This window comes from Actinomadura vinacea (assembly GCF_039532545.1).
In the GTDB taxonomy this organism is placed as follows: domain Bacteria; phylum Actinomycetota; class Actinomycetes; order Streptosporangiales; family Streptosporangiaceae; genus Spirillospora; species Spirillospora vinacea.
The window spans coordinates 112,910-168,922 of record NZ_BAAARW010000020.1 but is presented as its reverse complement, the minus strand read 5'-3'; the positions used below and the strand labels follow the sequence as shown (position 1 = coordinate 168,922).

55 protein-coding genes (2 of these 55 only partly in view) are annotated in these 56,013 nt (G+C 70.3%); 28 read left to right on the top strand and 27 right to left on the bottom strand.

What is annotated here, in order from left to right; translation table 11 throughout:
• Together cysN and ABD340_RS25215 are read left to right on the top strand one after the other, a co-directional pair.
• A protein-coding gene (cysN, locus tag ABD340_RS25220; protein WP_344592130.1) for a sulfate adenylyltransferase subunit CysN crosses the window boundary here: on the top strand, positions 1-684 show its 3' portion. Its footprint begins 687 nt before the window's first position; only the last 684 of its 1,371 coding nucleotides appear in the window; the start codon falls outside the window, past its left edge; it ends in the stop codon at positions 682-684.
• The gene (locus ABD340_RS25215; protein ID WP_344592129.1) at positions 648-1,007 is read left to right on the top strand and encodes an adenylyl-sulfate kinase; all 360 of its coding nucleotides are present in this window, start codon (positions 648-650) and stop codon (positions 1,005-1,007) included. The genes cysN and ABD340_RS25215 overlap by 37 nt, the downstream gene beginning before the upstream one ends.
• Positions 1,008-1,036: 29 nt before the next feature.
• On the opposite strand, the gene ABD340_RS25210 is transcribed toward ABD340_RS25215, so the two are convergent.
• The gene (locus ABD340_RS25210) at positions 1,037-1,813 is read right to left on the bottom strand and encodes an aldo/keto reductase (protein WP_344592128.1); all 777 of its coding nucleotides are present in this window, start codon (positions 1,811-1,813) and stop codon (positions 1,037-1,039) included.
• Between the two features lie 67 nt (positions 1,814-1,880).
• Between ABD340_RS25210 and ABD340_RS25205 the strand changes: the two genes are divergently transcribed.
• Positions 1,881-2,459: a S1 RNA-binding domain-containing protein gene (locus ABD340_RS25205; RefSeq protein WP_344592126.1), complete on the top strand. Its 579-nt coding sequence runs from the start codon at positions 1,881-1,883 to the stop codon at positions 2,457-2,459.
• Positions 2,460-2,474: 15 nt separating this feature from the next.
• Here ABD340_RS25205 and ABD340_RS25200 read toward each other — a convergent pair whose 3' ends face one another.
• Together ABD340_RS25200 and ABD340_RS25195 are read right to left on the bottom strand one after the other, a co-directional pair.
• Complete coding sequence (locus tag ABD340_RS25200) at positions 2,475-4,343, bottom strand: helix-turn-helix domain-containing protein (RefSeq protein ID WP_344592125.1); 1,869 nt, start codon at positions 4,341-4,343, stop codon at positions 2,475-2,477.
• 118 nt (positions 4,344-4,461) lie between these two features.
• Entirely contained in the window at positions 4,462-5,469 is a 1,008-nt protein-coding gene (locus ABD340_RS25195) for a DUF4331 family protein (protein WP_344592123.1), read from the bottom strand.
• Between the two features lie 254 nt (positions 5,470-5,723).
• On the opposite strand from ABD340_RS25195, the gene ABD340_RS25190 reads away from it, so the two are divergent.
• From ABD340_RS25190 to ABD340_RS25170, 5 genes are all read left to right on the top strand, one after another.
• Entirely contained in the window at positions 5,724-6,302 is a 579-nt protein-coding gene (locus tag ABD340_RS25190; RefSeq protein WP_344592121.1) for a GAF domain-containing protein, read from the top strand.
• Positions 6,303-6,484: 182 nt separating this feature from the next.
• Positions 6,485-8,050 carry a sensor histidine kinase gene (locus ABD340_RS25185; RefSeq protein ID WP_344592119.1) on the top strand — a complete coding sequence of 522 codons (1,566 nt, stop codon included), beginning with the start codon at positions 6,485-6,487 and terminating at the stop codon, positions 8,048-8,050.
• 26 nt (positions 8,051-8,076) lie between these two features.
• Positions 8,077-8,490 (top strand): roadblock/LC7 domain-containing protein, encoded by a 414-nt coding sequence (locus tag ABD340_RS25180; RefSeq protein ID WP_344592117.1) that lies wholly within the window; start codon positions 8,077-8,079, stop codon positions 8,488-8,490.
• A complete protein-coding gene (locus ABD340_RS25175) occupies positions 8,490-8,855 on the top strand; it encodes a DUF742 domain-containing protein (RefSeq protein ID WP_344592115.1) in 366 nt (121 codons plus the stop codon). Before ABD340_RS25180 ends, ABD340_RS25175 begins: the two co-directional genes overlap by 1 nt.
• The gene (locus ABD340_RS25170; protein ID WP_344592113.1) at positions 8,836-9,417 is read left to right on the top strand and encodes a GTP-binding protein; all 582 of its coding nucleotides are present in this window, start codon (positions 8,836-8,838) and stop codon (positions 9,415-9,417) included. The genes ABD340_RS25175 and ABD340_RS25170 overlap by 20 nt, the downstream gene beginning before the upstream one ends.
• Before the next feature lie 115 nt (positions 9,418-9,532).
• On the opposite strand, the gene ABD340_RS25165 is transcribed toward ABD340_RS25170, so the two are convergent.
• From ABD340_RS25165 to ABD340_RS25145, 5 genes are all read right to left on the bottom strand, one after another.
• Positions 9,533-10,156, bottom strand: coding sequence for an HAAS signaling domain-containing protein (locus tag ABD340_RS25165; RefSeq protein ID WP_344592111.1), 624 nt, complete (start codon positions 10,154-10,156; stop codon positions 9,533-9,535).
• Complete coding sequence (locus ABD340_RS25160) at positions 10,156-10,506, bottom strand: PadR family transcriptional regulator (protein ID WP_344592110.1); 351 nt, start codon at positions 10,504-10,506, stop codon at positions 10,156-10,158. The genes ABD340_RS25165 and ABD340_RS25160 overlap by 1 nt, the downstream gene beginning before the upstream one ends.
• Before the next feature lie 359 nt (positions 10,507-10,865).
• On the bottom strand, positions 10,866-12,047 hold the full coding sequence (locus ABD340_RS25155; RefSeq protein WP_344592109.1) for a PucR family transcriptional regulator: 1,182 nt from the start codon (positions 12,045-12,047) through the stop codon (positions 10,866-10,868).
• 289 nt (positions 12,048-12,336) lie between these two features.
• Entirely contained in the window at positions 12,337-12,909 is a 573-nt protein-coding gene (locus ABD340_RS25150) for a TetR/AcrR family transcriptional regulator (protein WP_344592107.1), read from the bottom strand.
• A 49-nt stretch (positions 12,910-12,958) separates the two neighbouring features.
• Positions 12,959-13,519, bottom strand: coding sequence for a sulfotransferase family protein (locus ABD340_RS25145; protein WP_344592105.1), 561 nt, complete (start codon positions 13,517-13,519; stop codon positions 12,959-12,961).
• 61 nt (positions 13,520-13,580) lie between these two features.
• Here ABD340_RS25145 and ABD340_RS25140 point away from each other — a divergent pair, with 61 nt between their 5' ends.
• The 3 genes from ABD340_RS25140 to ABD340_RS25130 all read left to right on the top strand — a co-directional run bounded on the left by ABD340_RS25140 (position 13,581) and on the right by ABD340_RS25130 (position 18,201).
• Positions 13,581-14,624, top strand: a complete 1,044-nt coding sequence (locus ABD340_RS25140; protein ID WP_344592104.1) for a DUF6461 domain-containing protein — start codon at positions 13,581-13,583, stop codon at positions 14,622-14,624.
• A gap of 281 nt (positions 14,625-14,905) precedes the next feature.
• On the top strand, positions 14,906-16,321 hold the full coding sequence (locus ABD340_RS25135) for a tetratricopeptide repeat protein (RefSeq protein ID WP_344592103.1): 1,416 nt from the start codon (positions 14,906-14,908) through the stop codon (positions 16,319-16,321).
• Between the two features lie 350 nt (positions 16,322-16,671).
• Positions 16,672-18,201, top strand: a complete 1,530-nt coding sequence (locus ABD340_RS25130; RefSeq protein WP_344592102.1) for a carboxylesterase/lipase family protein — start codon at positions 16,672-16,674, stop codon at positions 18,199-18,201.
• A 190-nt stretch (positions 18,202-18,391) separates the two neighbouring features.
• On the opposite strand, the gene ABD340_RS25125 is transcribed toward ABD340_RS25130, so the two are convergent.
• The 5 genes from ABD340_RS25125 to ABD340_RS25105 form a co-directional block, all read right to left on the bottom strand.
• Positions 18,392-19,927, bottom strand: coding sequence for an alpha/beta hydrolase (locus ABD340_RS25125; protein ID WP_344592099.1), 1,536 nt, complete (start codon positions 19,925-19,927; stop codon positions 18,392-18,394).
• Positions 19,928-20,926: 999 nt separating this feature from the next.
• Entirely contained in the window at positions 20,927-22,255 is a 1,329-nt protein-coding gene (locus tag ABD340_RS25120; protein WP_344592098.1) for a MerR family transcriptional regulator, read from the bottom strand.
• Positions 22,249-22,461 carry a hypothetical protein gene (locus tag ABD340_RS25115; protein ID WP_344592097.1) on the bottom strand — a complete coding sequence of 71 codons (213 nt, stop codon included), beginning with the start codon at positions 22,459-22,461 and terminating at the stop codon, positions 22,249-22,251. Before ABD340_RS25115 ends, ABD340_RS25120 begins: the two co-directional genes overlap by 7 nt.
• Before the next feature lie 40 nt (positions 22,462-22,501).
• Positions 22,502-22,654, bottom strand: a complete 153-nt coding sequence (locus ABD340_RS25110) for a hypothetical protein (RefSeq protein ID WP_344592096.1) — start codon at positions 22,652-22,654, stop codon at positions 22,502-22,504.
• Between the two features lie 83 nt (positions 22,655-22,737).
• Complete coding sequence (locus tag ABD340_RS25105) at positions 22,738-23,628, bottom strand: LysR family transcriptional regulator (protein WP_344592094.1); 891 nt, start codon at positions 23,626-23,628, stop codon at positions 22,738-22,740.
• Between the two features lie 134 nt (positions 23,629-23,762).
• Between ABD340_RS25105 and ABD340_RS25100 the strand changes: the two genes are divergently transcribed.
• The 3 genes from ABD340_RS25100 to ABD340_RS25090 all read left to right on the top strand — a co-directional run bounded on the left by ABD340_RS25100 (position 23,763) and on the right by ABD340_RS25090 (position 25,342).
• Positions 23,763-24,227, top strand: coding sequence for a nuclear transport factor 2 family protein (locus tag ABD340_RS25100; RefSeq protein WP_344592092.1), 465 nt, complete (start codon positions 23,763-23,765; stop codon positions 24,225-24,227).
• 56 nt (positions 24,228-24,283) lie between these two features.
• Positions 24,284-24,652: a DoxX family protein gene (locus ABD340_RS25095; protein WP_344592090.1), complete on the top strand. Its 369-nt coding sequence runs from the start codon at positions 24,284-24,286 to the stop codon at positions 24,650-24,652.
• A gap of 234 nt (positions 24,653-24,886) precedes the next feature.
• Positions 24,887-25,342: an SDR family oxidoreductase gene (locus ABD340_RS25090; RefSeq protein ID WP_344592089.1), complete on the top strand. Its 456-nt coding sequence runs from the start codon at positions 24,887-24,889 to the stop codon at positions 25,340-25,342.
• A 16-nt stretch (positions 25,343-25,358) separates the two neighbouring features.
• Here the strand turns inward: ABD340_RS25090 and ABD340_RS25085 are convergent, their stop codons facing one another.
• From ABD340_RS25085 to ABD340_RS25075, 3 genes are all read right to left on the bottom strand, one after another.
• Positions 25,359-26,540, bottom strand: a complete 1,182-nt coding sequence (locus ABD340_RS25085; protein ID WP_344592087.1) for a PucR family transcriptional regulator — start codon at positions 26,538-26,540, stop codon at positions 25,359-25,361.
• A 703-nt stretch (positions 26,541-27,243) separates the two neighbouring features.
• A complete protein-coding gene (locus tag ABD340_RS25080; RefSeq protein ID WP_344592086.1) occupies positions 27,244-27,366 on the bottom strand; it encodes a hypothetical protein in 123 nt (40 codons plus the stop codon).
• A 903-nt stretch (positions 27,367-28,269) separates the two neighbouring features.
• Positions 28,270-29,199 (bottom strand): DUF4394 domain-containing protein, encoded by a 930-nt coding sequence (locus ABD340_RS25075; protein ID WP_344592084.1) that lies wholly within the window; start codon positions 29,197-29,199, stop codon positions 28,270-28,272.
• A gap of 188 nt (positions 29,200-29,387) precedes the next feature.
• Here ABD340_RS25075 and ABD340_RS25070 point away from each other — a divergent pair, with 188 nt between their 5' ends.
• Positions 29,388-29,765 carry a nuclear transport factor 2 family protein gene (locus ABD340_RS25070; RefSeq protein ID WP_344592083.1) on the top strand — a complete coding sequence of 126 codons (378 nt, stop codon included), beginning with the start codon at positions 29,388-29,390 and terminating at the stop codon, positions 29,763-29,765.
• A gap of 164 nt (positions 29,766-29,929) precedes the next feature.
• On the opposite strand, the gene ABD340_RS25065 is transcribed toward ABD340_RS25070, so the two are convergent.
• Positions 29,930-30,649 carry an alpha/beta hydrolase gene (locus ABD340_RS25065; RefSeq protein WP_344592082.1) on the bottom strand — a complete coding sequence of 240 codons (720 nt, stop codon included), beginning with the start codon at positions 30,647-30,649 and terminating at the stop codon, positions 29,930-29,932.
• Between the two features lie 134 nt (positions 30,650-30,783).
• On the opposite strand from ABD340_RS25065, the gene ABD340_RS25060 reads away from it, so the two are divergent.
• The 3 genes from ABD340_RS25060 (at position 30,784) to ABD340_RS25050 (ending at position 34,728) form a co-directional block, all read left to right on the top strand.
• Positions 30,784-31,422, top strand: coding sequence for a TetR/AcrR family transcriptional regulator (locus tag ABD340_RS25060; RefSeq protein ID WP_344592080.1), 639 nt, complete (start codon positions 30,784-30,786; stop codon positions 31,420-31,422).
• Between the two features lie 280 nt (positions 31,423-31,702).
• Positions 31,703-32,119: a hypothetical protein gene (locus ABD340_RS25055; RefSeq protein WP_344592078.1), complete on the top strand. Its 417-nt coding sequence runs from the start codon at positions 31,703-31,705 to the stop codon at positions 32,117-32,119.
• Positions 32,116-34,728: an ATP-binding protein gene (locus ABD340_RS25050; RefSeq protein WP_344592076.1), complete on the top strand. Its 2,613-nt coding sequence runs from the start codon at positions 32,116-32,118 to the stop codon at positions 34,726-34,728. Before ABD340_RS25055 ends, ABD340_RS25050 begins: the two co-directional genes overlap by 4 nt.
• A 436-nt stretch (positions 34,729-35,164) precedes the next feature.
• On the opposite strand, the gene ABD340_RS25045 is transcribed toward ABD340_RS25050, so the two are convergent.
• Both ABD340_RS25045 and ABD340_RS25040 read right to left on the bottom strand, forming a co-directional pair.
• A complete protein-coding gene (locus ABD340_RS25045) occupies positions 35,165-36,229 on the bottom strand; it encodes a S1 family peptidase (RefSeq protein WP_344592074.1) in 1,065 nt (354 codons plus the stop codon).
• A 432-nt stretch (positions 36,230-36,661) separates the two neighbouring features.
• Positions 36,662-37,702 (bottom strand): LLM class F420-dependent oxidoreductase, encoded by a 1,041-nt coding sequence (locus ABD340_RS25040; protein WP_344592072.1) that lies wholly within the window; start codon positions 37,700-37,702, stop codon positions 36,662-36,664.
• A gap of 172 nt (positions 37,703-37,874) precedes the next feature.
• On the opposite strand from ABD340_RS25040, the gene ABD340_RS25035 reads away from it, so the two are divergent.
• From ABD340_RS25035 to ABD340_RS25000, 8 genes are all read left to right on the top strand, one after another.
• Positions 37,875-38,669, top strand: coding sequence for an ABC transporter ATP-binding protein (locus ABD340_RS25035; RefSeq protein ID WP_344592070.1), 795 nt, complete (start codon positions 37,875-37,877; stop codon positions 38,667-38,669).
• The gene (locus ABD340_RS25030) at positions 38,666-39,463 is read left to right on the top strand and encodes an ABC transporter ATP-binding protein (RefSeq protein ID WP_344592069.1); all 798 of its coding nucleotides are present in this window, start codon (positions 38,666-38,668) and stop codon (positions 39,461-39,463) included. The genes ABD340_RS25035 and ABD340_RS25030 overlap by 4 nt, the downstream gene beginning before the upstream one ends.
• The gene (locus ABD340_RS25025; RefSeq protein ID WP_344592067.1) at positions 39,460-40,350 is read left to right on the top strand and encodes a branched-chain amino acid ABC transporter permease; all 891 of its coding nucleotides are present in this window, start codon (positions 39,460-39,462) and stop codon (positions 40,348-40,350) included. Before ABD340_RS25030 ends, ABD340_RS25025 begins: the two co-directional genes overlap by 4 nt.
• Complete coding sequence (locus tag ABD340_RS25020; protein ID WP_344592066.1) at positions 40,343-41,518, top strand: branched-chain amino acid ABC transporter permease; 1,176 nt, start codon at positions 40,343-40,345, stop codon at positions 41,516-41,518. Before ABD340_RS25025 ends, ABD340_RS25020 begins: the two co-directional genes overlap by 8 nt.
• Entirely contained in the window at positions 41,515-42,753 is a 1,239-nt protein-coding gene (locus tag ABD340_RS25015; RefSeq protein WP_344592064.1) for an ABC transporter substrate-binding protein, read from the top strand. Before ABD340_RS25020 ends, ABD340_RS25015 begins: the two co-directional genes overlap by 4 nt.
• Before the next feature lie 120 nt (positions 42,754-42,873).
• Positions 42,874-43,467, top strand: coding sequence for a TetR/AcrR family transcriptional regulator (locus tag ABD340_RS25010; RefSeq protein ID WP_344592062.1), 594 nt, complete (start codon positions 42,874-42,876; stop codon positions 43,465-43,467).
• Positions 43,468-43,571: 104 nt separating this feature from the next.
• Entirely contained in the window at positions 43,572-44,723 is a 1,152-nt protein-coding gene (locus ABD340_RS25005; RefSeq protein WP_344592061.1) for an acyl-CoA dehydrogenase family protein, read from the top strand.
• 41 nt (positions 44,724-44,764) lie between these two features.
• Positions 44,765-45,526 (top strand): crotonase/enoyl-CoA hydratase family protein, encoded by a 762-nt coding sequence (locus ABD340_RS25000; RefSeq protein WP_344592059.1) that lies wholly within the window; start codon positions 44,765-44,767, stop codon positions 45,524-45,526.
• A gap of 42 nt (positions 45,527-45,568) precedes the next feature.
• Here the strand turns inward: ABD340_RS25000 and ABD340_RS24995 are convergent, their stop codons facing one another.
• From ABD340_RS24995 to ABD340_RS24965, 7 genes are all read right to left on the bottom strand, one after another.
• Positions 45,569-46,027, bottom strand: a complete 459-nt coding sequence (locus ABD340_RS24995) for a MaoC family dehydratase (protein WP_344592058.1) — start codon at positions 46,025-46,027, stop codon at positions 45,569-45,571.
• Positions 46,024-47,235: an acetyl-CoA C-acetyltransferase gene (locus ABD340_RS24990; RefSeq protein WP_344592057.1), complete on the bottom strand. Its 1,212-nt coding sequence runs from the start codon at positions 47,233-47,235 to the stop codon at positions 46,024-46,026. Before ABD340_RS24990 ends, ABD340_RS24995 begins: the two co-directional genes overlap by 4 nt.
• Positions 47,236-47,313: 78 nt before the next feature.
• Positions 47,314-48,057, bottom strand: coding sequence for a 3-oxoacyl-ACP reductase FabG (fabG, locus tag ABD340_RS24985; protein WP_344592055.1), 744 nt, complete (start codon positions 48,055-48,057; stop codon positions 47,314-47,316).
• Complete coding sequence (locus ABD340_RS24980; RefSeq protein WP_344592053.1) at positions 48,054-49,202, bottom strand: acyl-CoA dehydrogenase family protein; 1,149 nt, start codon at positions 49,200-49,202, stop codon at positions 48,054-48,056. Before ABD340_RS24980 ends, fabG begins: the two co-directional genes overlap by 4 nt.
• A gap of 29 nt (positions 49,203-49,231) precedes the next feature.
• The gene (locus ABD340_RS24975) at positions 49,232-50,959 is read right to left on the bottom strand and encodes a class I adenylate-forming enzyme family protein (RefSeq protein WP_344592051.1); all 1,728 of its coding nucleotides are present in this window, start codon (positions 50,957-50,959) and stop codon (positions 49,232-49,234) included.
• Positions 50,956-52,110, bottom strand: coding sequence for a CaiB/BaiF CoA transferase family protein (locus ABD340_RS24970; RefSeq protein ID WP_344592050.1), 1,155 nt, complete (start codon positions 52,108-52,110; stop codon positions 50,956-50,958). The genes ABD340_RS24975 and ABD340_RS24970 overlap by 4 nt, the downstream gene beginning before the upstream one ends.
• Entirely contained in the window at positions 52,107-52,898 is a 792-nt protein-coding gene (locus tag ABD340_RS24965) for a crotonase/enoyl-CoA hydratase family protein (protein WP_344592049.1), read from the bottom strand. Before ABD340_RS24965 ends, ABD340_RS24970 begins: the two co-directional genes overlap by 4 nt.
• Positions 52,899-53,114: 216 nt before the next feature.
• On the opposite strand from ABD340_RS24965, the gene ABD340_RS24960 reads away from it, so the two are divergent.
• Positions 53,115-54,020 carry a LysR family transcriptional regulator gene (locus tag ABD340_RS24960; RefSeq protein ID WP_344592048.1) on the top strand — a complete coding sequence of 302 codons (906 nt, stop codon included), beginning with the start codon at positions 53,115-53,117 and terminating at the stop codon, positions 54,018-54,020.
• 135 nt (positions 54,021-54,155) lie between these two features.
• On the opposite strand, the gene ABD340_RS24955 is transcribed toward ABD340_RS24960, so the two are convergent.
• Positions 54,156-55,364: an RNA-guided endonuclease InsQ/TnpB family protein gene (locus ABD340_RS24955; RefSeq protein ID WP_344592046.1), complete on the bottom strand. Its 1,209-nt coding sequence runs from the start codon at positions 55,362-55,364 to the stop codon at positions 54,156-54,158.
• A gap of 242 nt (positions 55,365-55,606) precedes the next feature.
• Between ABD340_RS24955 and ABD340_RS24950 the strand changes: the two genes are divergently transcribed.
• Positions 55,607-56,013: the 5' end (the start) of a long-chain-fatty-acid--CoA ligase gene (locus tag ABD340_RS24950; RefSeq protein ID WP_344592045.1), read on the top strand. The gene runs 1,180 nt beyond the window's last position; only the first 407 of its 1,587 coding nucleotides appear in the window; it begins with the start codon at positions 55,607-55,609; the stop codon falls past the right edge of the window.

Here is a 56,013-nt window from a genome sequence, read left to right as displayed (position 1 = left end):
GAAACGGTCCAGGTCGCCGATGACCGGAACACCCGCCCGTTCCGGCTGCCGGTGCAGTGGGTCAATCGGCCGAACCTCGATTTCCGCGGCTTCGCCGGCCAGATCGTCAGCGGAACGGTGCGTCCCGGTGACCGGGTGCGGGTCCTGCCGTCGGGCCGCGAGAGCACCGTCGCCCGGATCGTCACCGCCGACGGGGATCTGGACGCGGCGGTCGCCGACCAGTCGGTCACCGTCGTGCTCGCCGACGAGATCGACGTCAGCCGGGGCGATGCCATCGCCGCCGCCGATGACGCTCCCGGCCTGGCCGACCAGTTCGAATGCCGGCTGGTGTGGATGGCCGAGGAGCCGATGCTGCCCGGGCGCACCTACCTGCTGAAGCTGGCCGCCACCACCGCGGTGGCCCAGGTGTCACGGCCGAAGTACTCCATCAACGTCAACACTCTGGAACACGTCGCCGCACGCACGCTCGGGCTGAACGAGATCGGCGTGGCCAACCTGCATCTGGACCGGCAGATCCCGTTCGACCCCTACACCGACAACCGTGACATGGGCGGGTTCGTTCTCATCGACCGCTTCACCCAGGACACCGTGGCGGCCGGCATGCTGCGGTTCCCGACGCCGACCGGGTGGAGAACATCCGCCGCGTCGTGGAGGTCGCGCGTCTGCTCGCCGATGCCGGGCTGATCGTGCTGGCGTCGTTCATCGCCCCGTTCCGCGCCGAACGCGAACGCGCCCGCGAACGCATCGGCGCAGGGGAGTTCGTCGAGGTCCATGTCGACGCCCCGCTGGAGGTGGCCGAGGCACGCGACCGCAAGGGTCTGTACGCCAAGGCGCGCCGCGGTGAACTGGTGAACTTCACGGGGATCGACTCACCGTACGAGCCCCCGCCGTCACCGGAACTTCGCCTGGACTCCAGAGGCGCGCACACTCCCGAAGCGCTCGCCGACCAGGTGATCGACCATCTGCGCCAGGCAGGCAAACTCCACCCCGCCGAGCAGCAGGACTGAAGACGTCGCCGCGGTGGCCGGTTCTTCGATCAGCCGGCTCGGCTGAGTGCGTCGATCGCGGTGATGTCGTCCTTTGTGAGATCGAAGCGTTCGAGGTCGAAATTGGCGGCGATGCGTTCCGGGCGCGAGGACCGGGGGAGGATCACGATGTCGTGCTCCAGATGCCAGCGGAGGACGACCTGGGCTGGAGTGGCATCGTGCCGCTGGGCGATCTCGGTGAGCACGGGGTCGCGCAGGTCGGTGTTCTTGAGGCCGCTGTAGCCCTCGACGACCACCCCCCGGCGGCGGTGCTCCTCCAGCAGGCCCGGGTCGTGCTGCGCCGGGCTCCACGGAATCTGGTTGACCGCCGGCCGCTGCCCGGTGGCCTCGGTCAGCGTGTCGAGCAGCGCCGGGCTGTAGTTGCTCACCCCGACGTTGCGGACGAGCCCGTCGCTCTTGGCGGCCAGGAGTTCCTGCCACGTCGAGACGAGTTCGTCCCGGCCGGTCGGCCAGTGGATCAGCCAGAGGTCCACGTAGCCGCTGTCGAGCAGCCGGAGACTCGACTCCAGGGTGCGACGGGCATGCCGCGCGTCCTGCGGGCGGAGCTTGGTGGTGATGAAGACCTGCTCCCGCTCCAGGCCGCTGTCCTTCACGGCTCTGCCGACGTCCGCCTCGTTCCCGTACAACGTCGCGGTGTCGATATGCCGATAACCGATCTCAAGCGCCGAACGCACCGACTCGTACGCCGCCTTCGACCGTAGTTGCCAGGTTCCAAAACCGATCAACGGCAGCGCGGTGCCGCCGGGCAAGTTCACCGTCTTGGTCATGCTCAGCATTCTGCCTCGCGGACGGTGACCGCGACGGCTGCGGCGCGTGTGTGGGACGCTGAGCGGCGTGGCGGAAGCGGACGACGAAAGGGGCGCCGTCGGGAGCCCCGAGCTCTGGGAGTTCCTCGAGTCCGTCCACCCTGGCGAGATGCGTTCCGGCCTGGTGGCGGCCATCGAGCGGTTCGGGGTGTTCGTCGCTTTGGACGATGGCCCTGACCACCCGATCTTTCCTGGCGCGGGGTTCATCACGATCCCCGAACTGTCCTGGCGGCGCTTCGATTCGGCGTCCGAGATCGTGGAGGTCGGCCAGCGCGTCACCTGCGAAGTGCTCCAGATCGACACCTACCACGGTGAGGTGAGACTGTCCCTCCGGGCGACCCAGCCCGATCCCTTCCAGGAGTTCGCCCGCAACCACGAGACCGGGCAGGTGCTGCAGGGGGCCGTCACCAAACTGGTCCCGTTCGGTGCCTTCGTGCGCGTCCGGGACGGCATCGAGGGGCTGGTCCATCTCAGCGAGCTCTCCTGGACGGACATCGAAGCCCCCGAACAGGCCGTCCGACCCGGCGAGCAGGTCACCGTGGTCGTCACGGAGATCGACCTGGACCGGCGTCGGCTCGCACTCTCGCGCAAGCGAGCACCCGGCTGAGACAGCGGCGTCGCGTCACCCGCCGGTCGCGTACTCGGGGCGCGCACCATGGACCCGCAGGGCGAACCACAGGTCGTAGCGCGCGGACGGGCCGCTGAGAAGCGAGCGTCCGAGCGTCTCCTCGACACGGGTCAGCCGCTTTCGTGTGCCAGGCACCGAGATGCCGAGCGCCGCCGCGGTCGCCTCGATGCGAGCGTCATTGGCCAGCCACACCCGCAGAGTCTTCACGTACAGCTCCGGATCCTGTTGCAGCAGGGGGGACACCTGCGTGTCGGCCCATCGGCGGACCTCGGGATCGTCGAGCAGCACGTCCAGGGCCACCGGGTCGCCCCCGCCGTCCGGGCCGTCCAGGACGCGCAGCGCCAGATGCAGCCTCGACTGCGTCTCCAGGTCCTGCAGCGGCCGGCCGAAGAGCCGCTCGATGTGCCGCAGCCGTGCGGCCAGGGTGTTGCGGTGGATCTTCAATTGCCGTGCCGCACCACCGAAGAAGTCCAGCCACGACTGGAGGGTGACCGTCAACTCGGCCGCGTCGGGATCCTGGGCACGTTTGGGCCGGTAGCCGGAAAGCGGCTCGAGCGTCGCCCGCGCCCACGCGTAACCCCGGGGACGCACCAGCGCCGCGAGATCACCGCGAGGGCTGAAACGGGCGTAGCCTTCGGCGCTGCCGCGTGCCACCGCCAGCGCGTGGAACGCCTGCCCGTACGCCGACGCCACTTCGCGCAGCGCCACGACGTCGCTGACGCCGACATTGACGCCGCCGCGCCGCCCGGCGTGGGCCCGCAGCGACTCTCCCAGCCCGGCCGTGTCCGAGGCCGGTGCGAGCACGATGATGTGACGCGTGTAGACGGGACACCGGACGATCCACGCCCGCCATCCCGATGCCCGCTCGCAGTGCGAGACCGCCTCGTCCCGTGCCTCCGTCGGACACTCCACGATGTAGACGCGGACCTCCTCGGCGAGGCTCGGTCCGAGTACCACGGCGACGCGACGGGCGGCGTCCAGATGTCCGGTCATGAGCAGATGGAGCACGGCCTCCCTGGTCTGTGCCTCCGCGAGCTCGGCCCGCCGGCCGCGGGCGCCGCCCTCCGCGATCCAGTGCAACCCCAGCAGGCGGGACGCGTCCCCGATCAGGGACCGCGTGTCCGGGGAGAACCGCTTGTGCCGCGTGACCACCAGTACGCCCGCGCTCCCGACCGTGCCGATCGGCTCGACGTGGACGACGCCCGAGGCCAGGTCGGCTGCGGCGGACCCGGCCCGGCCGGTCAGCACCCGGTCGACCTCCCCCGCCGCCTGTTCCAGGACGTCGCCCGGGAGTCCGGGAAAGGCGTGCAGCACCGCGCCGGCACCGTCGAGCAGCACGACGCTCCCGGCCACGCGCCGGGCCAGCCACCGCAGGAGGCGCGGCAGGCCGTCCGGCCGTGCGGCCTCCCGGTGCATCTCCCGGTAGTCGTCGACGGCGCGGGCCGCGGCGCGCGCCCGCTCGTCCCGCACGACCTTCATGATCCGTGCCCCCACCCGGGAGGGTTCGTCCCGCGCGAGCAGGAGCGGGAGTTGCTCGCGGCAGGCCGACGCGGTCAGCGCCTGGAGAGTGGATTCGCGCTCCTCGGGGAGCCCGCAGGCGACGACCGCGCCCGTGACGCCCTCGCCGCCGAGCCGTCCGAGCCGTCGCACGGCGGCGAGGATCGGGCCGGGCGGCGTCCGGGGGGACAGCGGCAGGATCACCAGAACCCGCTGGAGGGCGTCGAGGTCGGAGGCGGGCCATCCGGCCAGGTCGGCGGCGCCGATGACGAGCGCGGACTCCACCCCCGCCGGATGGGCGGCCTCCGGTGTGAGGAGGCGCAACCCGAGCTCAGGGCGTTTCAGCAGCGCATCGAGTGTGGACAAGCGACCTCTTCTGCCCCGTTCGCGGATTTCGGTGATGGCCGAAATGCCCCCAAAGGTGCCGCTCACGCTAGTGCGGACGGCGGCGGACGGACAAGATCTTCCGGTCCGCGCGGCCGCGTTACACCGGCGGAGCGAGATAGGGGAATCGCGGCCCGGGAACGCCCGCGGCAGAGCGGGCGTCGAGGCCGAGCGGCACCGCCTTGTTGAGCACCAGCGCGAACATCACCTCCGGCGTGCTCTCGGTGAGCCCGCGCCCGTTGCGGACGACGAATCCGAAGCTCGCCGACGTTCCGATCCGGTACCGGAGGACGTCCGGGAAGATCGCTTCGACCACCCGCCGCGCGTGCGCCGCGGGATCGTCGCCCGTTCCCGCCGCTGCGACGGCCTTGGCGACCAGATCGCCCACGAGCGGACCGTACACCGTCCGATCCGTGCTCGGGTGGGTCGTGTTGTAGTCGCTGGCGAGCTGCGAATCGTCCGGATGGAAGATGGTGTTCACCAGCGGCTGCGCGCAGCGGTTGATCTGGCGCCAGCCGCCGGAGTCGGTCGCCAGGGCCGTCGTCCCCCAGAAACCGATCTCGGTGACGTCGAAGGCGTCATCGGGGATCTCCAGCACCATGGCGGCGACGTTCGTCCCGGCGAACAGGTTCTCCGCCCGTCCGTGGTCGACGTCGGACATGTCGACGGGGGTGCCGTTCGCGACCGCCTCCTTGACCGCTGCGACGACGGGCCCGTTGATATAGAACGGGTCGGCGGCCGGCCCTGCCCAGAAGCGCGCACCACCCGCGCCGACCAGCTCCTGCCGGGTCCGGCCCCGGGCCACGACCGTTCCCGCGACGTCCCGCGAGCGCGCGGCGGCGCCCTCCATCCGGCGGACCTCGACGGCCTGGTCGCCGTCGGCGTCGGGATCGCCGAAGGTGACGACGTAGGCGCGGTCCTCGACCGCGTCGCCGTCGGTGTCGATCCTGAACTCGTACCGCGCCTCCGGATGGAACCCGCCGGGACCGGAAAGCGGGTTCACGTTCATGACGAACGCGGTGCCCGTACCACCGCGGAAGACGTACACGTCACTGATGTCGAGACGCGGATCCTGCCGTGCGAGTGGCGAATCGAGATGGTGGGACACTCAGGCTCCATCGCGGGGAAGTGGGGAATATACGTACCGGCGAACAATGCGATCACGCTAAAGGAGGCCGCGGAGGCGAGCCAGAAACAGCTTGCACAGTGAGACGTGCATGCGGTTTCAAAATGCTGAGTCGCCCCGCTTTCCGGCGAAAACGTACGTCCGGGCACCCAGAACGGGCAGCGCGATATGGCTATTCTCCAAGCGCATGGTGCCGCCATGACCGGGCGGCCGCATGTAACCGGACAGGAGTCTGAATGAGCATTCCCCTCGCCTTCCGGCTGGTCACGCCCATCGATCAGGAGGCACCCCGCCGTGCCGCCCGGCTACGGGAACTCGGCATCAGGGAGGAACCCGACCCCGAGTTCGACGAGTTCGCCCGCGACCTGGCCCATTCGCTGGACGCCCCGTTCGCCATGGTCAACCTCATCGGCCCGGAACGGCAGTACTTCGCGGGCCTCTACCCCTCATCCCGCGACCGTGACCTCGACCCGTCGGCGGACCCGCTCCGGACCATGGCCTGCGACCACGGCTACTGCATGTACGTGGTGACCCGGGGGCACGCGATGGCGCTGGACGAGGTGAAGGACTACCACCTCTTCGCCGGCAATCCGGTCGTTGACGAACTGGGGATCCGCGCCTACCTGGGCGCCCCGCTGATCGACGGGGCGGAAACCCTGGGCACCATCTGCGTCGTGGACACCGAGCCGCACGACTGGGGCGCGCATGGAGTCGCCTTCATCAAGACACGGGCCGCCGAACTGGTGGAGACAATCCGGCGGCGGGCCGGTCTGAGAAACGGGCCCGCGTCCGATGTCCCTTACAAGGGAATGTAGGCCGCCACCACACAGCAAGCTTCATCCCCGTAATCGCACCGGCGTCGTTTCCGCGACGCCGGAACAAGCGATCCGGCCACAGGCCGAATCCGCGCCCACGCGACCGGCGGGAACGTCGCCATCGGTGCCAGGCCGACCGTGCCGGCCGCCCGCAACCGTCCATCCGTGTACCAAGGACATCAATGCCCGAGCCTTTCCCGCTCCCCGCCGCCTCCCAACGACAGGGCGGGCCACGCGCCCGCGGCAGGCGCCGCCGGGCCGGCGTCGGTCTCCATCTGGGCCTTGCCCTCGTTCCCGCGGCGCTCGTCGCGTGCCTGGGACTGACCGCGGTGACGGTACTGATCGTCGCCGGGCCCTCGTCACCGGAGGCCCGGCTGACGCTGGTCATCACCGCCGCGGGCGCGATGGTCGTCCTGTGCGCGGCGGCCGCGGCGGCGCAGACGGCGTCCCGCCAGGAGCACCGGACGCCCGGTCAGCCGGCCTCGGGCCTGGCCGATGAGTGGCGGCGGCTCGGCGACCTGGTGCTTCTGGCCTCCCACGGCCGGGCGGAAATGCGCGGCCTGACCGAGCGGATCAAGGCAGGCGAGACTCCGCCGGAGCGCCGCGCGGACCCCCCGCCGGTCGCGAGCGGCGACCCGCTCGTGCGTCTCGCACAGGAGATCCACAACGCCCGGACCGAGGCATGGAACGCCGTTCTCGACGCGGCGAGCGCGAACCCCGGCGGCGGCGCGCGGCGGCTCGAGGTCTTCCTCAACCTCGCCCGGCGGATGCAGACGCTGTCCCATCGCGCGATCCGGGGACTCGACGAGCTGGAGAACCAGGTCGAGGACCCGGACCTGCTCAAGGGCCTGTTCCGGGTCGACCACCTCAGTACCCGCCTGCGTCGCCAGGCCGAGAGCCTGGCCGTGATCGGCGGGGGCGCCTCACGCCGCCGGTGGAGCAGGCCGGTGCCCGTCTACGAGGTGCTGCGCTCGGCGGTCGCCGAGGTCGAGGACTACAACCGGGTCAAGGTCGTGCCGCCGGTCGAGGGAGAGCTCCTCGGCAGCGCGGTCGCCGACCTCATCCATCTGCTCGCCGAGCTCGTCGAGAACGCCACCAGGTTCTCACCGCCGCACACCCAGGTGCTCCTGCGCGCGGAGACCGTGACCGCCGGACTCGCGATCGAGATCGAGGACCGCGGCCTCGGCATACCGCGGGAGACCCAGCGCCGGCTGAACGACCTGCTCGCCGACCCCGGCCGGGTCGACGGCGACGAACTGGTGCGGGACGGCCGGATCGGGCTGCTCGTGGTCGCCGCGCTCGCGCAGCGGCACAAGGTCGCGCTCAGGCTGCAGACCAACATGTTCGGCGGCACCCAGGCCGTCCTCGTGATCCCGAACGACCTGATCGGTCCGGCGCGAGAGGAGACCGGCGAACGGGCGGTGCCCCTGCCCGCCGAACCGCCGGCCGGGACGTCCTCGTCGACCCCCTTTCCCGGTCCCGGACAGGACCCCACGCACGGCGACCACCATCCCGCCGCGTCCGCCCGGCGGACGGAGGAGCCGGTCGACAACGGTGACCGGCGCCCGGAACTGCCGAGACGCCGCCCGCAGGCGAACATGGCGCCCGAACTCGTCAGCGCTCCCGCGCCACGGGACGACGATGCCGCCATCGGCCACGACCACGGGCTGATGGCGGCATTCAAGAAAGGGATGCGCGGCGGTCAGGAAACCGGGCAGGCGGACGGGCCATCGACACCGAACCCCTAGCCCTCGACGACCAGAAGGAGCGTCCAATGAGCGCCGTCTCTCCGAACCAGGCCGCGGATTTCGCGTGGTTGCTGAAGGGCCTGAACCAGGAGGTCCCTTCCATCCGCGGCAGCGTGCTCCTGTCCTCTGACGGAATGATGAAGGCCGCCTACGGCCTTGATCGCGCCAACTCGGAATATCTGGCGGCACTCGCCTCCGGACTGTTCTCCATGGCCCGCAGCGCCGGTACCCGGTTCGATGACGCGGGCGAAGCCCGCCAGGTCGTGGTCGAACTGCGGTCCAGCCAGCTGTACATCTCCTGGGCCGGCTTCAACTCGGTTCTCGCCGTGCTGGCGCGGGCGGATGCCGACCCGGGCGTCGTCGGGTTCGAGATGGCCCGGCTGATCAAGGCCGTCCAGCCGTTCCTGGGCACGGCGGCGCGCCCGCGCGCCGAGGGCTGATGACCATGTCAGCCGACGACGAGGTATGGCTTGACGAGGAGGCCGGCCCGCTCATACGTCCGTACACGGTGAACGAGGGCCGGACCCGCCCCAGCGTGCACCTCGACCTGCTCTCCCTGGTGATCGCCATAGGCCGGCCCGCCCCGGACATGGAGCCCGAACACCTGAAGGTGCTCGACCTGTGCCGCACGCCGATCTCGGTCGCCGAAGTCGCGGCGCACATCCGCCTTCCCGTCGCCGTCACGAAGGTGCTCCTGGCCGATCTCGTGGACCGCGGAGCGATCGCCACCCGCGTCCCGGACCCGCGGCCCGCCGCCGACCACCACCTGCTGGAGAAGTTGCTCGATGGCCTCCAACGGATCTGAGCCGTTCCCCACCCAGGTCAAGATCCTGATCTCGGGCGGCTTCGGTGTGGGCAAGACGACCTTCGTCGGCGCGGCGAGCGAGATCGAACCGCTGGACACGGAAGAACTCGTCACCACCGCCAGCGCGGGCATCGACGATCTCAGCGGCGCGGAGGGCAAGTCGACGACGACGGTGGCCTTCGACTTCGGCCGCATCACCATCCCGCGGCACGACATCGTGCTGTACCTGTTCGGGACGCCAGGTCAGGAACGCTTCTGGTTCTTCTGGGACGAGTTGTGCGCGGGAGCACTGGGGGCGGTCGTGCTGGCCGACACGCGTCGCCTGGCCGACTGCTTCGCCGCCGTCGACTTCTTCGAGAATCGGGACATCCCTTTCCTCATCGCGGTGAACGAGTTCGACGGCGCCTACCGGCACCGGCCCGAAGAGGTGCGCGCCGCGCTCGAACTGAACCCGCACGTGCCGGTCGTATCCTGCGACGCCCGGGACACCCGGTCCGCGACATCGGTACTCCGATCCCTGATCCAGTACCTTCTCGTCGCCGCGCCCTCCCCTTCCGCCTGACCCATCCGGCGCCGGGAAGCTATGTCACCGGCTCTGACCTGCGGCCGAACAGCTGCCAGGCAAGATGGCGCGATGGGTGCGGTCCCGGACACGTCCTCATCCGACGCCGGCCCCGTCAACCTGCGCCGGTGTCGGCCTTGCGGCGGTCATGGCGTATCACGAGCGCGGTCGCGAGCACCGCGCCGATCATCATGGCGAGCCCGAGCCCCATCTGCGCCTCGATGGGCAGACCGTCCGTGGTGCAGGCGCCGTCCGGCGTGCATGTTGCGGACTCCGACGCGCCCGGCCCGGCGAACCAGCCGCCCATGCCAAGGCCGACCGGCCAGGCCACGGCCACGAGCAGTTTGTGGCGGGCGGGCCAGGGGGCCAGCAACCAGACCAGCGCGGCACCGACGATCGTGCCGATGACGGGCACGAAAACGCCTGCGACCACCAGTAGCAGCGCCGTGACGACACCCGCGACACCAAACGCCCCGAGGATTCCGCGGCGGTGCGTGCGGACCGGGGCGACCGCCCCGGCATCGCCCGCCGCTTCCCGGACGATCTCCACCGGATCACCGAGCCGGTCGAGGACGTTGGGCACGCCGACCTCTGTCCGGTCGGCGCTCTCGGCGAGCGCGACGGTGATGTGCTCTCTGATCTCGGCGAGCAGATCGGCCCGCCGAGCCTCGGGCAGGTCGCGCGCCGCCGCGTCGAGCCGGTCGAGGTAATCGGCGATCAGTTGGTCAGTGGTGGTCATCAGTTTTCTGTTTCCTTTCCGACGAAGCGCCCAACCGCATCACGAAACCGCGCCCATTCGACCGCGAAGACGTCGAGGGCCTGCCGGCCATCGGCGGTCAGCCGGTAATAGCGCCGCGGCGGGCCGGACGCCGACTCCCGCCAGGTCGTCTCCACCAACCCCTGCCGACGCAGCCGCGACAGCAGCGGGTAGATGGTGCCCTCGCTGGTGACCAGGCCGTCTACCTCGGCCAGCAACCGGACGATCTCCACGCCGTACCGTTCCCGGTCGCGCAGCAGCGCGAGCACGCAGTACGGCAGCGCGCCCCGGCGCATCTGAGTCACCAGGTTAGATGCTTCACCCAGTACCATGCAACACAAGGTACCTGCCTTGGACTGCTACGTCCAGAGACCAATGCAGTCCGTGCCCTTCAGGGATCGACGATGCTCGATTTGAGCGTCGGCAGGTCGCTCGGCGTAGCGGAGTCCGCACGGCCCTCATGAGAAGGACGAGCGGGCGCGGGCCGCGCGCTCCGTCCGGTGGCCAGAGAACGCCAGGCGGAAATGGCGTTCGGCAACGCCACCGGCGGCCGAAATGCCTGAATGTGCTGCCTGCCGGGGATGGGCTGCGGGCACTCCCCGGCCACCTATGTCAGCCGTGCCGCCCGGTCGCGGCGAAGGAGAGCACCCAGCCTGATCTCGCGGAAACGGGTTTTACCCCCTCAGGTCGGTCACGTGTCGGACAGGACGCGGGCGACGGCGGCGGTCAGCGTGCGCACGCCCCGGGTGGTCGTGGGATCGAGGCCGGTCAGCTCGCGGGCACGGCGCAGGCGGTAGTCGAGCGTGCGAGGGTGGATGTACATGTGTGCCGCGGTGAGCCGGCGATTCATGTCATGACGGTAGTAGGCGTCCAGGGTGGCCACCAGGTCCGGGCCTTGGGAGAGCTCGTTGGCTATCCGCCGAAGCCAGCGGTCGATCTCGGGTAACCGAGCGGTGCCGAGTTCGACGAAGACGTCCGGGACGCTGCTGACCTGGCGTGGAGCTGACTCGACCGGGGCGGCCCGGCTGATCTGCCGAGCCAGGGGCAGGGCGTCGGCGAGAGCGCACGCGCTCGCTGTGGTGGCACCGACGGCACAGGGCCGTCCCACGATCTCGGCGAAGGCGGCGGCCAAGGCCAGGGCGCGTTGCCGAACGTGCGTGGGAACGTCGTCCGGGTCGTCGCGATGGGTGGGCAGCAGCGCCACGAACTCCAGCGGATCGTGCCAGCTCATGGGCACCTGATCCTTGTCGAACAGGAGCCCGAGGATCTCGGTCCGGGTGCTCGCCGCCGGGGTGAAGTCCTGGTCGGCGATCCGGACGACGGTCACCAAGTAGTGGGCGGCGACGGTCATACCGAGCCGGCACGCCAGCTCAGGGCCGGCGGCGTCCCCGGAGAGCAGTATCGCGGTGAGCTGCTGGACGCGTTCGGCGACGGGCAGAGCATGCCGCTGCCCCTCCAGGAACCCACGGGTGTAGGCGTCCCGGGCCGCGGCGCCCTGCGGGCCGAGCCAGCTGAGCATCCGCATGAGAGCGTCCAGCTCCGAGGGGCTGGCCGCCTCGTGTATCTCCTGCACCGTGAGGGTGCAGTGCAGTCCGAGCACGGACCTGTGGGAGTTCAGCGACACTCCCGCCCGCCCGCGTTCGTGCCCGACCGAGGTGACGACCGCCAGGTCGGCGTCGGTGAACGGCTGTCCGTGCGCGGCGAGTTCAAGGGTGCGGCGCCGTAGCAGCACCGCGAAATCGAGCAGGTCCGCGTACCCGCGGTCGCCGCTGGCCATCGTCCGGTATTCGGGCAGCTCGCGCGCGTAGACGTCGACCGCCCTGCGCGCGTTGGCCTCCACCCGTTTCGCCAGCACGCCGAAGAGATCTCCCACGAAACCCCGCCCGCCTTCAGCCGGAGACCCCGGCCGAAGCCGTGGGGCCGATCAACACTGACCGTTTCACGCAAGTCACGTAAACCTCCTGTCAGACGGATACCGACCGTCATTCGCGTGACAGGGAGTCTTGGATCACCTGGACGGCCGGTTGCGGCCACCCGGTCGCCGGACGAGCCGGACGCCACGCGGCATCACAGCCCGAGGTCGACGGATTGACGGTGTTTTGAAGCGTTGCAAGGCGGCACGCCGAGATGCTGAGCTGTCGAGGACACCCGCGAGCGGGTCGTCAGTGTTCTTGCGCGGTGGCCGCGGGTGGCGGCGGCGCGAGCAGCTCGCGGACGAGCGGGACGGCCAGGCGCATGACGTCGTCCAGCGGGGCGCCGGCCAGATCCGGGGTGCGCAGCAGGTGGCGGTGGAAGGTGATGCCGAACATGACTGCCCCGGCCAGCGCTGCCCGCAGCCGCGGATCCGGCCCCTCCAGGCGGAAGGCGACGCGGTCGATGGCCTCGGTGGTCATGTGCGTGCGCAGGAGCACGGCCATGGGGCTGTCGGGGGCGGGGGCCCAGCGTTCGAGCATGGCGCGCAGGTAGCTTTCCGCCGAGGCCGCCGGGTCGCCGTCCACGGTGAGCGCGTCAACGTCGATGCGGAAGTCGAGGGCCTCGCGGAAGAGCCGCTCTTTGGTGCCGAAATACTGGATCACCGAGGACTTGTCCACCTGTGCCTCGGCGGCGATGGCCCGGATGGTGGCGCGGTCGTAGCCCACCTTGCCGAACACCCGCCGCCCCGCCTCCAGGATGCGGCGGCGGGTGCGCTCGCCCTTGCGCTCCCCACTGTCGGCCTGATCGATGACATCGGTCACTCCCGGTCACCTCTTCCCGCGCAAATCGACGCTATCGACCACCGGCCGATCAGCTGCCGGGCCGGTCGAAAGGGAAGGTCGACATGTCGCCTGTCCTCATCCGCTCGAATGCCTGCCGCATCGACTCGGCGTCGTTCAGATGCGGGAACGGCTCGCCGGCCGGGACGTCCACGCCGAGGAAGGCGCACAGCGGCTTCCACCCCTCTCGTACGTCGAACACCAGCAGCCGCTCCGCGGGAATGCTCTGCTTCACCGTCTCCACGTGCCGGTTGAAGGCCGCCACGACCAGCTCCTCGTCTGCCAGGTCGTCCCCGAAGGCCCAGTCGGGGCCGAAATGGGCGCGCCCCATCTGGCTCAACAGCGGCAGCACTCGCTCCATGGTCGCGAAGAGGTGGCGGGCCTGTTCGGGCATCTCGTCCGAGGGGTCCGGACGGTTCTCGCGGGACAGCAGCATCCGGATGCTCGGGTGCCACTTGTGCGGGTCCCGTACGGTGAGCACGACCTTCGCCTCGGGATAGGCGTCGGCCAGCTCTCGCCAGTAGTAGCTGGCGGGCCAGTCCACCTCCGCCTCCATGGAGCCCTGGAGTTGAAGCAGGAGATGCTCGGGCATCGGGAGATCCTCGATCGTGACGATGGCGGGCGGTGTCCGACCCTCCTCGCATAATCCGGGCATGAGCGATGACGCGATCGCGTATTACAGCCGGGTGCTGGACGAGTATGGATTGTCCGTGGCGGCGTGCTGGACGGTGATCGAACCCATCGGGGAACCGATCACGATCGAGACCGTCGCTGAACGGCTCGGTGCCGAGCCCGCCGATATCCGGGAGCGGCCCTGGACCGCCGCGTACGACGAGCCGGAGGGCGCCCAGGTCGTGCATCTGGCGCGAGCCGGCGCGGCCGTGGTCATGGTGGAGATCAACGGTTACCAGGGCAGGGAGCAGAGCGTGCGGCTCAGCGAAGAGGCACGCGTGCACAGCGCGTACTGGAACGTCAACGCGGTCAGCGCGTTGAGCTGCGCGGCCTACGGGCAGTTGCTGGTCTCCTTCGAAGGCCTGTCCCCCGACCAGCGGCAGGGCATCGACATCTGCGCGCTTGATGAGGAACTGGACCCGTTGTACGCGGCAGTGCATGCGCTGCATGACGGCGCAGGCGACAACCTGTGGGCCGTCATGATGGCGATCGTCGAGCGGCGTACCGGCATCCGTCTCGAAGAGGACTGGCTGAGAGAGGACTGTCCGGCGATCGTGGTGCCCCGGGCCCATCGTCACCGCAAGACCATCGGGCACAGTGCCTTCTTCGATCCAGAATTGGAGGCGGCGTTGTGGCTGGCGTCCGGTTCTGCCTACCAGGCGTTCACACACGACCTGGTGGAGTTGCTGGTGGAGGTGGGGGAGTTCGCCGGCGAACCGGAGATCCCGCCGATCGTGGAGCACCTTGCCGTGGAGGTGCCGGTAGGGGACCGGCGCTATCAGGTGTTGGAGCGGCTCGCCGCACGCACCGCCGAAGGCTTCGAGAACACTTCGATCACCAAGCCTGTCCGGACCAGCCGCGCCTGGCGTCGGATGCACGCAGCCTGGGCTCTGCAGCACGCCCTCGTTCCCCCTGAACACACTCCCCGCCCGGTGCACAGCTTGCAGGCACTCCGGCTGATCCTCGGCGACCAGTGGCTACCGGTTCGCAACCGCCTACGTCGTCACTTGCTCCGCACCCCGTGATGACCTGACGGACATCACCGACAGGCATAGCGGATCGGCTGCGGGCCCGCTCGTGATGATGTTCTCCGTTCGTTTCGAACGCTGGGTCGCGTAACGCCTCTCATGGCAATGCGTGCCAGTCACCGTCTCGACCGCGATGGTCACTCGGACTACAAGGTGTTCGTGGTTTCTCGTTCCGCTATGCGGCGCTCCGATTTCCGACGGTAGGCAGTGGCTCCTCAGGAACCGCTGTCCAACCCGCCTCGTCGGATGCATGACCATGCACTGGAGGAGTTCGCTTCATGACCGAGGACGTCTATCCGCCCGCGGCGGTCGAGTTGCGCGACCACGCCCTGGACGCCCAGCGTCAGAACCGGTGGACGGACGCCGAGGACCTGTTCCAGCAGGCATTCGAGGCCGGCCACCCGGTCGCCGCCTGCGACCTGGGATACAGCCTCTTGCGCCGCGATGACAAGGACGGGGCCTACGAGTGGTTCCGGCGCGCTGCGGAACAGGGGGTGCCGTCGGCCGCCTTCGAGGTCGGCTACGGCGCGGAGGTCCGGGGCGACCCGGAGAAGGCCGAGCGGTGGTACCGGCAGGCCGCCGAGGGCGGGCACCAAGCCGGGACCCTCAACCTGGCGGTGCTGCTGGAGAATCGCGGTCAGGTGCCGGACGCCATCGACCTCTTCCTCAGCGCTTGGGAACTGGGCTCCGACAAGGCGGCGTTCAACCTCGGCAGGATCTACGATGACGACGGCAGGGGCGATCTCGAAAAGGCCGCCGAGTGGTACGGGCGCGCGGCCGGACGCGGCAACGCCGGCGCCGCCTACAACCTCGGGCACGTCCGGCTCGACCAGCGCCGCCCGGCAGCTGCCGTGGACGCCTGGGAGCGAGCGGCGGGCCTCGGCCACGCGAAGGCCCCCGGCGCCCTGGCGGACATTCTCATGAAACTAGGCAAACCGGATCAGGCCAGGTTCTGGCGGGAGTTCCTGAACGGGCTCAGCGACTACAGCCCGCAGTTCGCAGCGTTCGCAAGCGCCGGCTCCGCCGTGGCGATCCACCGGCAAGACGTTCTGAACGAGGCCCTGGGCGAGGGCATGACCGACACCAACGTCGAAGAACGGACGTTGACCATGGGCGACCGCGTTTACCGCGACATCGTCTTCCTCGGCACCTTCTCGCACGTCTCCCAGACGTGGTTGTGGGGCTGGGGCAACGAGCACCACAGCCCGGACCTGCCCGCCATCGCACCGCTGCGCGTCATCCGCGAGTACGGCCAGGAGCACGGCATCCCAGAACTGACGGCCCCCTGCCTGGATTTGTCCGGCTTCCCGAACCCCTATCAGGCCGCGTCCACGATGGTCATCGCCGCCGCGGCGCTGCTGGGCGGCAACGGCGTCCGGCCCGTGCGGATCGGCGATGGCAAGGGCACGGCCTACTTCCATCTCGACGACCCGCAGCTCCCGGTCGCCGGGTACGACTCGCTGTCGGCCCCGCGCGTTCTGAACACCGCCGTCGAGGTCTTCCCCTCCGACCCCCGGCGGGTCGTCCGCGGCTTCCTCGCCCACCACGACTGCGCGATCACGGAGGGCCCCGACGTGATCCAGGGCCGCTTTCCCGACGACCGCACCCTCACGGTCGGCTTCACCGACAACGGGCTCCTCAACGCCATCACCGTGGAGCACACCCCACCGGGCGAGCGACCGGCTGAGCTTTAGTACGGGCCGGCTCGTCCGAATTCGGTGGTCACGCCGGGCTTGATCACGGCAATGGATGGAGGCGTCCATCCCCCCTTGGTGCAGGCGTCGCGCTGGACGGAGTGGCGCTGCCGACGCTCCTGCGGTGGTCGCTCGGGCGGACGACCGTGCTCATGGTTCGTTGAGCGGACTGGCACCGTTGCCCCGCTCGCGTCCACAGCGGAGCATTTGGCCTTCCCGTCCGTTCTGGCCCCTCCGGAGGTTCAGTGCGCTCCAGCATCTCAAGAGGGCTCGCGATTGCCGCGAGTCTGATAGCCCTACTGGCCGTCGTGTCGCCGGTGCCGGCGTCGGCCGGTTTCAGGTCCTTGACAGTGTCCACCGACAAGGGCGTGGTCGCGGGCGCCTCGGCGGACCAGGTCGACCGGTTCCTTGGCATCCCGTATGCCGCGCCACCGGTCGGCGACCTCCGCTGGCAGCCACCCGCGCCCGCCGCTGGATGGTCCGGGGTGCGATCGGCGGCCGGTCACGGTGCACGCTGTCTGCAATCGACCACCAGCAGCGGCCCGGGCATGAGCGAGGATTGCCTGTACGTCAACGTCTACACTCCCGCACGACAGTCGGCCCGGCCGCGACCGGTGCTGTTCTGGATTCACGGCGGGGGCTTCATGAGCGGTTCGGGTGACCTCTACGACGGCTCGCTACTCGCCCGAACGAACGACATCGTGGTCGTCACGATCAACTACCGGCTCAACGTGTTCGGCTTCCTCGGCGTGCCCGGGCTGAGCGGGCGGGGGGCGGGCAACTTCGGCCTGCTCGACCAGGAGGCGGCGCTGCGCTGGACCCAGCGCAACATCGGCGCGTTCGGGGGAGATCCTGGCCGCGTGACCATCTCGGGCGAATCGGCCGGCGGACATTCGGTGTGCGCCCTGCTGGCCTCACCCCCTGCGCGCGGCCTGTTCGACGGGGCGATCATCCAGAGCGGCGGCTGCCCGAGCCTCACGGTCGCGCAAGCGAACGCGAGGGGCAAAACCTACGCCGCGACCGCCGGTTGTCCCGATCCAGCGACCAGGGTGTCGTGCCTGCGGGCCAAACCGGCGCCCGATCTGCTGGCCGCCGCCAGGGATTTCGGCGGCATCCTGACCGGTCCCCTGCCCGTGTCCGGGGTCCCGGAACTGCCGCTTGCGCCCGCTGTCGCGGTGCGATCCGGCAGATCCAGCAACGTCCCCATCCTCATCGGGGCCACACGCGACGAGGTGCGCCAGTGGGCCCTCCCGTTCGCGAACGCGACCGAGGAGCAATACGAACGGGCGATCCGGCTGGAATTCGGCACGCATGCCGACGAGGTGCTAGCGCGCTACCCGTACAGCGCCTACGACAGCCCATACAACGCGGCCTACGCACTCGGCACGGTGTGGACCGACAGCAGCGTCTTCTACGGACTCGGCGGCTGCCAGTACCAAAGTCTCGCGGGGCAGTTCGCGACTGGGCAGCCCAAAACCTTCTTCTACGAGTTCGCCGACCCTCACCCACCCACCCTCGCTACCACTCCGCCCGGCTTCGACTCCGGTGCGCCGCACGCCAGCGAGCTCGGCTACCTCTGGCCCATGGCGACCTCGAAACTGCTGACGCCGGAGCAGCAGCAACTGTCCCGGGCGATGGTGCGCTACTGGGGCGCCTTCGTGACGAAAGCAAACCCCACCACCGCAGGCGGACAGGCGGCATGGCCTGCCTACCGGAGCGGCAAGCTGATGTCGCTGCGGCCCGGCGACGGCAGTCAGGCGGTCAAGACCGAGGTGTACTCGGCACAACACCAGTGCTCACTCTGGAACCAGATCAGCTACGACTGGCTCACCACCAACCCGGATCGCCTCGCCCAACAGGTCGGCGCTGCCGCCTCCTGAGACCTGGGCGCCTCCTTAACGGCCGTGCCGCCACGTGATCGAATGCCCGCCCGTCTCGCCCCCGGTCAGCCCCGGGGCGAGACGGGCGTTCGACACGCAGCCGCACAACGTCAGTCCCCCGACAGGAACTGCCCCAGGTCCTCTCGATGCAAGGGGTCACCTGACCTGCCGGACGTGCCCAGTACCCGGCTCAGAGCTTGCACCGGGCCCCTTCGGCCGGGGACTTGAGGTCGATGAGGTAGGTGGCCACGGTCTTGTTGACGCAGGCATTGCCGGCCACGAGGGCGCCGTGCTGCTCGCCCTCGACGGTGAGCAGGCTGCCGCCGAGGGTCTTGGCCAGCTGGATGCCGCCCTCGTGCGGCGTGATGGCGTCGCCCGTGACGGAGACCGTCAGCGTGTCGGCCAGGCCCTTGATGTCCGTGGCATACGGGTAGCCGAGCGTCGGCTTGACGGGCCACTGCTCGCAGCCGTCGTGCGCCTGCTTGATCGGACGGCCGGGGTCGGAGAACGGCGCCGCCTTGAACCACGCCCGGTTCATCGAGATCACTTGCTTCGGCGTTTGGCGCTCCTCGTCCAGGCAGTTGATCGTCATCGAGGCCTCGAGCGAGTCGGGGTAGACGCCGCCCGCGGTCCGCCCGTGGTAGGTGTCGCGCAGCTTCAGCAGGGTGTCGCCCTTGCCGGCCTTCAGCTCGGTGATGCCCGCGATCGCGACGGGCCGGCTCGCCTCGGTGTACATCGCGGCCGTCACTCCCTCGACCGCCTGCTCGAACGTCAGCCCGCGCCCGTCGGAGGTCCGCGCGGGCTTGTCGATCAGCGGCCGGACGAGTTTCTGGAAGACCTTGGTAGCGCGGTCGGGGTCGGTGCCGAGCGGGCAGTCCTGCTTGGTGGCGCATGAGGCGGCCATGCGCTCGAACGACCGCTGCATTCCGGTGGCCTGCTGGACGCGTCGCTCGTGGGTGCCCGCCAGCGGGTCCATCGCCCCGTCGAGGACCAGCGCGCGGACCTTCTTGGGGAACATCTCCGCGTACACGGCGCCGAGCCGGGTGCCGTAGCTGGTGCCCGCGTAGGAGAGCTTGTCATCGCCCAGGGCCTGGCGCAGCACGTCCATGTCCCGCGCGACGTCGCGGGTGCCGACGTGCGCGAGCACCTGCTTGCCGCCCGAGCGCTTGGCGCACTGTCTGACGAGCCGGCGGGTCTGCTGCTCGGTCCAGTCGTCCAGGCCGGCGGGGATAGAGGAGAGTTTCGCATCGCGGTCGCGCTCGGCGTCGGTGTAGCAGTCGAGAGCCGGCTTGGAGGCGCCGACGCCGCGCGGGTCGAACCCGACCAGGTCGAAGCGCTCGGTGATCGGCGATTTCGCCCACACGGCGGCGGTCAGGGCCGCGTGATCGGTGCCGGGGAAGCCGGGACCGCCGGGGTTGAGCACGAGCGACCCGATCGGATCCTTGCCGCGCGCGGGCACCCGCAGCAGCGCCAGTTCCGCCTGCTTACCCTCCGGCTTCTGGTAGTCGAGCGGCACCTTGAGCCGCGCGCACTCGGCCTTGACGGCCGGCACGCCCGGAGGCAGCTTCGGATCGCACGGCTTGAACGCCGGCTTCTGCCCGTAAAAGCGGTCCAGGTCGGTGCCGGAGGAGGCGGGCTGCGCGCCGACCTGCCCGGTGCAGGCGCCGAGCAGCAGCGTCAGCAGCGCGGCCCCCATGACGACGGCCGGTCTCTTGCGATTCGGCATGTGCTTTCTCCCATCGTCGGAGGTGATGGTCAACAGGTACGCGGCACCGCGGAGGGCGTGGACGTGGTTGGAGCACGTCACAGTGCTGGCACCACTGTCCTGCTCGCGCGTTGTCACCGGTCGGGGCGCGACTCCAGGCTGGTCAGCTACGGATACTCGGCCGGCTCGCGACGGAGCCGCCGGCAGTCGAACTCGGCGTCGGCCTCGGTGCGGCTGTGCCGCCTGCGTTCGGTAGTCGCGGACGGCTGGGTACATCCATCCGCCACCGCCACGAGCGACGACCGGGCACGACGTGACAGCACTATCTCCTTCCTGTACGCAGAGCAGAAGTGCGCGTTCAGATGCACAAGCGCAACGAACGGCAGGGGTAACAGCCAAAACCATGACGTCGCGTCGGGGTCAACCCGCGTACGGAACGGCGCATCGGCCCAAACTGGGTGAGCAACGTGCCACCAGCCGCCACATAGCCCTGACCTGGGGGAATCTGTCCTGGTCCAGCGAGGGTGCCGCCGGTCCCGCGCCTTTCAAAGCTCTTCGCGTTCAACGTTCTGCCGGTCCCGGCATCGAGGCCTGACTGCCGCGCACGTCCCCATCGCCGGCGATCCGTCCACCCGCAGCATCTCGCCCCGGCGCGCGGATCTTGTCCAGCCGGACGATGCGGCCTGATGCCCGGCCGGCTCGACTTCCAACTTCAGCGAGGTGAGGATGCGCGGCCGCGCCTGGCCGCCCAGCAGCCGTGTGCTCGAACCCTTCCGCGAACACATCGCGCCGACGCAGCGCGTGGTGCAGGTGCATGACCGCACAGCGCGAACGCGGCCTTGTCGATCTGCCCCTTCAGCGAACCAACGACCGCCACGACCCGCTATCAGCTCCTCGCCCGCACTCCTTCGTCAGGCCTGCTGTGATTCGCCGTAAAACACCGACGTCGCGTCGGGCATAAGGCCCCGACCAGGGTGATCCGGGCTCAAGCCTGACCGCGCCGTGTCGCCACGGCATCGATCAGGCGGGCTCAGCCGGGCAGGCGGGGGCGTGCTCCGGCACGTTTCTGCTTGCCATCCGGTTGATCAACCGGTCCGCGAACATCTGGTTCGCGCGGTGCTGCTGGTCGTTGAGGTTGTGCTCGCCGTAGGCGGCGAGCATCGAGGAGACGTCGGTGCCGAAGCCGATGTCGGGCCAGTTCTCCAGGAGGGGCCGGTAGTGCGTCACCATGTCGTCGGCGAGCTGTTCGATGGCCTCCTGCGGGGTGTCCGGCCCGAGTTCGGCGAAGCGCCGGATCAGCTCTGTGGTGGCAGGGGTGAAGATGGCATGCTGCGCCAAGGCGTCGGCGAAGGCGGACGTCCCGGTCTCGCCGATCAGGTGGGAGATCAGGGCGACCTGTTCGCGCTCGTGGCACGCCATGTCGGGAGCGATGTCGGCGACGGCGCTGAGGGTGGGTCCGTAGGCGGCCATTTCCGGCGGCAGGTCGGGCATCCCGCCGTGGCGGCGGAGCCGGGCGATGTCCGCCCGCCGGCTGGTGAGCCGCTCGATCTCGGCGGCCGCCTGCCGGTCCAGCTCGTCGAGCAGCGTCTCGGCTGCCTGGGGATCGTCGAGCACGTCCGGGAGCGCGGCGAGCGGGAGGCCGAGCTCGGTCAGGCGGGTGATTCGCAGCAGCCGGGCCAGATGGCGCACGTCGTAGTCGCGGTAGCCGTTGACCGAGCGATCGGGTTCGTCGAGGATCCCGATCTGGTGGTAGTGCCGCAGGGTGCGGACGGTGACGCCGGCGAGTGCGGCTAGCTCACTGCTGCGCAACGGTCTTCTCCTTCGGTTCCAGCCCGGTCGGTGCCCGGGACGCGACGACGGTAGCGGCGAACTAGGTCGCGAGTCGAAGGCGACGGGGCCGTCGACGGCGCGGCGGGCCGTGCCGGTCTCGCGTACCCCCAGCACGACGCGGGCACCGGCACGGGCGAGCTCGCGTGCCGTGATCAAGCCGAGGCCACGGCCGGCACCGGTGATCACCACCGTACGGCCGGTCAGGTTCGGGAGGTCGTCGTCCGCTCGTCCTTGGGTGCCTTCCTGCGCACCCGGCGTGCGGCGCTGCGACCGGAGGACGTCGGGGTGCAGCGCGGGCAACGTCGGCGCGCTCCGGGCCTGCGCCGCGAGGAGGTGGCGGAGCTTTGCACCATGTCCGCCGACTAATTCGCCAGGCTGGAACGCGGCGACGGGCCGCAACCGTCGGAGCAGATGGTCGCGGCCATCGCCCGCGGCCTGCGGCTGACCCCGGACGAACGCGATCACCTGTTCCTGCTCGCCGGCTACCGCACCGCCCTTCGTGACCTGCGGCTTCAGCACGTGAGTCCCGGGCTGATGCGGGGCATGGACGGCTTGGCCGGCACCACCGCGCAGGTCATGGGCCCGCTGGGCGAGACGTTGCTGCAGACGCCGTCCGCGGTGGCACTGCTCGGCGACCAGACCCGGTACACCGGCAACGTCCGCAGCGCGACGTACCGATGTCCATGTTGGTCGCCGAGGCTCTTGCGTGTCTGCCAGTCCGCCACGAGGGGCCTTCCGCTGAGCGGAGAGTGGGACGGGCCCGGGTTACGTCTCGGTCTGGGAGGGGGCGAAGACGTGATCAAGGAAGTCGTTCAGGGCGTCGGCGTCGAGTTCGCCGTCCAGCGCCAGGGCGGTGCTGACGGACTGCTGGCTGACGGGTCGGGGAATGCCGAGTCGGCGTTCGGCGATCTCCTCCACCTCACCGGCGCTTGCGGTAGTCGGGGTGCCCCCACATGATCACTTGGATTCGTGGGCTCGCTCACCGTTGCGGGAAATCATCGTCACAGTGAGATGGGGCCGAGGTCTGCGGCGGTCTGGGCCAGTGCGCGGATGGTGGGGCTGTCGTTGGTGGAGCGCCACGTCAGAGCCCACTGGAGGGTGGGGGCGTCATGGATGGGCAGAAAGACGATGCCAGGGGGCGTGTTGTAGCGGGCGGCTATTTCGCCGAGCGGGTGGACGCAGTGTCCGGTGGCGACCAGGGAGAGGATCTCGTGGAAGGTCCGCGCGGCGGGGCCGCGTGGGATGCGGCGGCCGGACGGTGTGCGCGTGGGGACCATGGATGCGACCCAGTAGTCGGGGGCGTCGGGGCCGAGGTCTACGACGTGGTTGTCGGCGAGGTCCTCCAGGGACGCGGTGCCGCGATCGGCGAGCGGATGGTCTGCCGACACGGCCAGCACACGGCCTCCGGTGAGCACGGTGGGGCCGACGGTGAGGTCTGGTTCGGCAACGGGCAGCCACAGGACGTTCACGTCATGGTCTCCGGTGCGCAGGGCGGTGAACGCGTCGCCGCCGTTGATTTCGCCGAACTTGACATCGATGCCGGGGTAGCGGGCGCGGAACGCGTCGGTGAGGGGGCGTAGCTCGTGTCCGGCATGGCCGAACACGCCCAGCCGCAGGGTCCGGCCCGCGCCCAGTCCGGCTGCTTCGGCGCGGGCGAGTCCCTGCTGGAGGAGGTCGAGGGCTTGCTGGAGGTCTTCGCGGAGGCGCCGGCCGACCGGGGTCAGGGTCACGCGCCGGCTGGTGCGATCGAACAGGGCCACGCCGAGGCGCCGTTCCTGTCTGCTGATGGCCTGGCTTACGCGCGCCTGGGACACGTGAAGCCGTTCGGCGGTGCGGCCGAAGTGCAGTTCCTCGGCCAACGTCAGGAAGATCTCGATGTCCCGTAGCTCCACGAATAACCCCTGTGTTATCGATCGCCCCGCAGAACTTACCTTGTTCCAGTCGCTGACCGGCATCGATGCTGGACCCATCACCACCGGACAGGCGGCGACGCTTGGTTCGACACATCGATAAGGCAGGGCGACCGATGAGCGACATGGAGGCCATCGCCGATCGCTTCGAGATCGAGGCGCTGCGCGCGGAGATCACCGACGCGGTGATGATGCGCGACTTCGATCGCGTCGCATCGCTGTTCACACCCGACGGCGCGATGCGGTGGCCGCACATCGACAAGGAATTCCTCGGCCGGGAGGAGATCCGCGCGGGGATCGAGTGGGGGCAAGGGCTCTGGGAGTTCTTCGTACAGAACGTCCACCCGGGCATCATCCGGCTGGACGGCGACACCGCGACCGGCCGGGCCTACGTCCAGGAGTTCGGGCGGATGCGCGATGGCAGCTCGCACCTGAACTATGCCCTCTACCACGACCACTACCAGCGCACGCCCGACGGCTGGAAGTTCAGCGAACGCGTCTACGAGGTCAGATACCTCGACTCCACTCAGCTGGCGGGCTCGCGGCCCTTGCAGCGCCAAGGCCTGGCGCCTGAGGTCTAGGCGAAACTCACGACTCGGGCCATAGGCAACTCATATTCGACTTGTAGGAGAACCTCATGAACCTCGCGCTGTGGATCGCTGCTGGACTGCTGGCGGCGGTCGCCCTGGTCGGCGGTATCACCAAGACGTTCGTCCCCAAGGAGAGGTTGGCCGCGCAGCATGGCGGCGAGTGGACCCGAAATGCCGGCGTCGGGTTCGTCAAGACCCTTGGGGTCCTTGAGCTCTTGGCCGCGGTGGGCCTGGTCCTGCCCGCCGCGCTCGACATCGCGCCGGTCATGGTGCCGGTGACCGCCCTCTGCTGGATTCTGCTGATGGTCGGCGCGATGGTCACCCATGGCCGCCTCGGCCAGTTCAAGCTCGTGATGGTGAACTCGGTCTATCTCCTCCTCGCGGCCTTCATCGTGGGGGGCCACATCGCGGCCTGAGCACGCTCGAACGGCCGGGCGTCGGCCAGCCTGGGCAAGAAGGCGGCGCTGAAGTTCGACGTCGCCGCGATCCGGCAGACCTGACACGCCCCCACATCGACGCAATGCCCAACCCCGCCGCGAATGTGCACCGACCTGGTCTTACGGGGCAGGGCACGCGCGCCTGCGCCGGCCCGGACCCACGACAGGAAGTCAGTCGCCGTCGCTCAGGCCGGTGGCCAGTTGCGGAGTGCCGTGTCGGCGATCTCCTGGGGCGTCGAGGCGTTCGGCGCGTACGCGGCCTCCAAGGCCGCCCTGCGCTCCTATACCCGGACCTGGGCCAACGAGCTCAAGGGACGGGGCATCCGGGTCAACGCGATCTCGCCGGGCGTGATCGACACCCCCGCGCTCGCCGGCGTGGTCGGCGAGGAGAACGCCGAGGCGGCCAAGGCGAGCTTCGCGACCAGGGTTCCGATCGGCCGGATGGGAACCACGGAAGAGGTCGCCGCCGTCGTGGCCTTCCTCGCTTCAGAGGCGCGCACCGTGCCGGCGGCGCGGTTCCGGGTCCGCGATCCAGTGCGCCTCAATACGCCCGACCCCGCATCGCCCGCGCGAGCGAATATGGGTTCGGGTCGATCTAAACCAAGCCGGGAACACTCCCGGATTCGCCAAGAGTGTGCTGGTCAGGCGGGTGCGCCGACGGAGACTTGAACTCCGAACCCGCGGATCAAGAGTCGGGCCAGGTATCGGCGAGGACGCGCGTGACGGCCGTGCTCAGGACGCGCACACCCTGGGTGGACCCCGGGTCGATCCCGGTCAGGTCGCGGACGCGCCGCAGCCGGTAGTCGAGGGTGCGCGGGTGGACGTGCAGCGTCGCCGCGGTCAGCAGCCGTTTCATGTCGCAGCTGTAGTAGGCGTGCAACGTGGGCACCAGCGCGGGCCCGCGGGACAGTCGGTTCGCCAGGTCGCGCAGCCACTCGTCGACGTGGGGCACCTGTGCGGCGCCCAGTTCGGCGAAGACGTCGGCCACGGAGTGCGCGCGCCTGGGCACGGTCTCGACGGGAGCCACCCTGCTGACGTTCCGCGCCAGTGCGACGGTCTCGGCCAGCTCCCCGACCGCGCCGGCGGCGGTGCCGACGGCGCACGGGCGCCCGGTCAGTTCGGCGAGGTCGCGGACCAGTGACAGGGCGCCCACCTGGTCGGCTTCCGGCTCGCCGCCCTCGTCCGGGACCAGCGCGACGAACTCCTCCGGCCGGTGCCAGCTCATCGGCGACCGGTGAGTCTTCAGCAGGATCTCCAGAATCTCCTCGCGCGGCTCGCGGGCCGACCGGAGGCGATCGCTCGCGAGGCGCACCACCGCGACCACGTACCGGTCGTGGGCGCGCATGCCCAGGCTCCGGGCCAGTTCGGGTGCCGCGGGATCTCCCGCCAGCAACATGTCGGCCAGCATCTGCACACGGGCGGTGAGTGGCAGGAAGCGCTTCTGTCCCTCCATGAACCCCACGGTGAAGGCATGCTGGGCGGCGGTGCCCTGCGGGGCAAGCCAGCCGAGCATGTACATGACGTCGTCGATGCCGTTCGGCGCGGCCGCCTCCTGCACCTCCCGCAGCGTGAGATTGGAGTGCAGCACGAGGACACGCCGCTGCGAGGCCAGCGACACCCCGCTCTCGCCCCGCTCCCGGCCCATCGACGCGATGTACTCGAGATCGTCGTCATGGAAGGGGCGGCTCTCCGCGGACAGTTCAGCGGTACGCCGCCGCAGGATCAACGCGAAGTCCAGCAGCTCGGCGCGGCCGTGCCACGTGGCCGCCGCCGCGCGGTATTCGGCCAGTTCGCTGGCGTAGAGTTCGACGGCGCGCCGCGCGTTGGCGTCCACCCTCGACTTCAGCGCACCGAAGAAGTCTCCCATGCCGACCACCCTCCGCCGCGGGGAGTCATCCAGAGCACGGGAATCTTACTGTGTTTTCAACAACCCAGATATAAGCCAGTGTGAAAGATTCAAGGCGGAGCGAATTGGTCGTTCCGATGTCGGAATTGCGGACGGCCGCGGGTCGACGGGTCCGTATCGCTCGGCCACCCCTGAACTCCCCGCCGACGCGGACCGCCACGACACGATCACCGGTTGGCTCCGACGATGCGAACCTGACCCGAATATGTGTTCCGGACGAACTTGATCTACGGCTTGACCTTCGACGGTCCGGCGCACATGGGCGATGGCGGCCCCGGGGTAAGCGGGGCCGCCATCACCGGATCATGCCGGGAGCCGCTCCATCAGTAGCGGTAGGAGGCCAGGCTCGATGGCCTGTGCTGGAGCCACCGGTCCACGACGCCGCCGCTGGTGTACGGGAGCATCGACCAGAGCTTTTCGCCGTCGGCTCCATTGGGTGCTGTTCGCCCAGGACGAGGCGATGTCGTTGAAGCCGTAGCCGCCCAGGTCGATGACGCGAGTGGTGCAGAGCGCCTGGGGGAACTGGACGAAATCTACCGGTGAGTGCTCCCACAGGCAGTGGTACCCGTGGCCGCACTGTTCCGGCCCCGTCACCGCCGGCTTGAGGGAGACCCCGTTCTTCCAGACGACGGCGTCCTTGCCCTTCTGGACGACACCCGCGTGCTCAGCCAGGATGCGGTCGATCTGCTATTGAGACCGGCGTCGGGGCGGCCTGGGCAGTGCCGCCGCCGAGCGCCATCATCCCCGCCACGGCCGTCACGAGGAGGGCGATCAGGTGGGACTTCATGTCATTTCCTCCGCTTTGCTCGACCGATGGAATGTGCGGGATGTGATGACGGGATTTTCGGGCATTCGAATTTGAATGGGGAGAACGAATTACTGCGTACAACATATCTCGGGTGTCACAGAGCCTTCTGTGTGGCGAAGCGAAAAACGCGACCGCGCTCGATAATCGCTTTGTGAGATATCGCGATCCGTGTGAGGATCGGCTTCCTCCAGCCGTCGGAAGACCTCGCCGTCCGTTTGCGACTCCCGTGCGTGTACTCAGGGCGGCCTGAGGCGGATGCCGTTCTGTCCCGGTGGCGCGATGATGTGGCGCGGCAGCCCGGGGCACGATCGCCGTCAGGTCGGTAGAGGTCTGTGCCGCGAGCCCGGCACGGTCAGATCGCGGCGCCGGCCGCGGCTTCGCGACCACAACGCCCCCACGACGGCCGGGTCAGGTGCGCGGGTTGCCGCTCCCCGGCGAGTACAGCACCGCCGCCCGCCACGGGAGTCGACCGGCGCGCATGGACGGGCGTGGCAGTGGCCGCCCAATCGACCGTGCCCGGCGGGCGCGTCTCATCATCTTGGTGAACGCCATCGCGCCGACCGGCCGCGGCACCGTCTTCGACGAGCTCGCGGCCGGATGCCCGGGCCCGAGGAGGCCGCGAAGGCCTCGTGCCCGCTCGGGCGCGTCGGCGACGGGGAGGAGGACATCGCGCCCGCCGTCGTTTTCCTCTGCGCGGACGCGCCAACAGCAGACCGGCCGATGTCAGGTGGGCCGGGGTGGATGCCGCATCTCGGACGGTTGCTTTTCCACCAAGGTCAGGATGTGTGGCGTGCAACGCGAGTGTCGCGCCGCCGAGTCACGACGGTGGGCCCGCCTCGGCTGGCGGGGCGGGCCCATTGTGACTTGTCAGCTGCCGGGATCTCAGTTCGAGTCGAGTGCGATGGCGATGTCGGTGATGGAGAGGGGGAAGACGCCTACGGGGGAGCAGGAGCCGGTGAGGAGCTCGACGGTGTAGAAGGTGGCCTTGCCGCCTGACGGGATGAAGGCGCCGAAGGCCGTGTTCGAGATCGTCTTGCCATTGCTGAGGTCGCTGAAGATGTCGAAGCCGGCGTTGGCGCCCACGTCCGCGCAGAGTTTGCCGGTCGCGGCCAGGCTGCCGTTGTTGGGCGGGGACTGGATGACGACCTGGTCGGTGGCCGTGGCGATGCCGAACAGTGTGGTCGCGGTGTCGGAGTTGAGGTCGTTGTTGGTGTACGCGGAGGCCGAGACGCCCGTGGCCGACAAGGGAGAATCAGTGACCGTGGTGTTGGTGTTGAGATCGTGGCGCAGGTTCTGGCCGGTGTCGCTGGTCACTCGCAGCCGGTCGGCCGCCGGGTTGAAGTCGACGCCGAAGTTCGTGCCCTTCAGGTCGACGGTCAGTTGGGAGACCTTCGTCAGGCTTCCTTCAGTTCCCGAACTGAGCGAGACCGTGTAAATGCCGCCGTGGTTGCCGACGACGTACAACGCGCCGTTCTGTACCCGGACGTCGGTCCCGATCAAGAACGTGTCGTTGACCAACCCCGTCGGGCTTCTGACCCAGTCGAGCACCTGGGGGGTGTCGGTCTTGAATGCGGCCATCAGCATGCCGTCGCCCGTGATCGCGTACGCCTGCAGCCTGGAGGGCGCGGCTGAGCCGCTACCCGCCAACCCGACGACCATCGCCGCGGCGGTGGCCAGTGCGGCGGCCCCCCACTTGATCCGTGCCTTCATCGAACCTTCCCCTCGTGTCGCGACGCCGGACCATCCGGCGGCAACATCTTTTCGAGGGGCCGGCTGTGCCGTCTTCGTGATGCGTGTCAGAAAGATGCCCATGCCGACAGAGATCACTTGTCATTTCCCGCAAGTGCGTTATCGATCGAGCGGTTGCCGGCGCCGATCTCGGCAACCGGCACGTCGGCGGTGACCAGGCGGGTTCGTCGACGAGCCCGGCGATCACGCGCTGGGCCGATCCTGAACGGTGCCGCTGACACGCCGGTCCGGCGACTGGCAGCATGGCGGGCGTGGACAGAGGTGCCGTCGAAAGGTGGGTCGCCGGGTACGAGCGGGCGTGGCGCACACCCGGCTCCGAGCCGCTCGCCGAGCTGTTCTCGCCGGACGTGTCGTACCTGCCGTCGCCGTGGGCGCGCCCGATTGTGGGCCTGTCCCGGCTCGGCCCGTGGTGGGACGCCGAGCGCGACGGCCCCGACGAGCCGTTCACGATGACGAGTGAGGTCGTGGCCGTCGACGGCGACACGGCGGTGGTGCGGATCGAGGTCGAATACTTTGGCGACGACCCGTCGCGCTGGCGCGACCTGTGGATCCTGCGTTTCGACGCCGACGGCCGCTGTGTCGGGTTCGAGGAGTGGCCCTTCGCCCCGGACCAGCCCGACGGGCACTAGACCAGTGGCTGAGACGCTCGGCTCATTCGCCGGGTCGATCTCTGATGGCCGCATGGGACGGGATCACCGGAGTTGATGCGCGTCTCGCGGACGCAGAGCGTGGCCGATTTCTGCGATCCGCCCCCGTGCAGGGCCGGGAACGCCATGGGTGAGCCCGGCTCGCCTTACCCGGCCGCGATCTGCAGGAGGGCGTCGGCGACGGCGCGGGGTTCGGTGATCATGAGGTCGTGCCCGGTGTCGATGTCCCACAGCCTGCCTTCCGCGCGTGCTTTGCCGATGAGGCCGGGGTCGCGGGTGGCCAGGGTGGAGGTGCAGACGATGTGATACTGCGGGATCGCCCACAGTGCGTCCTCGTTGGTCAGCTTGAGCGGCTGTTCGAAGCACTTCCAGGGGTGGGCGGTCAAGCGCGCGTCCATCCAGGCGATCGTGTCGGGGTCGGTCACCCCGTAGAAGGCGCCCGCGCCGGGGGCGGGCAGCAGGACCAGCTCGACGCCGTCGACGACCTGCCCGAAAGGGCGTGCGGCATCGATGACCGGTCCGGCGACGTCGTGCAGCGACTGGCCGTTCACCGGTGTGGCGGCATCGAGGTACACCAGGCGGCCGACGCGGTCCGCCATACGGTCGGCGACACCGGTGATCACCATGCCGCCGTAGCTGTGGCCGACCAGGATCACCTCGCGCAGGTCCTCGTAGTGCAGGACGGCGGCGATGTCCTGGATGTGCAGGTCCAGGTCGACGTGCGGGCCCAGCAGGTGCGAGCGTTCGGCCAGGCCGGTCATCGTCGGCGCGTAGACCTCGTGGCCGGCGGCCTGCAGGAGCCGGGCGACCGGCTGGTAGCACCACCCGCCATGACCGCCGCCGTGTACCAGCACATACCTCGCCATGATCTCTCCCGTCTGGGGGCGATGTCCGCACGGGTGCGGCCCGGGGGCTGGTAAGGGGTGGCCGGACGGTGCCGGTAACCTCGTTACCGGGTAACGAGATTACTCTCGTGGGGGGCATGAGGCTAGGGGGAGCGATGACGGCGGGAACGGGCCGGACGGCACGGGCGCGGCCGCGTGAGGCCATCGTGGAGGCGGTGCTGGAACTGCTGAAAGAGGGCGGCTATGAGGCCGTTCATCTGCGGGAGGTAGCCCGGCGCGCTCGGGTCTCCCTGGCGACGATCTACAAGTTCTTCCCCACCCGGGAGGAGTTGATCGTGACGGCCGTGGAGCGGTGGATGGCGGCCAACGGCTGCGCCGACCTGGTCCCGGCCGTTCCCGGCGAGACCCTCTACGAAGGTCTCATGCGGGTGTTCCGGCATGTCTTCGAGCCGTGGGAGCGCGACCCGCGGATGCTGGAGGTCTACCAGCGGGCGCAGGCAAGCCCGGGTGGGCAACGGCTTCGCCGCCAGACCACGTGGACGATCGAGCCCGTCGGGCGGGCGATGCTTCAGGGACTCGACCCGCACTACGCCGCCGACGTCGCACTCGTCCTCACCCATCTGGGCCACGCCGTCGTGGGCGCCTTCGCCGCCGGCGAACTCGACGTCACCGAGATCCTGCCTGTCCTCGAACGCGCCGTGTACCGCCTGACCGCAGACAACGCGACGGCCGCCAAAGGCCTCTCCGGCACGGGCCCGGGCGCACAAACCGGTGGCAGCAAACCCCGAGCGTAGTCGGTCACCGTGTGTGGTTGCCGGGGGCGTAGCGGCTCCAGGGGCCGGCAGCGTGGGCGGCGATGATGGCGACGCTCTCGTTGTGGTGGTCGGGCATGCGGGCGAAAGGATCCGCGCATACCGGACGCCGAGCAGGATCCCCCGAGCCAATGAGGTGCCTTTGGGGCGTTGTTATGTCCGCATGCGGACAAAACAGCACCCCAAAGCATTAAGTGCGCTGGGTGGTGCTGCGTACGATCCCAATGGTGGGAGAGTCGGTCCGGCGGCTGTGAGGGACGTTATGGATCCGGTTGTGGTGGCGGCTGGAACGGCGCTGATCGGGGCGATGGCCACCGACGCCTGGCAACACGTTCGCACGGGTGTCGTCGGATTGTGGCGGCGAGGTCGTCCGGAGCAGGCGGAGGGAATCCAGGCCGAACTGGCGGAGGTCCGTGCCGAGGTGCTGGCGGCGCGCGATGAGGGTGATGAGGCGACTGAGCAGGCGCTGGTGGGGGCATGGCAGGTCCGTTTGCAGCGGCTGGTGCGCGAGGACCCGGCGTTGGGGGCCGAGCTGCGTCGATTGCTCGACGAGACGCTCACCCCGCCGCTTGCGCCGGGGGAGAGAGACCAGATCACCTCGATCGTCCTGAAGGCCACGGCGCGCGATCATGGCCGGGTCTACCAGGCGGGACGCGATCAGCACATCACCGAGCGGTGAGCGCCGGGAGCGGGCAGAGCGATCCGCCGGAGGCGAGCCTGCGGGCATGGGCCGGTGGCGCCGGGCGGGTCTACCAAGCGGCCGGGGACCAGTACATTCATGAAGGCCTGCCGGCGGCGCCCGCGGCGGTCACCAACACGCTTCCGCGGGACACGTTCGCGTTCGAGGGCCGCGATCAAGAGTTGCGGGAACTGGTCGACGCGGTGCGGCGCAGGACGGAGGCCGGGGAGCTTCTGCCGATCTACACGATCGATGGCATGCCCGGAGTCGGTAAGACCGCGTTCGCGGTCCATACGGCGCATCTTCTGGCCGATGGCTTTCCTGACGGGACGCTGTTCGTGGACCTGCACGCGCATACCGCCGGGCAACTCCCGGTCGAGCCGGCCGATGCGCTCGGTTCACTGCTGAGCATTGTCGGGGTGGCCGCGCAATACATCCCCGCAGGGATGGACGCCAGAGCCGCGATGTGGCGGGACCGTCTCGCGGGCAAGCGGGTACTGCTCGTTCTGGACAACGCGGCCGGCCACCATCAGGTGGAGCCGCTGCTGCCCGGCACCGAAAACTGCCTGGTCCTTGTCACCAGCCGTCGGCGGCTCAGCGCACTGGGCGCGACGGTGCCGCTGCCGCTCGGCGTCCTGTCGGCCGCCCAGGCCACCGCCTTGCTGGCCACTTTGTCGGGCCGGGACCTCTCGGGTATCGAGGCCGCCGCTGACACGGTCGTCCGGCTCTGCGGCCACCTTCCGCTGGCCATCTCGCTGCTGGCAGGCAGGCTGCGCCATCATCCTTCATGGCTCGTCGAAGACCTCATCGAAGACCTGGCGGACGCACAAACCAGGCTCGATGAACTCCAGGCGGAAGACACCGCGGTGGCCACCACATTCGAACTGTCCTACCAACGCCTGCCCGAGGACCGGAAGGCCTTCTTCCGGCGGCTCGGCCTGCATCCGGGCGAGGACATCGACGACCAGGCCGCGGCGGCGCTCGCCGGCATCCCCCTTGTGCAGGCCCGCCGCCACTTGACCGCCCTGCACGACGACCATCTGATCGATGAGCCACGCCGCCGCCGCTACCGCATGCACGACCTGATCCGTGACTACACCCGTGCCCTGGCCGGCCATGACGGGCCCTCGAAGGGCGAGGAGGCCATCGGTCAGCTGTTCGACTACTACCAGCGCACCGCTGCTCTGGCCGACCGGCACCTGGGCCCCGCTCTCCGTACCAACATCCCCGCGAACCCCGGCGTCTCGGACTCACCCGTTCCGACGACCCGCGAGACGGCACTGCACTGGATGGAAACCGAACGAGCCAACCTGCTCGCATGCGCTGAGCACACCATCCGCCAGAACCAGCATCCGCGGCTCCTTCGATTCGCCGAGGCCATGGCAGGCTTCCTCCGCCAGGCAGGGCCTTGGGACCGGGCAATCGAAATCCACCGCGCCGCCACGGCCGCGGCAGAACACGACGCCGATCCACCCGCACAAGCAAAGGCCCTTGTTCACCTTACGATCGTCCAATACCTCAGCGGCGCCTACCCGCCGGCGCGCGAAGCGGCGAAGCGTGCGCTGACCCTGTACCGCGACCTGGGTGATCTCCCCGGGCAGGCGGCTGCTCTTTGTCACCTGGGTATCATTCATGAGCTGACCAATGAACACGAACCCGCCACCCAGGCACTCGAACGGTCGTTGGCACTCTATCGCTGCCTCGACGACCGGAAAGGGCAGGCGGATGCCATTACCCATCTCGGAATCGTGCGATACTGGAGTTCTGACTATCCGGGCGGGAGTGAGCTCCTGGAGCAGGCGGTCATGCTCTACCGCGAGGTGGGAGACCTGCCCGGGCAGGCCAACGCCTCGTATCATCTGGGCCTCATCAGATGGCTTATCGACGATTACCCCGGAGCAGCTGAGGCGCTGGAAAAATCAATGACCCTTCATCGCGGGTCCGGTAACCGGCTCGGCATGGCCGAAGCCCAGAACTGGCTCGGCGCGGTGTGGCGCACCATCGGCGAATATGAAGCCGCCACAAGGGCGCAGTCAGACGCCCTGGCCGTCTTCCGGGAGATGGGGAGCCGCTTCGATGAGGCGGAAGCGCTCTACAACCTGGGCGTCACCTCCTGGTCCACCGAAGACTACGACACGGCGGCAGAGTTCTTGGAAGCTTCCCTGCTCGCATGCCGGGAATTGGACAACCCTCTTGGTGAAGCCGATTCGCTCTGCGTTCTTGGCTCCGTTCACCGCCATACCGGCGACCACGCCAAGGCGACCGAACTGCTCGATAAGTCACTGACACTCTACCGTGAACTGGACAACGAACTCGGAGAGGCCGCCACCCTGAACGAAATAGGCGCTTTGCTGTTCGCGTCGGGACGCCACGCCGAGGCTCTTGAACATTATGAATTCGCTCTTCGTCTCGCGCGTTCGGTCAACGGTCCGTTCGAGGAGGCCGTCGCGCTCGCCGGAATCGGCCGCCATGCCCATCATGAACGCGAGACGGTAACCGCTATCGCTCATTTTCGGGATGCGCTTGCGATCCTCCAGCGCATCGGCGCCGCCGCAGCCAAGAAGATGGAACTTGAACTGACCGCCCTAGAAAAAGCCGACCAGGGCTAGGGGGTGTTTCATAAGTCTCGTCCAGCAGGACAGCAGGCTTATGAAACCCCCCTAGTGCGCCGAGTCATCGATTCGGCCGCAGCGGACCGCGGAGCTTGTGGGGTGCCAGAACTCGTCCATGGCATGTGAACTGGGCCTCTACCCTCGGCTCTCATGTTCTTTCGGCGGGTGTAGCTCGACGTGGTGTGCCGCTCGGAAACTCGGTCTCATGCCGTGAGGCGTTCGGGAGTCGGCGGGGTCGATCGCCGCGCTGCCGTCCGAGCGCGACCTGTTCCACCGCGCGATCACCCAGAGCGTGCCCGGCACGTTCTTCTCCCCAGCCCTGGCCGACCGGGTGGCGGACGCCGTCTACCCGGAGCTAGATGGCGACGACGCAGGGCCGGGCGGGGTGTACCCGCCCGGCCCTGGACTCACGCGAGGGTCGTCACGTGGGGGATCAGTAGACGCTCACGCCGTACGCGCTGAGCGCCTCGGTGACGGGCTGGAAGAAGGTCGTGCCGCCGGACGTGCAGTTGCCGCTGCCGCCGGAGGTCAGGCCGAGCGCGACCGTGCCCGCGAACAGGGAGCCGCCGCTGTCGCCGGGCTCGGCGCACACGCTGGTGCGGATCATGCCCGTGACGGTGCCCTCGGCGTAACGGACGGTCTGGTTGAGCGCGGTCACCGAGCCGCTGCGCACGCGCGTCGTGCTGCCGCTGCGGCGCACCGACTGCCCGACGACCGCGTTGCCCGCGGAGGTGATGTCCTGGGAGCCGCCGTACAGGTAGACGTCACCGGTCCTGGCGACCGAGCCGGTGTAGCGGACGATGCCGTAGTCGTTGCCCGGGAAGCTGGTGCCCGTCCGGGTGCCCAGCACCGTGCTGCCGCCGGAGTTGGCGTACCACGTCGACCCGATGTTGGTGCAGTGCCCGGCGGTCAGGAAGTAGTCCGTGCTGCCGCTGCGCACGTTGAAGCCGAGCGAGCAGCGCGAACCGCCGGTGTAGATGGCCTGCCCGCCCGCGATGAGCGTGCTGAACGTGCCGGAGACGTGCTCCAGCCGGACCGCGTCGCCCTGCTTCTTCGCGACGCTCTTCAGCGCGGCGAGCTTGCTGCCGGTGACGGAGTCGTCGTAGGACAGGACGACCTTGTTGCCGGCCGGGTCGACGGCCCACGCGGTGCCCGCGGTCTTGACCGAGCGGTCCAGCGTGTCGGTGACCTTCTTCAGTTCGGCGCCGTCACGGGCGACGGTGCGGGGGACGGCTCCGGCGGCGCGCACCTGGTCGGCGGACTTGGCGTCGGTGACCGTGACGACGAGCTTGCCGTTGGCGAGGTAGGAGCCGCCGGAACGGGTGCCGAGCTGTTCCGACAGGCTGGTGGCGAGCACGCCCGGGTTGTCGGACTGTACCTGCGGCGCCGCCGGCGCGGGCGCCGCGGGTGCGGCGCTCGCGGCGGGGGCGGTGACCAGAGCGGTCGCGGCGGCGATGACGGCTGCTCCGACGACCGTGGCGGGGGGCATGGGGCGCATCTGTGCCTCCAAGTCGTCAGGACGCCTCCGGGTGAGGTGTCCCGAGTGCCTTGGATCTTCAAGGCACCGTTGAACCCGCACAAGACGAAGAAGTTGACCAATGATCTGACCTGCTATGGCAACACTGCGAAAATTGCCGTGTCAGTGTGGGGTCGGCGTCTTGTTTGTGCTTGAGGGCAAAAGTGCCGACTTGGCCGGATGCGGACGCCTCTGCGGGACCCGTCAAGATCGTCTCCGGCCCGGCGCGGGGATCAGCGGCCGCTGCGGCGGCATCCGATGTGGCCGCGTTGGCGCACCGAGGGGGCCCGGTCGCGCGGGACGGCAGTGGTCGGGTGGTCGAGCAGCGGCGGGGGATAAAGCGGTCAAAATGACTGACGGGCATTCGCGTTGCTGCTGCGAATGCCCTGGTCAGTGGCGGGTGCGCCGTCGTTCTCAGGGCATCAGGTTCCGCAGTTGCTCTATGGTGACGACCTTTTCGGCGAGGGTGTCGGCGAGTGGCTTCACGCTCACTGTGGTGACGCCGCACTCGGCGAGTTCGGCGATCCGCTCGGCCACATACTCTTTGGGCCCGATGAGGGACGTCGCGCGCAGCAGGTCTTCGGGAACCGCGGCCTCCGCCTCCTTCTTGCGTCCCGACAGGTAGAGCTCCTGAATGAGCTCCGCCTCCCGCTCGTAGCCGTACCGGCGGGCGAGGTCGTTGTAGAAGTTCTTGCCCCGGGCGCCCATGCCGCCGATGTAGAGGGCGAGTTGCGGGCGCGCCCGGTCGAGCAGGTGGTCGACGTCGTCGCCGATGGCCAGCGGCATGGTCACCACGATGTCCAGCGGGTCCAGGGACGGGTCCCGGCGGGCCTGGCCGGCGGCGAGGGACGGGCCCCAGACCTCGTGCAGCCTGCCGGGGTGTACGAAGATCGGCAGCCAGCCTTCGGCGACCTCGGCGGCGAGCTCCACGTTCTTGGGGCCGATGGCGGCCAGCATGATCGGGATGCGGGCGCGCACCGGCTGGTTGATGAGCTTCAGCGGCTTGCCCAGCCCGGTCCCGCGGTCGGCCGGCAGCGGAAGTTCGTAGTGTTCGCCCCGGTGCACGACCTTCTCGCGGCTCCACACCCGGCGGCAGATCTCCACGATCTCGCGCGTGCGGGCGATCGGCGCGTGGTAGGGCACGCCGTGGAAGCCTTCGACCACCTGCGGGCCGGACGCGCCGAGACCGAGGATGAACCGGCCGTCCGAAACGTGGTCGAGACCGGCCGCGGTCATCGCGAGCAGCGACGGCGTCCGGGTGTAGATGGGCAGGATCGCCGACGCCAGCCGCATGCGTTCGGTGACCGCGGCCAGGTATCCGAGCTGGCTCACGGCGTCGAAGGAGTAGGCCTCCGCCACGAAGGCGACCTCGACCCCGGCGGTCTCCAGGTCGCGCAGGTCCGCGGCCGCCTGCTTGAAACCGCCGCCGTAGCTGAGGGTCATGCCGATTCGCATAGTGAACCTCCAGGATCAGAAGAGGCCGGAAGGGGCTTCGCGACCCCCGGTTCCGGCTGCCGTGAAGTGTTGACGGGTGTGATGCCGCTCACCTACATTACCCCTACTTAACGAACGATCGATAGTGAGAGCGCTGCGACAGGCGGTGGCTTACGGCAGGCAAGGAGGCCGAATGCTCAATATCGAAGAGCTCGTCGTCCGTTATGGTGCGCGCAACCCGGTAGTGCACGGGGTGAGCATTGACGTCGCCGAGGCGGGCGTGGTGGCCCTGCTGGGCGCCAACGGCGCGGGGAAGACCTCTCTGATGCGCGCCGTCTCGGGCACGTTGCCGTTGCACGGAGGATCGGTCGCCGCGGGGACGATCAAGTTCCTGGACCGGGAGATCACCCGGGCGAACCCGGCGGCCGTCATGGCCTCGGGACTGGTGCAGGTCCCCGAGGGACGGCACGTGTTCGGCGCGCTCACCGTCGACGAGAACCTCGACGCGGGCGCCATCACCGTCCGGTCCCGCGAGGCGCGGGCGCGCGCCCGCCGCCAGGTGTTCGAGATGTTCCCCAGGCTGGCCGAGCGGCGCCGGCAGCGCGCCGGGACGCTGTCCGGCGGTGAGCAGCAGATGCTGGCCATCGCCCGCGCGCTGATGTCCCGGCCGAAGCTGCTGCTGCTCGACGAGCCGTCGCTCGGTCTGGCGCCGATGCTGGTGAAGCAGATCGGCGAGACCGTGGGCGAGATCGCCCGCGACGGTGTGCCCGTGCTGCTGGTGGAGCAGAACGCGGCGATGGCGCTGTCGGTCGCCGACCGGGCGTACGTCCTGGAGCTGGGCCGGGTCGTGTTGAGCGGGCCGGCCGACGAGCTGTCCCGCAGCGACGAGGTCGGCCGGCTCTACCTGGGCGACGCGGACGGTGACGCGGACGGGCACCTGCGCGGCGAGAGCCCGGCCGTGCCGCGGCTGGCCCGGTGGACGGCATGAGCGCGCCCCGCCTGGAGGTGGACGCGGTGAGCGTGGCCTTCAGCGGCCTGCGGGCTCTGGACGAGGTGTCCTTCACCGTCGAGCCTGGCACGGTCCACGCGGTCATCGGCCCCAACGGGGCGGGGAAGTCGTCGCTGCTCAACGCGCTGTGCGGCATCTACCCCGTGACCGGCGGGCGCATCCTGCTGGACGAGCACGAGGTGACCCGGTTGCGGCCTGACCGCGTCGCGGCGCTGGGGGCCGGCAGGACGTTCCAGAACATCGTCGTCTCGCCGCGTGAGTCGGTGCTGGACAACCTGATGGTCGGGCGGCACCGGCTGACCCGCGCCGGCCTGGTCGCGACCGCGCTGCGGCTCGACCGCCGCGAGGCGCGCCGGCACGAGGCGCGGGTACGGGAGATCGCCGCGTTCGTCGGCCTCACGGCGCTGCTGGACAGCACCGCCGGACGGCTGCCCTACGGCGACCTCAAGCGCCTCGAATTCGCCAGGGCGCTGTGCCTGGAGCCGCGCCTGCTCATCCTTGACGAACCCGTGGCCGGCCTGAACGGCGCGGAGAGCCGGGAGCTGGGGCGGCTCGTCGTCGCGGCGCGCGAGGCCCTCGACCTCACGGTGGTCTTCGTGGAGCACGACATGGGCGTGGTCATGTCGATCGCCGATCGTGTCACGGTGCTGGACTTCGGCCGGGTCGTCGCAGAGGGAACGCCCGCCGAGGTGCGCCGGGACCCGACCGTGGTCAGCGCCTACCTCGGCGCGCCGGACGAGGCCGGCCAAGGGGAGGAGAGGACGCCGCAATGACCCATCTGCTGGAACTGCTCGTCAACGGCGTGTCGCTGGGCCTGCTGTACGCGCTCATCACGCTCGGATTCGTCATCATCTTCAAGGCCACCCGGGTGGTGAACTTCGCGCACGCGTCGTTCCTGCTGCTCGGCGTGTACATCGTGGCCGCGAACCAGGCGCGGATCGGGTTCGCCGCCGCGGCCGTGCTCGGCCTCGCCGTCACCGGCCTGCTCGCGCTGGCCGCCGAGCGGCTCCTGATCGCGCGCATCGAACAGCACAACCACCACGCGATGGCGATCGTCACGATCGGTCTCAACGTCGTGCTGATCGCCGAACTGACACGGCGCCTGGGGGAGAAGGTGCTGCCGCTGGGAGCGCCGTGGGACGGCCACGTGGTCGATCTCGGCCCGCTGAGCCTGCCGCTCACGGTCGTCATCACCGTGGTGGCCGTGCCGCTGCTGATCGGCGGGCTCACCGCGCTGCTCACGCTCACCGGCTGGGGGCTGGCGATGCGCGCTTCCATCGCCGACGCCGAGGGCGCGGCACTGGTGGGAATCCGGCTGCGCCGCGTGTCCGCCACCGCCTGGGCGACGGCCGGCCTGCTGGCCGCCACGGCCGGCATCGGCCTGGCCTCGTTCCCCAACCCCGGCGTCAGCGTGAGCCTGGAGGCGGTCGCGATCACCGCGTTCCCGGCGGCCATCATCGGCGGGTTCGACTCGCTCGGCGGGGCCATCGCGGGCGGGCTCATCGTCGGGGTCGTCCAGGTGCTGGTGACCGGCTACCAGGACTCGCTGTCGTTCCTCGGGCTCGGCGTCGGCGACGTCGTCGCCTATCTCGTGATGATCGTCGTGCTGCTGTGGCGGCCGTCCGGACTGTTCGGCTCGAAGGAGGTCAGCCGTGTCTGACGACACCGTCGCCCCGTCCCGCTCCGCGGCCGAGACGCGGCCCTCCGACGCGCCGGCCCGGTCGCTGCCGCAACGCCTGCGCGGCGCCGCCCTCGCGGCCGTCGTGATGGTCGTGCTGCTGGCGCTGCCGTTCTACGTCGACGCGTTCTGGCTGCGCATCGGCCTGTTCGCGATGGCCGCGGCCGTCGGGGCGCTCGGCCTGACCATCCTGTTCGGCGCGGCCGGGCAGCTGTCGCTCGGCCACGCCTTCTTCGTCGCCGTCGGGACGTACGGGTACGCGTTCCTGTCCGGCGACGACCACGGCGAGGTGAAGGGCCTGGGACTGCCCCCGCTCGCGGCGGCCGTGCTGGCGACCCTGCTCGCGGGCGCGTGCGGCCTGCTGTTCAGCCCGATCGCCGGCCGGTTGCGCGGTATCTATCTGGGCATCGCCTCGCTGGGCCTGGTCTTCCTCGGCCACCACCTGCTGCTCAACCTGCGGCCGGTGACCGGCGGCTACGACGGGCGCAACGTCGAGCCGTTCTCGCTCGGCGGCTTCACCTTCTCCGACGCCTCGGACCTCCTACTGTTCCGAGTCCCGTTCGGGGCCGTGGAGAGCCTCTGGTACCTGTTCCTCGGGGTCACCGTCGTGGCCACGCTGGTGGCCCGCAACGTGCTGCGGGGACGGCCCGGCAGGGCGTTCCGCCTCATGCGCGACAGCGAGGTCGGCGCCGCCGCGATGGGCGTACGGGTGGGGCGCACCAAGGCGGCGGCGTTCGTCCTGTCCTCGATGTACGCCGGCGTCGGTGGTGTGCTGACCGCGCTGGCCTTCCAGCGCGCCGTCCCCGACTACTTCGACCTCCACCTGTCCATCGACTTCCTCGCCATGATCATCCTCGGTGGCCTCGGCTCGACGTCCGGCGCGCTCGTGGGCGCGACGTTCGTGATCGCGCTGCCGATCGTGCTGTCCCGGTACGCCGACGCGCTGCCGCTGGTGGTCGGGCCGGGCCAGGACGGGCTGGAGGCGTCCATCGCCGCGCAGTTCGTGTACGGCGCGCTCGTCGTGGTCGTCATGCTGACCCAGCCCGGCGGGCTGCGCGCGATGGTGACCGCCGTCCGGGACCGGCGCCGGCCGGCCGCCGCCCCCCGAACCTCCACCCCCACCCCAGTTCCTGCCAGGAGGACCCCATGAACCGGTTCCGTCCCCCCGCGCGCGCCGCGGTCGCCCTCGCGCTCGCCCTGTCCGCCGTCGGATGCTCGTCCAAGGCCGTCGACTCCTCGCAGACCGCCCCGGGTGTCACCGATTCCACCATCAAGCTGGGAGTCCTGGCGGACCTGAGCGGCCCGTTCGCCACGTCCGGCAAGACCAGCAACACCGCCAGCCAGTTCGCCGTCGATGAGATCAACGCGGCCGGCGGCGTGTGCGGGCGGAAGATCGAGCTGGTCGTCCGGGACCACACCTACGACGTGCAGAAGGCGGTCACGGCCTACGACGAGGTCTCGCCGCAGGTGCTGTCGTTCGTCAACGTCTACGGCTCGGCGATCACCTCGGCGCTGCGCGAGAAGATCGCCGCGAAGGACGTGCTGATCGGCCTGACGGCGTTCGCCCCCACCCTGCTGGGCGATCCGCATCTCATCGTGGTCGGCTCCACCTACGACATCCAGGCGGTGAACAGCATCGACTGGATGGTGCGCCAGGGCATGCTGAAGAAGGGCGACACCCTCGGGCACATCTACCTGCAGGGCGAGATCGGCGACAACAGCCTGAAGGGCAGCAGGTTCGCGACCGGGCAGCTGGGGCTGAAGCTGGCCAGCCAGCAGATCAAGCCGACCGACGCCGACCTCACCAGCCAGGTGAACGCGATGAAGGCGGCCGGCGCGAAGGCGATCCTGCTGGACTCCACGGCCAAGCAGACCGCGGCGGTCGCCGGCGCCGCCCAGGCCGCCGGGCTGAACGTGCCGATCATGGGCAACGTGGCCTCCTTCACCACCAGTCTGCTGTCGACGGCGGCCGCGCCCGCGCTGCTCAAGAACTACTACCGGGTGTCGGGCGTCGGGCTGCTCGGGGAGGACGCGCCCGAGGTGAAGAAGCTCGCCGACAAGTGGAAGGCCAAGTTCGGCGGGCAGCAGCCCGAGTCGGGCGGCGCCGTCGTGCTCTCCTACGTGACCACCCACCTGTTCGCGAAGATCATCGGTGGCGCGTGCGGCAACCTGACGCGCAAGGGCGTGCTCGCGGCCCGCGCCAAGGTGACCGACTTCAGCATTCCCGGCCTCGGGCCGGCGCTGAACCTGTCCGACCCGGCGCAGCCGTCCTCGCGGGAGAGCCAGATTCACCGCCCCGACAAGGCCGTCTACGCCGGAATGAAGCTCGTCGAGGACTTCAAGGCGTCCGACCTCGCCAAGAAGTACCAGGTGAAGACGGGGTGACCGGGTCGGCGCCGGCCCGGTCGGCGCTGATGATCGAATATTCGGCAGGACGAAACAGAAAAGGTGGAGATGATGGCAGGCGGCACTGGGGATGCGGCGGCTGATCGTCTGCCTCCGGCGGTGGCCCGGGGCCAAGGGCTCGCCGCGATCATGCGGGCGGCCCGCGATGTCTTCGCCGAGCGCGGCTACCACGCCGCGTCGATCCGGGACATCGCCAGGGAGGCCGGGCTGAGCCTGTCCGCCTTGTACTACTACTACTCCGGCAAGCAGGCCCTGCTCGTCGCGCTGCTGGAGGACACGCTGGCCGACTACCAGAACAGCTGCGAGGTGGCGCTGGCCGCCGCCGGAGACGACCCGGCGGCCCGGCTGAACGCCTTCGTGCGGGCCACGGTGGAGTACCGGGTGCGGCGCCAGGTCGACAGCCTGCTCGCGCTGCGCGAGACGCGCAATCTGGAGCCGGACCAGCTCGAGGGGTTCGTCCAGCGGCGCGACGCGCTGCCGGGGCTGCTGCAGGAGATCATCGAGGACGGCGTGGCGTGCGGGCTGTTCGCCACGCCGTACCCCGACGAGGCGCAGCGGACGGTCCTGGCGATGTGCAACGCGATCGCCCAGTGGTACCAGCCGTCCGGCGACCTGACCGTCACCGACCTGGTGGACCGGTACGTCCACCTGTCGCTCACCCTCGTGGAGTACCGCCTGCCCGGGGACCGGTAGCGCCCTCGGTCCCGGCCCTTGACCGGCGACGTGAAAAGACCTAACTTAACGATCGTTCGACAAGTTGACGGGATCGCGTACCACCCGCCGGCAGAGGAGAAGTCATGCGACGCACCGTCTTCGACGATGACCACGAGGCATTCCGGGCCACCGTCCGCGACCTGCTCGCCCGCGAGGTCGCCCCGGTGTTCCCGGAGTGGGAGAAGGCGGGTGCGGCACCCCGAGACTTCTACCGGCTTCTGGGCAAGCTCGGCATCCTCGGCATGCAGGTGCCGGAGGAGTACGGCGGGGGCGGCCAGCGCAGCTTCAAGTTCAACGTCGTGGTCAACGAGGAGCTGGCACGCGCGCAGCTGGGGCTCGGCCCCATCCGGGTGCACACCGACATCGTGCTGCCGTACCTGCTGCGCTACGCCGACGACGAGCAGCGGCGGCGCTGGCTGCCCGGCGTCGCCTCCGGCGGGCTGATGACCGCGATCGCCATGACCGAGCCCGGCACCGGATCCGACCTGGCCGGCATCGCCACGACCGCGGTGCGCGACGGCGACCACTACGTCCTCAACGGGGCCAAGACGTTCATCACCGGCGCCGTCAACGCCGACCTGGTCCTCGTCGTCGCCCGTACGAGCCCGGCCCGGGAGGACGACCGCCGCGCCGGCCTCAGCATCCTCGTCGTCGAGACGGCGTCGGAAGGGTTCACGGTGGGCCGCAATCTGGAGAAGATCGGCCTCAAGGCGCAGGACACGGCCGAGCTCGCCTTCGCCGACGTCCGCGTGCCGGTGGAGAACCTTCTGGGCGAGGAGGGCCGCGCGTTCGACCACCTCCGGCACAACCTCGCGCAGGAACGGCTGTCCATCGCGGTGAACGCGCAGGCGTCCGCGGCCGGCGCGGTCGAGCTCACCGTCGACTACGTGAGGGAACGCGACGTGTTCGGCAAGCCGTTGTCGGCCTTCCAGAACACCAAGTTCACGCTGGCCGAGTGCGCGACCGAGGTGGAGGCGGGCCAGGCGCTGCTCGATCGCGCGCTGGAGGAGCACGACGCCGGCGGGCTGAGCGCGGCCGACGCGGCCAAGGTGAAGCTGTTCTGCACCGAGATGCAGTCCCGTGTCGTCGACAAGTGCCTGCAGCTGCACGGGGGTTACGGATACGTGCTTGAGTACCCGATCGCCCGCCTGTACGGCGACGCGAGGGTCACCCGCATCTACGGCGGCACGAGCGAGGTCATGAAGAGCATCATCGCCAAGTCCATCGGCCTGTGAGCCGGTGACGGACACGTCCGGGTGACCCAGGAGGTACCAAGATGAGCACAGTGCTGACCGAGTTCGCCGACGGCGTCGCGGTCATCACCATCAACCGGCCGCAGGCGCGCAACGCGGTGGACCTGGAGGTGACCAAGGCCCTCGCCGCCGCGATCGACGAGTTCGAGTCGCGGTCCGATCTGATGGTCGCGATCCTCACCGGCGCGGGCGGCACCTTCTGCTCCGGCATGGACCTGAAGGCGTTCGCGCGCGGCGAGAAGCCCGCCCTGCCGGGGCGCGGCTTCGCCGGCATCGCCGAGTGCCCGCCCGCCAAGCCGCTGATCACCGCGGTCGAGGGCTGGGCGGCCGCTGGCGGCTGCGAGCTGGCGCTCGCCGGCGACCTGGTGGTCGCCGCCCGGGACGCCACGTTCAGCCTTCCCGAGGTCAAGCGCGGCCTGATCGCGGCGGGCGGCGGCCTGCAGCGCGTCGCCAAGGCGCTGCCCTACCACCTGGCGATGCAGCTGGTGCTCACCGGCGACCCGCTCCCGGCCACGAAGGCACACGAGTACGGGCTGGTCAACGTGCTCGCCGAGCCGGGCGGCGCGCTGGAGGAAGCGCGTGCGCTGGCGGCCCGGATCGCCGCCAACGCGCCGCTCGCGGTGCGCGCGTCCAAGCAGATCGTCGCCGCGTCGGTGCGGTACACCGACGCGGAGGCGTTCGCGACGCAGCACGAGATATGGGTCGAGATCACGGCGTCCGCCGACGCGTTGGAGGGCCCTCGCGCCTTCGCCGAGAAGCGGGCGCCGGTCTGGACCGGCCGGTGAAACCAAGTGCGCGAGGCGCGGCACGCGCCTCGCGCACTTGTCTCATTGGAGGATCAGGGTGATGGTCTCGGCGACGCAGGCGGGTTTCTCCTGCCCGTCGATCTCGATGGTGTAGCGCGTGGTGAGAGAGGTTCCCGCGCCGGTCTGCCGCAGGTCGACGAAGGCGGCATGGGCCCGCAGGCGCGAACCCACGGGGACGGGGGCGGGGAAGCGCGCCTTGTTGATGCCGTAGTTGACGCGCGCCTGCCCCAGATCGAGGCGGAAGAGCCGCTGGCCGAAGTGGGGGATGAGCGACAGGGTCAGGTATCCGTGCGCGATGGTGCCGCCGAAAGGCCCGGCCGCGGCCCGTTCGGCGTCGACGTGGATCCACTGGTGGTCGCCGGTGGCGTCGGCGAAGGCGTTGACGCGCTCCTGGTCGACGAGCAGCCAGTCGCCCGGCCCGATCGGCCGGTCGAGCGCGCTCTCCACCTCGTCCAGGGACGCGAAGACATGGACGGTCATGCCGCCAACCGCTCGAAGACCGCGGCCAGCCCCTGGCCGCCGCCGACGCACATGGTCTCCAGGCCGTACCGTGCCTCCCGCCGGTGCAGCTCCCGCGACAGCGTCGCCAGCATCCGCACGCCGGTCGCCCCGACCGGATGCCCGAGCGAGATGCCGGAGCCGTGGACGTTCGTGCGCTCCAGGTCCGCGTCGCCGAACTTCCACTCCCGCATGACCGCCAGCGCCTGGGCCGCGAACGCCTCGTTCAGCTCGATGAGGTCCATGTCGGGGAGCGTCAGGCCGGCCAGCTCCAGGGCCGCCGCGGTGGCGGGCACCGGGCCGATGCCCATGAGTTTCGGCGGGACGCCCGCGACGGCCCACGACACGAGCCGGACCAGCGGCCGCAGCCCGAGCCGCTCGGCGCGTTCGGGCGTGGTGACGACGCACATCGCGGCGCCGTCGTTCTGGCCGCTGGCGTTGCCGGCGGTGACCGTCGCCTCCGGGTCGGCGTCGAGCAGGATCGGCCTGAGCCCGCCCAGCGACTCCGGCGAGGCGTCGGCGCGCGGATGCTCGTCGGTGTCGAGCACCGTCCCGCCGCCCCTGGTCCTGACCGGAGTGGGAATGATCTCCTCGGCGAAGATGCCGTTGGCCTGGGCCTTGACCGCCCGCTGGTGGGACCGCAGCGCCAGCTCGTCCTGCTCCTCGCGCGGGATCGCGTACTCGCGACGCAGGTTCTCGGCGGTCTCGAGCATGCCGCCGGGGACGGGGTGGTTCCTGCCGCCCGCGGTCTGCCGGGCGCGGGTGAGGCTGTCATGCACGGCGACGCCGTTCCGGGCGCCCCACCGCATGTCCACCGAGTAGTAGGTGGCGTTGCTCATGCTCTCGGTACCACCCGCGACGACGACCTCGTGCGCGCCGGTCCCCACCTGCATCGCGGCCTGGATGACGGCCTGCAGGCCCGAGCCGCACCGGCGATCGAGGTGCATCCCGGGGACGGTGACGGGCAGCCCGGCGTCCAGCGCGACGACCCGGCCGATCGCGGGCGCCTCGCTGCTGGCGTTGCAGTGGCCGAGGACGACATCGTCGATCACCTCCGGCGCGACGCCGGTGCGGTCGAGCAGGCCCTTGAGGGCGGTCACCCCGAGGTCGACCGCCGTCAGGTTCCTGAACATCCCGCCGTAGCGGCCTATCGGGGTACGGACGGGCTCGCAGATGACCGCTTCACGCATGGCCGGTGCCTTCTTCCTGGCGGGGCTCGAACTCGATCGTCAAGGTGGTGCCGGTGGGCGGTCGCCGGTCCATCGGCGCTACATGAACCTTCCCCCGGTCACTTCCAGCACCGTGCCGGTCATGTAGGAGGACAGGTCGCTGGCCAGGAACAGCGCCACGGTGGCGACCTCGTCCGGCTCGCCGGCGCGCCCCATCGGGATCTCGGCCATCTTCTGGTCCCACGCCTTGCGCGGCATCGCCTCGGTCATGGCCGAGCGGATCAGGCCGGGCTGGATGGCGTTGACCCGCACGCCGTGGTGCGCCATCTCCTTGGCGGCGGCCTTGGACAGCCCGACGACGCCCGCCTTGGCGGCGGAGTAGTTGGTCTGGCCGACCATCCCGACCTTCCCCGACACCGAGGAGATGTTCACGATCGCGCCGCGCTTGTGCTCGCGCATGACCGCCGCCGCCTTGCGGGTGCCGTTCCAGGTGCCCTTGAGGTGGACGTCGATGACCTGGTCGAACTGCTCCTCGGTCATCGTCCGCATGGTCGAGTCGCGGGTGATCCCGGCGTTGTTGACCATGACGTCCAGGGAGCCGAAGGCCTCCAGCGCGGTCTCGATCAGGGCGTCGACGTCCGCGGCGCTCGTGACGTCGCACCGCGCCGCGCGGGCCGTCTCGGCGCCGCCGAGTTCCCTGGCCGCCGCGTCGGCGGCCTCCAGGTTCAGGTCGCCGAGGACGACCCTCGCGCCTTCCTTGACGAAGAGTTCCGCGATGGCGAACCCGATGCCCTGGGCGCCTCCGGTGACGACCGCGGTCCGGCCGGCGAGCAGGTCCGTCATCGCGTCGCCCCTCTCAGCAGCTGCTTGGCGATGATGACCTTCTGCACCTCGCTGGTGCCCTCGTACAACCGGAACAGGCGGGCGTCGCGGTAGAACCGCTCGACCGGAACCGACCGCATGTACCCCATGCCGCCGTGGATCTGGACGGCCCGGTCGGCCACCCGGCCGACCATCTCCGTGCAGAAGAGCTTCGCGCACGACGGCGCCATGCGGCGGTCGCCGCCCTCGTCGTACGCCCGCGCCGCGTCCAGCACCATCGCCCGGCCGGCCAGCAGCTCGGTCTGCGACTCGGCGAGCATCGCCTGCACCTGCTGGAACTCGGCGATGGGACGGCCGCCCTGCCGGCTCGCCGCGGCGTGCGCGACGCTCTCCTCGACCAGCCGCCCGGCGAGCCCGACGCAGACCGCCGCGATGTGCAGCCGACCGCGCGCCAGCGACCGCATGGCGGCCGCGAAACCCTCGCCCTCGACCCCGCCGATCAGCGCGGACTCGGGCACGAACACGTCGTCGAGGAAGACCTCGGCGGTGTGCGCGCCGCGCTGTCCCATCTTCTCGTCGCCGGGGCCGACCCTGAGCCCCTGAGCACCCGCCTCGACCGCGAAGACGGAGATGCCCTTGGTGCCCTCGGTCGCGGCGTCCGTCCGGGCGAAGACCATGAACAGGTCGGCGCGGTCGGCGTTGGTGATGAACCGCTTCTGGCCGGTGATCCGGTAGCCGCCGTCGACCCGGACCGCCCGAGCGCGCATCCCGCTCGGGTCCGACCCGGCCTCGGGCTCGGTCAGGGCGAAGGAGGCGATCGCGCGGCCGGCGGCCAGGTCCGGCAGGTACCGCCGCTTCTGCTCCTCGGTGCCGAAGTTCACCAGCACCTGGCCGGCGATGCCGTTGTTGGTCCCGAGCAGCGAGCGGAAGGCGGGTGTGGTGTAGCCGAGCTCCATCGCCAGCCGGACGTCCTCGGTCATCGAGAATCCGAGGCCGCCGTGCTCCTCGGGCAGCGCGAACCCGAACAGTCCCATGTCGGCGGCCTTCGCGCGGATGGCCTCGGGGATCTCGTCGGTCCGCTCGATGTCGTCCTCCGCGGGGACGACCTCCTTGCGCACGAAGGTGCGCACCGCGGCGAGCACCTCCTGGAACGCTTCGCTCTCCATCGCTTGCCTCCTGACGGGGGTGGGCTGGTTCACCGGGAACGTGAAGCAGGTCCGGCCGGCCGGTCGTCCCGGCCGATCCGCGCGTGCAACTCGCTCTTGAGGATCTTCCCGGCGGGTGAGGTGGGCAGCGCGTCGACGACGTGGACGGTGCGGATCCTCTTGTACGGCAGGACGCGTCCGGCGACGTACGTCATGACCTCGTCCGGATCGACCCGCGCGCCGGGCCGCGGCACGACGAAGGCGACCGGCTCCTGCCCGACGCGCGGGGCGGACCGGCCGACGACCGCGGCCGTCGCCACCCCGGGATGGCCGTGCAGGACGTCCTCCAGTTCGCGGGGATAGACGTTGTAGCCCTTGTAGAGGAGCATGTCCTTGGCGCGGCCGGAGACGAAGACGAAGCCCTCCTCGGTGACGCGGCCGATGTCTCCGGTACGCAGCCAGCCGCCGGTGAACTGTTCCCCGGTCGCCTCCGGCGCGTTCAGGTAACCCGCCGTGACCTGGGGGCCGCGCACCCAGATCTCGCCGGTCTCGTTCGGGCCGAGCACGTCCGCGCCGCCGCCGACCGGGTGGATCCGCACCGTGGTGTCGGGCATCGGCAGGCCGACGCTGCCGGGTTCGCTCCTGGCGCCGCACACCAGCGGCGCGGCCGCCACCAGGCATGTCGCCTCGGTCATGCCGTACCCCTCGCTGATCACCGCGTTGGGGAAGGCGGTGCCGAGCGCCCGCAGCGCGGCCGCGTCGATCGGGGCGGCTCCCGAGGAGATCACCTGGACCGAGGACAGGTCGTGGTCGTCGAGGCCGGGGCTGCCCAGCAGCGCGTGCCACATGGCCGGGCTGCCGGTGACGTAGGTGGCGCGGTGGTGTTCGATCGCCTCCAGCAGACGTTCCGGAGAGAACCGCCCGGTGAACACGACGGTCGTCCCGCACAGCAGCAGGAAGTTCGCGTGGATGAGCGCATGCGCGTGGAACAGGGGAGGCACCATCACCGTGACCGCGGTCCCGGGGCGCACGCCGGCGCCGGGCAGACCAGGGAGCGGGCTGAGCCGCGCGCCGCCGTTCTCGGTGACGTCGACCAGGTGGGCGGCGCGCCAGGCGGTCATCTGGACGACGTTGGCCACCACGTTGCGGTGCAGAACCCGCACGCCCTTCGGGACCCCGGTGGTGCCGCCCGTGTAGGCGATGTGCGCCACGTCGCCCGCGGCGACGGTGATCCCCGGGGCGCCGGCGGGCCGGCCGGCGACGAAGTCGGCGAGGGGCACCACCGCGTCGTCGCCCGGCGGCTCTCCGGCGGACGGCGCGCAAGCGCTCGGCGGGACGACCACGATCGTCCGCAGGGCCACCCCGTCATCGCGCGGGTCCGCGGCGTCCAGGAGGGCGGCGACGTGAGCGGGATGGCTGACGGCGAGGACCGCGCCGGTGTCGCGGAGCTGGGCGCGCAGGCCCGGCGCGGGCTGCAGCGGGTTGGCCGGCGACACGCTCGCCCCGGCGAGGAGCGCCCCGTAGTAGGCGACCAGGAACCACACGCTGTTGGGCAGATGCAGGAGGATGGCATCGCCGTCGCGGACACCGGCGTCCCGCAGGGCGTGGGCGAACCCGGAGGCGTGCTCGCGCAACTGCGAGAAGCTGAGCCGCTCGGGCCCGTCGACGACGGCCGCCCGGTCGCCGTACAGCCTTGCCGCAGAGGTGAGCAGCTCTCCCACTGTCAGCTCGGGATAGTCCAGCGAGGCCGGCATCCCCTCGGGCCAGTACGCGTTCACAGCACGATCCCTTGCGCCAGCAGCTTCTCGATGTCCTCGGCGGTGTGCCCCAGCTCGGATAGGATCGCGCGGGTGTCCCGGCCGGGGACGGGCGCGGGCGCCGGGCTCGCGCAGGGGGTGTCGGCGAACCGGGGGGCGGGCGCGGGGTGGATCGCGCCGCCGGTGTCGGTGAAGAAGCTCTCGCGGGCGGCGTTGTGCGGGTGCGCGGCGACCTCGTCCATGGTGAGCACGGGCGTGACGCAGGCGTCGACGCCGTCGAACCTCGCGGTCCACTCGTCGCGCGAGGCGCTCGCGAACGCCTCCGTGAAGACCTCCCGCATCGTCGGCCAGGTGCTCCGGTCCAGCTGGGCGGCGACATCGATCCGGTCGGCGACGCCGAGGACGCCGACGAGGTCGGCGAAGAACTTGGGTTCGATGGCGCCCACGGCCATGTGCCGTCCGTCGGCGCACTCGTAGGTGTCGTAGAAGGGGGCGCCGCCGTCGAGCACGTTCGCGCCCCGGTCCACGGTCCACGCACCCTGCGCGAGCCGCCCGTAGATCATCGACATCAGCAGGCCGGAGCCCTCGACCATCGCCGCGTCCACGGTCTGGCCGCGCCCCGTCGCCCGGGCGTTCAGCACCGCCGCCAGCACGCCGAGGGCCAGCAGCATGCCGCCGCCGCCGAAGTCGCCGACCAGGTTGAGCGGCGGGACGGGCGGCCCGCCTGGCCGGCCGATCGCACCGAGGACGCCGGACAGGGCGATGTAGTTGATGTCGTGGCCGGCCCGCGCGGCCAGCGGGCCGGCCTGCCCGAAGCCGGTCATGCGGCCGAACACCAGCCGCGGGTTGCGGTCGGCGAGCGTCGCGGGATCGAAGCCCAGACGCTCGGCCACGCCAGGGCGGAAGCCCTCCAGGACCGCGTCCGCCCGGTCGATCAGGGCGTGCACGATCGCGGCGCCGCGGGGGTCCTTCAGGTCGGCGACCAGCGACCGGCGCCCGCGGTCGAGCACCGGGTTCGCGGGCGTGCCGCGGTCGGCCGGGCGGTGCACGCGGATCACCTCCGCGCCCAGGTCGGACAGCACCATGGCGGCGAACGGGACGGGGCCGATGCCGCCGAGCTCGATGATCCTCATTCCCGCCAGCGGGCCGGGCGGCACGGCGTCGCGGCTCATCGGCCCTGCCAGTTCGGCCGGCGCTTCTCCGCGAACGCGGCGGCGCCCTCCTTGGCGTCCGCCGAGGAGAGGACGGGCTCGGTGATCAGCCGCTGGCGGGCGAACCGCTCGTCCTCCGGCCACTGCCCGTGTTCCCTGATCACGCGTTTGGTGGCCAGCGTGGCCAGCGGGCCGTTGGCCGCGATGCGGGCGGCCAGGGCCAGCGCCCCGTCCAGGGCGCCGCCGTCCTCGGTGAGGCGGTTGACCAGGCCGATCTCGTATCCGCGCTCGGCCGTGACCATGTCGCCGGTCAGGGCGAGCTCCATCGCGATCTGCTCGGGGACGCGGTGCGGCAGCCGCAGCAGCCCGCCGGCGGCGGCGACCAGGCCCCGCCTGACCTCCGGGACGCCGAACCTGGCCGTCCGTGCCGCCACGACGAGATCGCACGCGAGGACCATCTCACAGCCGCCCGCGAGCGCGTAGCCCTCGACCGCCGCGATCAGCGGCTTCTTCGGCGGTGCCTCGGTCAGGCCGGCGAATCCCCGGCCCTCGATGCTCGGCCGCTCGCCGCGCAGGAAGGCCTTGAGGTCCATTCCCGCGCAGAAGCAGCCGCCCGCCCCGGTGAGGACGCCGACGGACAGGTCGTCGCGGCGGTCGAGATCGTCGAGCGCGGCGGCGATGCCCTCGGAGACCGCCCGGGTGACGGCGTTCTTCGCGTGCGGGCGGTTGATGGTGATGATCGCGACGCGCGAGTCGTGCCGCACCAGCACCTCGTCGCCGGCGGTCGTCGTGCTGCTCTCGGTTGTCATGTACGGGGCTCCTGAGCGGGCCGAGGAACGGGGCGACCGCGACGCGACCACCGGACGGTCGCGTGCCGCGACCACCGGACGGTCGTGTACCGGTACCCCACTGCATCACCGCCGGGCCGGGCCGCGCAAAGACCGGGGCGTGTATGGATCTATCGTCCAAACCTATGAGCAGACGTCAGCGCGGTTGCGACCGACCGCTGGACGTATCGTTGCCCCATGGATCTGCGGCTTGTCGGGTACTTCGTGGCGGTCATCGACCACGGCGGCGTCACCAGGGCCGCCGAGGCCCTCTACGTCGCGCAGCCCTCGCTGTCCCAGGCGATCCGCAGCCTGGAACGCCAGCTCGGCACCCAGCTGTTCGACCGGTCCGGCCGCCGGCTCACCCTGACCGTCGACGGCCGCGCGTTTCTCGGGCCGGCCCGGCGGATCCTCGCCGACGTCGAGAACGCCAGAAGCCGGGTGCACGCCGTCCGCGACCTGGCCACCGGGCGCCTGGAGATCGCGGCGCTGTCCACGCTGTCGGCCGATCCGCTGCCGGAGCTGACCAGCGGGCTGCGCCGGCGGCACCCGGGCGTCCTGGTGACCGTCCTCGATCCCGGCGGGCCGTCCGGTGTCGTCAGCCAGGTCCGCCAGGGGCAGGCCGAGCTGGGACTGACCGACTTCCCGGTGAAGACCGACATGCTGAGCACCCGCGAGCTCTGGGAGCAGGAGATCGCCCTCGTCCTGCCGCCCGACCTGGCCGCCGCGCTTCCCGATCCGGTCCCGCTGGACGCGGTCGCGGAGATCCCCCTGGTACTGGAGTCGTCGGCGGCGGGCGGCCGGACTCCCCTCGACGACGCGCTGGGCCGGGCCATCGACTTCGTGGCCGTCGAGTGCGCGCACCGGCAGGCGATCTGGGAGCTGGTCATGCACGGCGCGGGCGCCACCTTCCTGCCCCGGCGGATCGCCGAGACGGAGCTGGCGAACGTGGCGGTGCGGTCCACGGTGCCGCAGGTCCGGCGCACGGTGCGGGTGGTCTTCCGGCCGGGCCCGCTGTCCCCGGCGGCCGCCGCGTTCCTGGATGTCGCGGCGGAGGTGGGCCGGCAGCGCTCCGCCGCCCTACCCTCGGCACACGAAGCATAGGTTCGCCCTATCAAACGATGCGGGGTTCGGTCTTTGTCCCACGGCCCGGTGTCATGGTCGACTGCTCACCGGCATGCCTTGGCGCGGATTTGACCTCCTCCCCCTGGTAAACGAGGGGGATTCCAACCCGTGGCCTCAGGAAAGGAGAACAGGTTGAGGTTCGCGGTTCGTCCGCCCCGGCGACCCGGGGCGTCCCCGCGCAGCGACGGCCGGTCCGGCCGCCGTGCACACGAGTCTGGTCTCGTGGGCGATGTTGCGTGCCGCGTTCACATCGGCGTTGCCGGCGTAGCCGCAGGACCGGCACCGGAAACGCGCTTGGCTCTCGCGCGCCTCCCGATCCGTGGTCCCGCACGCCGAACAGCGCTGCGAGGTGTACGCGGGATCGATCCTGTGGACGCGGCCGGGCGCCTTATGTTCCAGCCGCTCGACCAGCATCCCCCAACCGCCGGCCAGGATGCCCCGGTTCAGCCCCGCCTTGGCGGCGACGTTGCGTCCCGGCCTCTCGATGGTGCCTCTGGCGGAGCGGGTGATGGCCCCGATGCGCAGGTCCTCGACACCGATCACGTCGAACTCGCGGGCCAATATCGTGGAGGTCTGCTCCACCCAGTTCTTGCGGCGGTCGCTCTCGCGGGCCTTGAGCCGGGCGAGCGCGGCCCTGAGCCTGGCGCGGCGGCCGGAACCGCGCCGGGCACGCCCCAGGCCCCGGGCCAGCAACTCCAGGCGTCGCGTCTCCCCGGGCGTGAGGCCGGGGACCTTCAGCAGATCCCCATTGGACAGGGCGGCACTGACGGCAACGCCCCGGTCCACCCCGACCACGGCCCCGTTGCCGGGGCCGGGCACCGGGGCCGGGACGTGCGCGAAGGCGACATGCCAGCGCCCGGCCCGATCACGGGTCACCCGGTAGGACCTCACGCCCTCCGGCACCGGCCGCGACAGGCGGAACCGCACCCATCCGCACTTGGGCACCAGCACCGCGGCCCACTTGCGCGACAGGCGCCTGACCTGGTGGGGTTTGAGGCCGACCTGCCGGAACCCCTCGTGCACGCCTTGCTTGCGCCAGGTGGGACGGCGGTGGGTACCGGCGAAGAAGTTGCTCATCGCCTGCGCGAAGTCACGCAACGCCTGCTGCTGCACGGTCTGGGACCCGGCCCGCAACCACTCGAACGCGGCGCGGGCCTGGGTGAGCTGTCGGCACTGGGCGGTGTAGCCGGGTGCCCCGCCCCTGTGCCGGGACCAGAAGCCGTGTTGCTCGACGGCCAGGTTCCACACGTACCGGGCGTGCGCGCAATGCGAGAGCAGGACTTGCTCCTGCTCGGGCGTGGGGTCCAGGCGGTAGCGCGGCACAGGGGTGAGCGTAGCGTGCACGCTCGAACACAGGGACGAAAACGTGCTGGAAAGTGCCTGGTCAACCGGCATTCGCCCCCCGGGGGCGAATCTCCTTTCCCTGCCCTGCTTCGCAGGGGTCCGATTCCTCCCCGGCCTCAAGGCCGGGATTTTCTCGGAGGTCCTTTGATGAACGCTGCCTTTCCACGGAGCTCGCCGGTGACCCGCCCCGGCGGGCGGCGCCCCCACGGGCGGATGCGGTGATGGCGGCCCCGACCCCGGCCCCGGCGTTCGCGGGCATGACGCTCGGCGACCAGCTCGCCCGGCACGCCCGCACCGTCCCGGGCGCCGTGGCACTGCGCATGGACGGCGCCGACCACACGTACCGCGAGCTGGACGATCGGGTCGACCGGCTCGCGGGCGCCCTCCGCGCGCGCGGCGTCGCGCCGGGCGACCGCGTCGCGGTGATGACGTTCAACGGTCCGGAGACGGTGGAGGCCTTCTTCGCCTGTGCCCGGTTGGGCGCCGTCTGCGTGCCGATCAACTTCCGGCTGCACGCCGACGAGGTGGCCTACCAGCTGTCCGACAGCGGGGCCCTCCTCGCCGTCGTCGAGGCCGCGCTGGCCGCGACCTTCGCCCAGGCGTGGAAGCGGACGCCGACGGTACGCCA

Bases quoted from the DNA above. Each gene is read 5' to 3' on its own strand.
- ABD340_RS25210 (WP_344592128.1), bottom strand. From the start codon at position 1,813: ATGACCAAGACGGTGAACTTGCCCGGCGGCACCGCGCTGCCGTTGATC.
- ABD340_RS25190 (WP_344592121.1), top strand. From the start codon at position 5,724: ATGAGCATTCCCCTCGCCTTCCGGCTGGTCACGCCCATCGATCAGGAG.
- ABD340_RS25185 (WP_344592119.1), top strand. From the start codon at position 6,485: ATGCCCGAGCCTTTCCCGCTCCCCGCCGCCTCCCAACGACAGGGCGGG.
- ABD340_RS25180 (WP_344592117.1), top strand. From the start codon at position 8,077: ATGAGCGCCGTCTCTCCGAACCAGGCCGCGGATTTCGCGTGGTTGCTG.
- ABD340_RS25175 (WP_344592115.1), top strand. From the start codon at position 8,490: ATGACCATGTCAGCCGACGACGAGGTATGGCTTGACGAGGAGGCCGGC.
- ABD340_RS25170 (WP_344592113.1), top strand. From the start codon at position 8,836: ATGGCCTCCAACGGATCTGAGCCGTTCCCCACCCAGGTCAAGATCCTG.
- ABD340_RS25165 (WP_344592111.1), bottom strand. From the start codon at position 10,156: ATGACCACCACTGACCAACTGATCGCCGATTACCTCGACCGGCTCGAC.
- ABD340_RS25160 (WP_344592110.1), bottom strand. From the start codon at position 10,506: ATGGTACTGGGTGAAGCATCTAACCTGGTGACTCAGATGCGCCGGGGC.
- ABD340_RS25145 (WP_344592105.1), bottom strand. From the start codon at position 13,519: ATGCCCGAGCATCTCCTGCTTCAACTCCAGGGCTCCATGGAGGCGGAG.
- ABD340_RS25140 (WP_344592104.1), top strand. From the start codon at position 13,581: ATGAGCGATGACGCGATCGCGTATTACAGCCGGGTGCTGGACGAGTAT.
- ABD340_RS25135 (WP_344592103.1), top strand. From the start codon at position 14,906: ATGACCGAGGACGTCTATCCGCCCGCGGCGGTCGAGTTGCGCGACCAC.
- ABD340_RS25125 (WP_344592099.1), bottom strand. From the start codon at position 19,927: ATGCCGAATCGCAAGAGACCGGCCGTCGTCATGGGGGCCGCGCTGCTG.
- ABD340_RS25100 (WP_344592092.1), top strand. From the start codon at position 23,763: ATGAGCGACATGGAGGCCATCGCCGATCGCTTCGAGATCGAGGCGCTG.
- ABD340_RS25095 (WP_344592090.1), top strand. From the start codon at position 24,284: ATGAACCTCGCGCTGTGGATCGCTGCTGGACTGCTGGCGGCGGTCGCC.
- ABD340_RS25085 (WP_344592087.1), bottom strand. From the start codon at position 26,540: ATGGGAGACTTCTTCGGTGCGCTGAAGTCGAGGGTGGACGCCAACGCG.
- ABD340_RS25080 (WP_344592086.1), bottom strand. From the start codon at position 27,366: ATGAAGTCCCACCTGATCGCCCTCCTCGTGACGGCCGTGGCGGGGATG.
- ABD340_RS25075 (WP_344592084.1), bottom strand. From the start codon at position 29,199: ATGGGCATCTTTCTGACACGCATCACGAAGACGGCACAGCCGGCCCCT.
- ABD340_RS25065 (WP_344592082.1), bottom strand. From the start codon at position 30,649: ATGGCGAGGTATGTGCTGGTACACGGCGGCGGTCATGGCGGGTGGTGC.
- ABD340_RS25060 (WP_344592080.1), top strand. From the start codon at position 30,784: ATGACGGCGGGAACGGGCCGGACGGCACGGGCGCGGCCGCGTGAGGCC.
- ABD340_RS25055 (WP_344592078.1), top strand. From the start codon at position 31,703: ATGGATCCGGTTGTGGTGGCGGCTGGAACGGCGCTGATCGGGGCGATG.
- ABD340_RS25045 (WP_344592074.1), bottom strand. From the start codon at position 36,229: ATGCGCCCCATGCCCCCCGCCACGGTCGTCGGAGCAGCCGTCATCGCC.
- ABD340_RS25040 (WP_344592072.1), bottom strand. From the start codon at position 37,702: ATGCGAATCGGCATGACCCTCAGCTACGGCGGCGGTTTCAAGCAGGCG.
- ABD340_RS25035 (WP_344592070.1), top strand. From the start codon at position 37,875: ATGCTCAATATCGAAGAGCTCGTCGTCCGTTATGGTGCGCGCAACCCG.
- ABD340_RS25030 (WP_344592069.1), top strand. From the start codon at position 38,666: ATGAGCGCGCCCCGCCTGGAGGTGGACGCGGTGAGCGTGGCCTTCAGC.
- ABD340_RS25025 (WP_344592067.1), top strand. From the start codon at position 39,460: ATGACCCATCTGCTGGAACTGCTCGTCAACGGCGTGTCGCTGGGCCTG.
- ABD340_RS25015 (WP_344592064.1), top strand. From the start codon at position 41,515: ATGAACCGGTTCCGTCCCCCCGCGCGCGCCGCGGTCGCCCTCGCGCTC.
- ABD340_RS25005 (WP_344592061.1), top strand. From the start codon at position 43,572: ATGCGACGCACCGTCTTCGACGATGACCACGAGGCATTCCGGGCCACC.
- ABD340_RS25000 (WP_344592059.1), top strand. From the start codon at position 44,765: ATGAGCACAGTGCTGACCGAGTTCGCCGACGGCGTCGCGGTCATCACC.
- ABD340_RS24995 (WP_344592058.1), bottom strand. From the start codon at position 46,027: ATGACCGTCCATGTCTTCGCGTCCCTGGACGAGGTGGAGAGCGCGCTC.
- ABD340_RS24990 (WP_344592057.1), bottom strand. From the start codon at position 47,235: ATGCGTGAAGCGGTCATCTGCGAGCCCGTCCGTACCCCGATAGGCCGC.
- fabG (WP_344592055.1), bottom strand. From the start codon at position 48,057: ATGACGGACCTGCTCGCCGGCCGGACCGCGGTCGTCACCGGAGGCGCC.
- ABD340_RS24980 (WP_344592053.1), bottom strand. From the start codon at position 49,202: ATGGAGAGCGAAGCGTTCCAGGAGGTGCTCGCCGCGGTGCGCACCTTC.
- ABD340_RS24970 (WP_344592050.1), bottom strand. From the start codon at position 52,110: ATGAGCCGCGACGCCGTGCCGCCCGGCCCGCTGGCGGGAATGAGGATC.
- ABD340_RS24965 (WP_344592049.1), bottom strand. From the start codon at position 52,898: ATGACAACCGAGAGCAGCACGACGACCGCCGGCGACGAGGTGCTGGTG.
- ABD340_RS24960 (WP_344592048.1), top strand. From the start codon at position 53,115: ATGGATCTGCGGCTTGTCGGGTACTTCGTGGCGGTCATCGACCACGGC.